This is a genomic window from Limosilactobacillus coleohominis 101-4-CHN, assembly GCF_000161935.1.
Taxonomy (GTDB): domain Bacteria; phylum Bacillota; class Bacilli; order Lactobacillales; family Lactobacillaceae; genus Limosilactobacillus; species Limosilactobacillus coleohominis_A.
In genome coordinates this window covers 29523-81178 of sequence record NZ_GG698806.1, presented here as the reverse complement: position 1 = coordinate 81178, position 51656 = coordinate 29523, and the positions used below count along the sequence as shown (strand labels likewise).

Below are 51656 nucleotides of genomic sequence, written 5' to 3'. Positions count from 1 at the left end.
TCATGAGGCCGGTTTTGTTGTTATCAAGTAAAGCGAATATTATTTAGCGCGGGAGTAAGAAGCGATGTCAGCAAGTAATTCATCCATAAAGTCTTGCTTGCTCATGCTATTTTGTTCCTTTTCACCGTATTTTCGAACAGAAACGGAACCGTTAGCCATTTCATCGTCCCCAACAACCAGCGTGTACGGAACCTTTTGCGTTTGGGCTTCCCGAATCTTGTAACCCATCTTTTCGTTCCGGTGGTCGACGTTAACCCGAATCTTAGCGGCACGTAATTCGGCACCAAGTTGGTCAGCGTAATCACCATGCTTGTCGTCTGAAACTGGGATAATGTGGACTTGTTCAGGAGCTAACCAAGTAGGGAAGGCACCCTTGTAAATTTCGGTCAGGTAGGCAACGAACCGTTCCATAGTTCCAACTACCCCACGGTGAATCATAACTGGCATGTGTTCTTGACCATCTTTACCAACATAAGTCAGGCCAAACCGTTCTGGGAGCATGAAGTCCAGTTGGATTGTGGACATCGTTTCGTCGTTGCCAAGGGCCGTCTTAGTTTGAATATCCAGCTTTGGACCGTAGAATGCAGCTTCACCTTCGGCTTCGTAGTAGTCGAGGCTTAAGTCATCCATGGCTTGCTTCAACATGGATTGGGACTTTTCCCACATCTCATCGTTAGCATAATACTTCTTGACGTTCTTTGGATCACGTAATGAAAGTCGGAAGCTGTAATCAGTAATGTCAAAGTCTTTGTAGACACTCATGATTAACTTCAAAATCTTGGCGAATTCTGAACGAATTTGATCAAGAGCGACGAAAGTGTGACCGTCATTCAACGTCATTTCACGCACTCGTTGTAACCCGGAAAGGGCACCAGACTTTTCGTAACGGTGCATCATCCCTAATTCGGCAATCCGTAATGGCAGGTCACGGTATGAACGAAGGTGGTGCTTGTAAACCTGAATATGGCTTGGACAGTTCATTGGCCGTAATTCAAGCATTTCACCGTCACCCATGTCCATTGGTGGGAACATGTCGTCACGGTAGTGTTCCCAGTGACCAGAAGTCTTGTAGGCATCCAGGTTCATTAATACTGGAGTGTAAACATGTTCGTAACCGTCTGCAACTTCACGATCAATGATGTAACGTTCGATTGTCCGCCGAATTGCAGCACCCTTTGGCAGCCAGTATGGCAAACCAGCACCAACTTTTGGATCAACGAAGAAGAGATCCAATTGATTACCAATTACCCGGTGGTCACGTTCCTTAGCTTCTTGACGCTTCTTAAGATCTTCTGCCAGGTCATCCTTCTTATAGAAAGCAGTCCCGTAAATCCGTTGAAGCATTGGGTTGGATGACATGCCCTTCCAGTATGCACCAGCAACGGAAAGCAACTTGAAGTTTTTAACCACGTCACCATAAACCAGAATTGGTGCTTCAGCAACAGCATAGGCGTTGCCAAGATTGTACATTGCGACCTTACCATTTTTAGCATGGTCGTTGATGAGTTCGGTTGAGAACTTGTCATTCTTAACGTCAGCGAGGGCGTCGTTGACGTCACGTTCAACGAATTCAACCTTAGCGTCGTTCTTAGCCAGCTTCTTAATATCAGCTTCTAAGCCTTCCAGTTCGTCTGCGGAAACTTGTTGGTCATCCTTGTCAGAATCAACCCAGAATTGGTCATCTTCGGCAACGGCATCGCCTAAACGAATACCATCATACTTGTCCGCCAATACTGCCTTTAACATCAAAGCAGCCATTTGACGAAGGGCTGCAGCACTTTCTGCTGAGTCCTTATCGATTTTATTAACTTCACCGTTTGGTGACATTACTGCAACTTGTGCCATCTAAATCTCTCCTTTGTGTAAATAAAAAACGTCCCCAGGACCGAATTAACGATCCTAGGGACGTTGGTTAACATAATCAGCGTGGTTCCACCCATCTTCAGAATATCTAATAATATTCTCTCAAAGGTGTGGTAACGGACACGACCCGCTCCTCCTTATTTCGGAGGGTAGTTATAAAGGTGGTACCGCCATTACCATCACTAATGATTCTTCCACTAATGAATCACTCTCTGGATAGGGAGGTAATAGGGCTTGTCCTTTAATTACTGCTGATTATATGCGAGTCAAATTTTAGTGTCAAGGATAAAATGAAAATTTTCTAATATTTATTGGTTGGTTGTGCCATTGTTAGTACTGGTATTAGATTGACCACCGTTATTATTAGAACCACCATTATTAGTATTAGCGCCATTATTGCTTTGCTGACTATTTTGTTGCTGATTCGTGTTTGATTGCTGGTTGTCATTCGTGTTCTGCGAAGCACTATTTTGGTTCGTCTGATTATTGCCACCGGTTGTCGTGGTGGTATTTGATCGTGGCGTTTGGATCTCATAAGTAGCTTGATTATCATCATCATCAATCGATGAAGAACGATGACGACGGTGGTGACGCTTATGAGAAGAACTCGAAGAACTTGATGATGAAACCGTGGTATCGGTGTCGTTGTTTACCGGATTTTGCTGCCGGATGGCAAAGATGATAATCATGATTGCCAAAATCCCTAATAGAATGCCAAGAACAATCTTGTAAATCCGTCCGTTCTTTTTACCACGTGGTTTTTTCGGTCGCTTTGGTTGTCCAGCTTTTTTAAGGTTAGTTCGGCTAGTGCGATTGACATTGCTTTCAGCCTGGGTATCACTGATTGGACCAGTGGCGTTAGCTTGCTTACTTTTGCGGCTAAATAAACTGCGTTTAGGTTTTTTCCGACTTTTCGGGGTGTCGTATAATTCAACGCGACTTAAATGTTTTTCTTGGTCGTGATTGTTATTATTATCCAATTCTCTCACCTCAATTTGGTTCGGCAAATGCCGATACCAAGGATTCTTTCTGACATTATACCATTAACCGCGTAACGATACCCAACTCCAGCAGATTGTTAATAAAATGATAAAAACGATAACGAAAAATAATTCGTTATCGTTTCTTCCAAAATTTTAAAGTTTACCGACTAAGTCTAGGCCAGGTTTCAAAGTTTCATCACCAGGATGCCAATTGACTGGGCATACCTGATCACCGTGCTGACGTACAAACTGTGCTGCTTGCAGGGTCCGTAAAATTTCATCGGCACTCCGACCGATTCCCATGTTATTAATCGTAGCGGATTGAACTTTGCCATCAGGATCCACAATGAAGACACCTCGGTAAGCCTGACCGCTTTCTTCATTGAGAACATCAAACATCCGCGCTAATTTTCCAGCTGGATCTGCCAACATGTGATATTTGATTTGGGCAATTTTTGGTGAAGCATCTGCCCACGCTTTGTGGACAAACTCGGTATCTTCAGAAATTGAATAGATTTCAGCATTGGCGTTCTTAAAGTCATCATAATGGGCCTGCAAGGCTTCCAATTCGGTTGGACAAACAAAGGAGAAGTCGGCAGGGTAGAAGAAGAAAATGCTCCATTTACCTAAAACATCATTCTTTGCCACGGTGGTTAATTCACCATTGTAATAAGCATTAACTTTAAAATCATCAATTTCTTGGTTTACTAAATTCATTGATCCCCGCTCCTTTAAATTAGAATAATTCTTATTTACACCTTTATTATAATCATTCTAAGCCAATAATCAACTTTAATTCGGAATTGAAGTAGTTTGCAAACATCATTGACTAGAATAGAAATTTTCTAAAATAAAAAGTCATGGTAAAAACCATGACTTTAGTATAATTAATTTTCTTCTGCTGGCTTAGTTTTCCAAGTGTGCTTCTTGTGTTCTGCGGCAAAGCGCCGGTCACCAATGACCATTTCAACACAAGTCCAAATCAGCAGGGCAAGGATGATAACAATCGTAATCCATGCCAATGTATCTGAGGTCGCTTTGTTCCAAATTCCAAAACCTTCATAAGTTTGTGGAAGGTTGTAAAGGTTTAAGAACGTTAATGCTAAGACGGAAATCCATCCCAAAATCCGGGTAATCACATGATTCCGGAATTCACCCATTTCTGTTTCACTATTGGTCATTAATAATAGTGGCAGCATGGAGAATGGTAGAGCAAATGCCAGGAAGACTTGTGAGTTTTCCATCAGCAAGTTTAATGCGGTGTGTTGTTGGTTTTCTGATTCCCGAGCGGTCAAGGCGACACAGACCAAGACAGGAATAACGGAAATCAAACGGGTAATTAACCGCCGTGCCCATAATGGCATCTTCATGTGGACAAATCCTTCCATGATAACTTGACCAGTTAAGGTCCCAGTAATGGTGGAGTTTTGACCGGAAGCCAAGAGGGCGACCGCAAATAGAGTTGAAAGAATTCCAGACTTGGCAACACCAATTAAGATTGGGTTACTTAACATGGAAGTGTTGTTCAGAGCGTCGTACAGACCGAAGAATGAACTATCTTCAACGGCGCCACTCTTGAATACCGCAACCCCCATGATTAAAAGCAAGGCGTTGACTACAAAGGCCAGACTTAATTGAATGTTGGAATCCCACATTGAGAAGCGGACCGTTTGACGAATATCATCAACATTTGTGTGGTCCAGCTTCCGAGTTTGTGAAATTGCGGAGTGAAGGTACAGGTTATGTGGCATAACCGTAGCCCCGATGATCCCCAGGGAACCCGTTAATGGTGAAATTCCACCAACAATTGGTCCCTTGGCAATCGCCTTTTCAGAAGGGATCAATCCCATGAAGGCGCTACCCCAAACTGGTTTAGAAAGGGCAACTTCATAGGCGAAGACAAAGAGAATTACCAAAATTAAACAAGCAACAATCGCTTCGATTTTCCGGAAACCGATCTTGGTTAACAGTAAAAGGACTAATACGTCAAGAACCGTAATGAAAACCGCTGGGACTAATGGAATATGGAATAACAAGTTCAATGCAATTGCCGCCCCAATAACTTCTGCAATATCCGTTGCCATAATGGCAAACTCGGTCATGATCCAGAGGAGAACTCCTAAGGCCTTCCCTGTACGAGCCCGAATGGCCTGCGCGAGGTCCATTTGACTTACGATACCAAGTTTAGCCGCCATGTTTTGCAGTAACATCGCAATCAAACTTGAAATCAGGATGGTCGTCATTAATGTATATTGGAAGCTTTGACCACCGGTAATAGATGTTGACCAGTTACCAGGATCCATATAACCAACGGCAACTAGTGCGCCGGGTCCTGAGTAGGCGAATAAGGTCCGCCAAAAACCTTTGCCATGAGGAACTTCAACGGTACCATTGATTTCCTCAAGAGATTTACCGTTCGCATATTCAATCAATTTATGTTTACGGTGTTGATTTTTTGTGTTTGCCACGCCAAATCCTTCCTTTCTTTCGTATGCTAATAAAGTATGTCCACATTAAATATTAATCTATTTGAACACCTTTGTTAGGTTAGCATAAAAAATAAAGTAACGCAATGGAAAATGCCGATTTTTGGGCAATATCACCGGGCTTTTTCGGAATTTTGGGATCCACTTGCTAATTCAATTTTGAAATGATGATTTTTGATGAGAATTAATTAGGAGAAGTTATGATAATCGTTTGACAATTGAGACCGTTTTTTCGTATACTGACGGAGTAAATTAAACTATTCACAAGAGAGGTATTACTAATGAAGGCATTAGTTTTAGAAGGTAAGAAAGAACTTAAGGTTGAAGACTACGAAGTTCCTGAAATTAAGCCAGATGAAGTCTTGGTTCACACTGCCTATGCAGGTATTTGTGGAACTGATAAGGCACTTTATGCTGGATTACCAGGTTCAGCATCAGCTGTTCCACCAATCGTTTTAGGTCATGAAAACTCAGGGGTGGTTACCAAAGTTGGTGCAGCCGTTACGAACGTTAAACCAGGTGACCGGGTAACTGTTGACCCTAACATCTACTGTGGTCAATGTGAATACTGCCGGACGCAACGTCCAGAATTGTGTGAACACTTGGATGCAGTCGGTGTTACTCGTGATGGTGGTTTTGAAGAATACTTCACTGCTCCAGCTAAGGTTGTTTACCCAATTCCTGATGATGTTTCATTAAAGGCCGCAGCCGTTGTTGAACCAATTTCTTGCGCAATGCACGGGGTTGACCTATTGGAAACTCACCCATACCAAAAGGCATTAGTATTAGGTGATGGTTTTGAAGGTCAATTATTTGCCCAAATTTTGAAGGCTCGTGGTATTCACGAAGTTACTTTAGCTGGTCGTTCTGATGACAAATTAGCTAACAACCGTAAACATTTTGGTGTAAAGACCATTAACACTACTAAGGAAGAAATTCCTGCAGACAGCTTTGACATTGTTGTTGAAGCAGTTGGTTTACCAGCTACTCAAGAACAAGCATTAGACGCCGCAGCCAAGGGTGCACAAGTTCTGATGTTTGGTGTTGGGAACCCAGATGATAAGTTCTCAGTAAACACTTACGATGTCTTCAAGAAGCAATTAACTATTCAAGGGGCATTCATTAACCCATACACTTTTGAAGATTCAATTGCCTTATTGGCTTCTGGTACTGTTGACCCACTGCCACTCTTCTCGCACGAATTAGACTTAAACGGTGTGGAAGACTTTGTTAGTGGTAAGTTAGGTAAGGTTTCTAAGGCAATCGTTAAGGTTGGCGGCGAAGAAGCCTAACTCTCATTTAGATCCCATTAGTAGAAAATCAGACCGAGTGTAAAGCTCGGTCTGATTTTTTGTCTAAATTGACACGGTGTCACTGGACTGGTATGATTAATCTAAATTAGATGGTGACACCATGTCACTAAAATTGTTTCAGGAGAAATTTATGCCAACAGAAACTTTTCAGCATCTTTCTAGCCAGAAAAAACAGAACATCAAAACAGCTTTATTAAAGGAGCTTAGCACTTATCCCTTGGCAACTGCGCAAGTAGCCCGCATTGTTAAGACTGCTGGTGTTGCTCGGGGGACCTTTTATAAGTACTTTGCAGATTTGGTGGATGCTCATCAGTGGTTATTAATGACCGTCATCAAGGATTTAGATTTGCATCCGGAAAGGTTAGTTCAGCAGATCGGGCGGGCCTATGACCACGAAGCGATGATCGAAACGTTAATGAAACGGATCCAGCAAAGTGACTATGCAGCATTTTTAAAGAATTATTATGAATCAAATGAGGGCTTTTTAGTTGCTCAGGGGATCAAGTACCAACAGCTGGAGCGACTGGATGCAAAGCAGTGGGCAATCATGGTGCTATGTCACCAAACGATTCAGGAATGTTTGCTGAATCCAGGAGATCAACAGGCGATTATCCAACGACTCGGAGCAGCGTTAGTTGGGATCATAGGAGGATAGCGATGTTTTTAGCAATTCGTGAAATTAAGCATAATAAACTCCACTACGGTTTGATTATCGGGATGGTTACGTTAATTGGCTATCTTATGTTTATGTTAACGGGATTAATGCTCGGATTAGCTAATCAAAATACAGCGGCGATCCGTGCCTGGAACACTGAGACAGTTTACCTCAATCGGGATGCCAATGATAATCTCAGTCAATCAATGCTTACTAATCAGCAAACCAGAAAGTTAGGTGATCACGAAGCGTTGGTTGGGACGGTTCCAGTTGTCCTAAAAAAGGCCACTGTTCGTCACCAAGACAAACAATCAATTCAGTTTATGGGAATTTCTCAGGAGCAGTACCTGTATCGTCATAAATTACAATTGACGACTGGCCATAAACCGACTAAAACAAATGAGATTGTTCTAGATACTTCCCTTCGTGATAAAGGGTACCAAGTTGGTGATCAAGTTAAGCTGGCAGACCAATCTACTTCCTACAGGGTTGTTGGTTTTGTGAAGAATGCTAAATTGAATATTTCACCATTGGCCATTGGTTCGTTGTCAACTTGGCAAGAATTAAAGGGGATGGGGAATCAATTTGTGGCAAGTGGAATTTTTGCTGACCGATCATTAACAGCCCACCGCCATCCGCAATTGAAAAAATATACGGCAAACCAGTTTATTCAAAAGCTGCCAGGTTATGCAGCTCAAAACACCACGTTCCTATTTATGATTGGTTTTTTGATGGTAATTTCATTAATTGTGATTGCTGTCTTTCTTTATATTTTAACAATGCAGAAATTACCAGAGTATGCTGTTTTAAGGGCCCAAGGGATCCCGGTTTCGACGTTAATTCGGGCAACCTTTGCTGAAGCGACGTTGCTGATGATTGCTGGTGTCTTAATTGGTTTATTCCTGACCTTGGGGACCGCATTAGTTATCCCATCAGCAGTGCCACTACTTATTAATTGGCCATTAACCTTGCTGATTGGTTTGAGCTTAATTGTTTTAGGAACGATTGGTGCACTATTGCCAGTTCGCATTATCACCAAGATCGATCCATTAGATGCGATTTAGGAGGATAGATGATGGCAACAATTGAATTAAAAAATGTTAATCGGACTTTTGGTACGGGAATTGGGCAAGTCCAAGCGTTATCTGCCATTAATTTTCAAGCTCAAGCTGGTGAACTAACCCTGATCTTAGGCCCGTCTGGTTCGGGAAAGAGTACCTTCCTGACAATTGCTGGTGGATTGAGACAACCTAGTTCAGGGCAAGTGTTAATTGACGGCCAAGATATTCAGGATATGAACAATCGCGAACTTGAACGCCTGCGTTTAAATAAAATTGGCTTTATTCTGCAGTCCTATAATCTGCTTCCGTACCTAACGGTTGCGGAACAATTTCAATTGGTTGACCGTGTGAAGCCGAATGGTAATCTCGATCAGAAAGAATTAGATCAGCTGATGCACGAGCTTGATATTTTTCAGTTAAAGAATCAGTATCCGGATCAGTTATCTGGTGGCCAGAATCAACGGGTAGCGATAGCGAGAGCACTGTATACTAATCCGTCGCTAGTGTTGGCGGATGAACCAACCGCAGCCTTAGATAGTGAACGTGGAGCGGCGGTTGGCCAAGAATTTCAACGCCTCGCCAGGCAGAAAAATAAAACGGTGATCGTGGTTACTCATGACTTGCGCTTACGTAAATATGCCGATCGCATTTTTGAAATTAATGATGGTAAAATAAAACAAACTAAGTAGGAACGACATGAAAGGTGAGGTGCGTACATGGCGTTTTTAGAATTAAACGACATTTTTAAATCATATTTCCTGGGAAATAATGAATTTCCCGTGCTCAAGGGCATCAGTCTTTCTTTTGAAAAGGGCGAGTTCGTATCCATTTTAGGAGAGTCCGGTGGTGGGAAATCAACTTTAATGAACATTGTTGGTGGTCTTGATCGTGAATTTAAAGGTCAAGTAAAAGTGAACGGGGAGCTGCTTGATCATCGCAACGAAAAACAGTTAGATGAGTATCGACGCTCGACAATTGGACATATTTATCAATCATATAATTTAATCCCCCATTTAACAGTTTTGGATAATGTATTAGTTTCATTAGATATGACCACTCTTTCATCGGCTGAGAAAAAGCAACGAGCAGAAGAGTTGCTAACTAAGGTTGGGTTAACTGATCAAATTCATAAATACCCCAAGCATCTTTCTGGAGGACAGAAGCAGCGGGTCGCGATTGCGCGGGCGTTAGCTAGTGACCCACAAATTATAATTGCTGATGAGCCAACCGGGGCATTAGATTCTAAGAATACTCAGGAAGTGCTAGCGCTAATGGATGAGATTGCTAAGGATGGCAAACTAGTGATTGCAGTAACGCACTCATCTGAAGTGGCTAATCACGGGACGCGGATTGTTCATATGGCGGATGGGAAAATTGATCAGGATGAGCGATTAAAGCCTGCTTACCAGATTCCTGATGATCCTACCCATATTCAAACGCAGAAACTGCCTGCTCACGCTAGTTATGAATTCTCGTTTAAGCATTTAATGTATAATTTCTGGCGCAACTCCCTCATTATGGTTGGGGTCGCCATTGGTTTATTTGCGGTTATGATTTTCAGTGGTCTTGGCAACGGGGTTAATCGGTATATCCAGCAACAAATCAACTCAGTTGCCAATCCGCGGGTCATTCAAGTGTTGAAAAACACAACTGGTCGGAAAATGAATCAACAGGAACTAATGGAGACCTTCCAAAACATGGCCGGTGATCCTCAGGCAGGGATGATTGACGAAGGTCAGATTAGACGGCTTGATAAGCTATCCGGTGTGCAAAAAGTTGAAAAAGGCTATACGTTACCAACGTACCGTTTGGAAGTAGCTAAAACGGGCAAAGTTCAAAGTGGAACGGCACTCAGTACTTGGAATGCTAATGATAAGGCTGATTCCATCAAACACGGTCATGAACCGCGTCGGGGAGAGATGGTTATTGGCAAGCAAGAAGCTGCTCAAATGATGGGTGCAAAACGTTATCGCAAAATTGTTGGTAAAAAATTGAATTTAACCTTTAATTGGATTAACCAGCAGGGACAACCGGTCGCGGTGCAAGTACCGGTGAAGGTTGTAGGACTGGTAGATAGTGCGACTGCCGGCGGCTCCGCAATTAATTATGAAACGGTATATCAAGCGCTGAAGGACAAAAATGCCGATAAGCGGCCAAACTTCCTGGCGGTCAAAGCAGCTAGTCTAGATCAAGTTCAGACGGTTGCTGATCGGATTGATGCCCTTCGTTCACAAAATCGCCGTGTCTTTGGCACCATTACTGTTGGTTCAATGTTGAAACGGATTAATAGCTACGTTAAGTTAGCTTCCAGTATTTTGGCAGGTGTTGCTGCAATTTCACTACTAGTCTCTGCATTGATGATTATTGTGACGATGTACATGTCAGTATCAGAGCGGACGAAGGAAATCGGTATTTTACGCGCTCTTGGGGAACGAAAGGTTGATATTCGACGCCTATTTACTTCCGAATCTATCTTAATTGGTCTTTTTGCGGCTGTCCTTGCCCTCGTGATTACTTTGTTAGCAACGTGGGGGATTAATAGTGCCTTTTATGGATTGATTAAGTTTAATATCGTTCAACTAACGTTTGGAAACGTGATTTTCGCATTTCTTGCAGCATTAATCATTTCTTTCCTTGCAGCACTATTGCCTGCTAGGAGAGCAGCCAAATTGAATCCAATTGAAGCACTTGCCGCTGAATAAGAAAAAGCCTTGAATTAAAAAATTCAGGGCTTTTTAAATTGCGGTTAATAGTAAATAATGGTAAAATTATTAGAATTAAATAAGATTTCTATCATAAATCACGCTTGGAAGCCAATGCTTCCGTGAAATATACAGGGGAGAGATGTGTATGAGTATTTGGAAGAGAATGACGATGAAGGAAGATCCGAGTACCTATGAGATTAAGGATGCTCACCTTGCCCGAACACTGCGGGTTCGCGATTTTCTAGGACTCGGGGTTGGAACAATTGTATCTGCTTCAATTTTTACACTGCCAGGTGAAGTGGCAGCCCAACATGCGGGTCCAGCGGTGATTATCTCATTTATTCTGGCTGCGGTAGTGGCTGGTTTGGTGGCCTTTGCATATGCTGAAATGTCAGCGGCAATGCCATTTGCTGGTTCCGCCTATTCATGGATTAACGTTATCTTTGGTGAATTTTTTGGTTGGATCGCCGGCTGGGCACTATTGGCTGAATACTTTATTGCATTGGCCTTTGTTGGTTCCGGACTATCTGCCAACTTTCGGGCATTGATTGCCCAATTTGGTGTGAAACTACCGAATAGCTTATCAAATACCTTTGGTAATAATGGCGGGATTGTCGACTTAGTTTCGGTGATTGTTATTATCGCAGTTGCTCTCTTGATTGCGCAGGGGGTATCAGGAGCAGCTCGGGTTGAAAATCTGCTGGTTATTCTCAAGGTGTTCGCCATTCTGCTGTTCGTAGTTGTTGGGGCGTTTGCGGTGCAAAAAGCTAACTTTGTGCCATTCGTTCCTAAACACCGGATGACGGCCAACGGCGCGTTTGGTGGTTGGCAGGGAATCTATGCGGGGGTTTCAATGATTTTCCTGTCATATATTGGATTTGATTCGATTGCTGCTAACTCAGCTGAAGCAGTTAATCCCCAAAAAACGATGCCACGAGGAATTCTTGGTTCGCTCTTGATTGCTGTGGTGCTCTTTGTAGCAGTTAGTGTCGTTCTGATTGGTGTAATGCCATATGCTAAGTACGCCAATTCAGCTGAACCAGTTGGTATGGCCCTCCGTGCGATTAATCATCCGATGGTTGCAGTCGTTGTTCAAACCATTGCTGTGGTAGGAATGTTTACTGCTTTAATCGGAATGACACTTGCTGGGTCACGGCTGATTTATTCCTTTGGTCGAGATGGGATGTTACCAAAATGGCTTGGTAAATTAGATGCTAAGAACCGTCCCAACCACGCTTTACTTGTTTTAACTTGTGGTGCGGTTTTGATTGGTGCTTTCTTACCATTTGCCTTCCTTTCACAATTGATTTCCGCCGGGACTTTGATTTCCTTCATGTTTGTTTGCTTGGGAATTTATGCTTTGCGGCAACGGGAAGGAAAAGATATTAAGGATCCTGATTTTAAGATGCCATTTTATCCTGTGATGCCATTTCTTGGATTCTTGGCAGCATTGATGGTTTTTCTCGGACTTAGTGGCGATGCCAAACTTTATGCAGGATTTTGGTTCCTGGCAGGATTGGTAATTTACTTTGTTTATGGAATTAACCATTCAACTTTGAGTAAGCAGAAGCAAAAATAACTAATTTAACCAAAAAGAAGAGGTTCGTTTTAAACAACGGCCTCTTCTTTTTTTGGATAAAATGAGTTAATATAAAAATAATCTGAATGATTATACAAAAGGGAGAATGAATATCATGAATCACCGTGACCGTCGCAAATTACTTCTAGAAATTATTAATACGCACCATGTAAGTACTCAGGAACAATTATTAAAACTTTTAGAAGCGAATGGAGTCACTGCAACTCAAGCGACCGTTTCACGGGATATTCATGCATTGAATATTGTTAAAGTTAGTGATCAGCATGGCAAAACTTACTATGCACAATTGCATGTAGATAATGAAGATAAGCATCAACGGTTGTATGATGCAATTCACGATAGCGTTGAATCATGTACGACAGTCCAATTTATGAACGTGATTAAGACAACCCCTAACTCTAGTTATGCGACTGTATTAGCAGGGATGTTAGACGATAGTGATTTAACAGAGATTGTTGGAACGTTAGCAGGGAATGATACGTTCATTACCATTAGTAAAACGAACGAAAGTGCGTTAGCAATTAGCCGACTGGTGCATGAACATATGGCAGAACACTAGCGAACTAGAAATCGTTGATGCCACCGACTGCGTCCGCAATCAGAGTCATAACGGTTGGATTATCTAGTTTGTAGATAATTTGTTTACCGTGACGTTCATAGCTTACACAATTGTGTCGTTTCAGTAACTGCAGTTGATGAGAAACGGCTGATTGTTCCCAATTCAAAGCAGTACTGATTTGTGAGACAGTCATTGAATGTTGAATTAACAAGTAGAGTAATTGAAGTCGCTTGGGGTGACCTAAAATTTTAAAAAGTGAACTAACTTGATTTAAGTCACCTAAATTAGAAAGTTGATAATTAATCATGTGTTGCCAACCCCTTTACTAAGTCCCAAAACGAATCGTCTATAAATAAATTATAATTCTCTTTTTATATAATTTCAAAAGAAATCGCTAAAAATGTAGAAAACGGTCGAGAAAATTTACTTTCTCGACCGTTTTGACTATTAACTAATTATAAGGAAATCCGTTGACCAACATAGATGGTATATGGTGCGCGGATACCATTTTTATTAGCAAGGCTTGTCCAGCTTGTTCCATGGGCAGCAGCGATTCCAGAGAGCGTGTCGCCACTCTTAACGGTGTAAGTACCTTGAGAGTTAGTTGATTGGTAACTACGGTTGTTATTAACTGATCCAGAAATCTGGATTACTTGACCAACGTAGATTGTGTTCGGGTTGGCGATGTTATTGCGTTGCGCCAATGCTTCATAGCTCGTGCCAAACTTAGCAGCAATTCCAGAAAGGGTATCGCCGCTCTTAACAGTGTAAGAACTGGTGTTGTTAGTGGTGGTTGTTGACTGCGTTGATGTAGAAACATTCGTGTTGCCAGAAATCCGCAGTACCTGGCCAACGTAAATCCGATTTGGATTAGTAATGTTATTCAGTCGTGCTAAGTTTTCGTAATTAGTACCAAATTGACTGGCAATCTTAGAAAGGTTGTCGCCGCTTTGGACAGTGTAAGTATCAGCGTGGTTAGTTTGCTGATTAGAAGTCGTGGTAGTGTTATTTGCTGCTGTGTTTGCCGACAAGCGAAGCACTTGACCAACGTAAATCCGGTTTGGATTAGAAAGGTTGTTGAGTTGGGCAAGAGTCTGCCAGTTGGTACCAAACTTAGCAGCAATTTCTGATAAGTTTTCCCCGCTTTGGACGGTGTAGCTAGATGCGACCGTGTTACCAGTATTGGATGATGGGGTATTGGTGGTAGTTGAAGACGATGGTTGCTTAATTAGTAGCCGTTGACCAACATAAATCCGGTTTGGGTTTGCAATATCATTTAATTGAGCGATATTTTGAACCGTCGTTGCAAATTGATTAGCAATTCCAGAAAGGGTATCGCCGCTTTGCACAGTGTAGTAACCAGAAGCGGATGAGTTATTGTTACCGCTGTTTCCTTTGTTAGTAATAACTGGTTGTGCACCTGAAAAGGCAATTGTGTCTAGACGGTTTAAGCCGTATGTTTGCACCATGTTAATGATTGCATTAGCGTAGTTTGGATCAGTGGCGTAGCCATCAGCGCGAAGTTTACGTGCAACACTGGCGTAGTCCCGATCACCTAATAAGTTACGATAACGGCTGTTGGAGTAAAGGAAGTTACCATGGTCTTCGACTGAGGCGGAATTATTTGGATAAGCACGGAAGTTAGCGTTAACGTAAACGCTGCGACCACCGTAAACTTCTCGTGTCCGCATAACTACGGATTGCCCATTGTATGACCCTTTAATCCCAAAGAGGTTGTGGGCTTCAGTAGATAAGCCAGAACGTCCCCAACCACTTTCGATAATTGCTTGAGCAACGGTAACGGATGGTAAGACTCCGTACTTCCGCCAGCCTTCAATGGCTCCTGGGGCAACGCTTTCGATAAATTGCTGAGAGTGAGCGTTGCTACTAAAGTGAATTGCACTAATGTCCGCTTGATTATTTGCAGCAGGCGTTTGGACTAAGCTGACCACTGCCTGTTGTGCAGAAATTGGTGCAACATTCTTTTGAACATTAAATGTTTGGGTAGTATTGGTAGCCGCGTCCACATTATTTTGTGAGTTGTTAGCAGTATTATCTTGGCTACTCTTAAAGTTAACGTTAGCGGCGACTGTTGCAGCTTGGTTAGCTGTCTGTTGATCATTTTTGGTTGTTGACTGGTCTTGATTATCACCAGTGCTTCCGTTAATGGCCACTTGGTTAGTTTGTTGTTGAGTATTAGCTGCGGTATTTTCGTTTGGATTTTGATTATTAGTGTCATTAGACTGGCTGTCAGCGTGAGCAGTTGTAGCACCAGCTGTCAGCAATGTTAATGCAGCAACACTTGCAAACATCCAATTACGACCGCTTTGGTATATCTTATTGTAGTGTGGTTGATCCGCACCGTTCCGATTGGTCATAATAAAATCTCCTTTGAATAATGATGTGATTAATAATTAAGAAATTTAAGAATCTTAATAAATTCGTAAGATTCTAAACAACTAAAATTTAGCATTATCTTAAGAAAGGGTCAAAGAATTTTATCAATTTTTGCTTAAAAATTGATGGTCATAAAATAACCACGAATTGAATATGTAAACTGTCTAAAAGCAACAGAATGTGATGATTATATTTATCAAATGAATAAAGAAATGGATTGGAAATAAATTCTTTAAAAATATATTTGATAAACGTTTAACATTTTGCATGAAGATTGCTATATTCTTATGTGAATTAATGAGCTTTTCCATTAATAATCAAGGAGTTATGAGGTTTTAACATGCAGAATAAGAATTCGATGATGACGAAATTGGCGTTTTTGTCAGTTTCGTTCATGTTAACGAGTGCCTATGCTGTTCAAAGTGCGCTTCCGCAGTTGAAGGCATCTTTGAATGTTACTCAGACCCAGTCTGAGTATTTAGCAACGACACCATCGTTTGCCGTAATGATTTTTGTTGTCTTATCACCATTGCTACAACAATGGTTTAAGATTTCAGACAAGAAAATGATTATGATTGGGGTTACGATCGTTGGGGTAATGGGACTGGTTCCATTCTTTAATATTCATAGTTACCCAATCATCTTAGGTTCTCGTTTATTGCTTGGGGCTGGTTATGGTTTGTATAACTCACAAGCCATTTCAATGATTTCGGTTTGGTACGAAGATGAAACGCGTGCGCAAATGCTTGGTTGGCGGGCAGCTGCCGAACAAATTGGTCAAGCCTTTACGCTATTTTTAGCAGGTCTCTTGTTAACCATGAGCGGCTGGCATGCTTCATTCTTAATTTATGCTTTAGCCTTTGTTGTTTTGATCTTCTTTGGTTTACGTGTTCCCGATGATGCCAAAGCTGAAAAGGTTGAAGAACAGGTTAAAGAAGAAGTCGAAGAAACCGTTGACGATTTCGATACGGATGACATAAAAAAGACGAGCCCGACTGTTTACCTGCTAGTATTGTTTGCTTTCTTGTTAGTTGTTGACTATGTGGGAATGGAAAATCGTTTCCCAGGACTGGCCGTGAACATTAAAGGGGCACAATACACTGGGGCATCGAACTTCTTGTCGTTAATGCTGATTGGTGCCACGTTAGGTGGGTTGTTTTACGGATCAATTCAAAAGCGCCTCGGCTTTGGAACGGTTTATTTAGGACTGGGTTTAATGGCCGTATCTAATTTCTTGTTCTACTTTGCAGGATCTAATTTTGTTGTCCTGGTGATTGGGCTTCTTCTGATTGGGTTCCCACTGCAATTAGTTTCGCCATTGATCTTTAATTTGTTGCCAAATCTGGCACCAGCAAAGCGTCAGCCACTGGTTACATCAATGGTTTTGATCGGGTTTAACTTTGGGGCATTTTTCTCCCCATCAATTGCAGAATGGACTAACCATTTGATGGGTCAACCAACAAGTGGTTATGGGCTGGCTGCCCCATTCCTGGTTTATGGAATTGGTCTCTTGGTCATTGCCGCAATCATCTTTTTTGCTACTCGTCGTCAAGCTACTAAATAGTTATAGATAAACTTTATGGAGGAATAAAAATGCCAATTCAAAATAAAGCAATGTTGATTACTTACTCTGACTCAATGGGTAAAAACATCAAGGAAACACATGAAGTCTTAAACAAGTACATCGGTGATGCCATTGGCGGTGTGCACTTATTACCATTTTTCCCATCCACTGGTGACCGTGGCTTTGCCCCTTATCGTTATGATGTGGTCGACAGTGCCTTTGGTGACTGGAGTGACGTTGAATCATTAGGTGAAGATTACTACCTGATGTTTGACTTTATGATCAACCATATTTCTAAGAAGTCTGAAATGTACCAAGACTTTAAGAAGAAACATGATGATTCCAAGTACAATGATTTCTTCATTCGTTGGGAAAAGTTCTGGGAAAAGGCTGGTAAGAACCGTCCAACCAAAGAAGATATCGACTTAATTTACAAGCGTAAGGATAAGGCACCTGAACAAGAAATCGAATTTGACGATGGTACGAAGGAGCACCTTTGGAACACGTTTGGTGAAGAACAGATCGATATCAACGTTAAGAGCAAGGTTGCTAATGAATTCTTCAAGGAAACACTGATCGATATGGTTAAGCACGGAGCGGACATGATTCGTTTGGACGCCTTTGCTTACGCTGTTAAGAAGGTTGGCACAAATGACTTCTTCGTGGAACCAGAAATTTGGGACCTCTTAAATGAAGTTCAAGATATTTTAGCGCCTTACAAGGCCATTATCTTGCCAGAAATCCATGAACACTACACGATTCCACAAAAGATTTCTGCTCACAATTTCTTCATTTACGACTTTACTTTACCAATGACCACGCTTTACACACTTTACTCTGGTAAGACAAACCGTCTTGCTAAGTGGTTGAAGATGTCACCAATGAAGCAATTTACTACTCTGGATACTCACGATGGAATTGGTGTAGTTAATGCTAAGGATATCTTAACTGATGATGAAATTGACTACGCATCCAACGAATTGTACAAGGTTGGTGCCAACGTTAAGCGGAAGTACTCTAGTGCAGAGTACAATAACTTGGATATTTACCAAATCAATTCTACTTACTACTCTGCTTTAGGTGACGATGATAAAGCTTACTTACTTTCCCGGGCATTCCAAATCTTTGCCCCTGGTATTCCAATGGTTTACTACGTTGGTTTGCTGGCTGGTTCCAACGACCTTGACTTGCTTGAAAAAACTAAAGAAGGTCGTAATATCAACCGTCACTACTACACAAAGGAAGAAGTTGCTCAAGAAGTTCAACGTCAAGTCGTTAAGAATCTCTTAGATTTGCTTTCTTGGCGGAACAAGTTTGCTGCCTTTGATCTGGAAGGTTCAATTGATGTTGAAACACCAACTGAAACGACCATTAAGATCACTCGTAAGGATAAGGATGGTAAGAATGTTGCGGTTCTGGATGCGGATGCTGCCAACAAGACATTCACCATCACTGCAAATGATGAAGTTGTAATGGAACAAAAGTAACCAACTTGTTAAAGCGGGACTAAGATTATTTAACTTAGTCCCTTTTCTCTTGCTCAAAATTTAGGTTATAATAAAATAACTAATACCGGGGAGAATAAAAAATGGTTGCAAAATTAAAAGATGTGGCAGACCTTGCTGGCGTCTCAGTAACGACTGTTTCGCGGGTCATTAACAACTATGGATCATTAAGCAAAAAAACTATCGCTAAAGTTCACGCTGCCATGCGTGAACTAAATTACCAACCCAACGCATTGGCGCGAGCAATGCAAGGCAAACCGTCCAAGTTTATTGGACTGATTTTTCCCAATATCACTAATCCATTCTTTGCAGAATTGATTAATGATTTAGAGTATCGACTGTTTGGTTTAGGGTATAAAACAATCATCGCTTCTTCAGCGGAGAATGAACAAATTGAGCATGACTATTTGGGAATGCTCATGGCTAACCAAGTGGATGGAATTATTTCCAGTTCCCATAACTTAGGCATTCGTGAATACCAGCAAATTACATCGACAGTCGTGTCCTTCGATCGTTATTTAGCAGGAAATATTCCAATTGTTGCTTGTGATAATTATCATGGTGGTGAATTATCGGCGCAGTATTTAATTGAACATGGGGCCAAGCGCATTGCCGTGATGATTGATGAAGACACCTCAGTTTCACCAACGCTAAATCGGGTTCAAGGCACGGTCGATTATTTGACGAAGCATCACGCTAATTACACACCGTTGGATTTAAAACGGACTAACTTCGCTGAGACATTTCCCGGGAAATATGATGGAGTCATCGCTACAAATGATCTGCAAGCACTTGAGATTCGTAATGTTGCTATTCAGGCAGGCAAGAAAATTAATGATGACTTTATTGTCACGGGCTATGATGGTTCGAAGATGATTCGGAAAATTGAGCCATCGTTACCGACGGTTGTGCAGCCAACAGAACAAATTGCGGATGAATTAATTGATACACTAATGAAAAAGATTAAAGACCCCCAAGTAGAAGTTGACCCTCAACAATTACCGGTTAGCTTTCATGAACCAGCGTAATAAAAAGGCGGGAAATCATTTGATTTCCCGCTATTTTTATACTTTTATTGGTGTGAATCCATGAAGCGACGTAACAGTCCTTCCTCTTCAGGAGTTGCATCGCTAGCTTGGGATTTAATGTCATGAACCCGTTCAACTGAAAGTTGGCTACCAAAGGCCATTTCATTATCAGTTAAATCATGATCTTTTTCGTAATTAATAATGTCCATTGAAAGGTTGTTTCCTTCATCCATTATTGGTTAATCCTCCTTAATCTCACACGGCGTGGTGCATTAATATTACCATTATACCCGTTATTGTGAAAAAAGGCGAAGAAGAAATCGGTTGTGGTACAATTAATGCTATACAAAACATCATTGCTTAGTAGATAAAGCAAGGAATGGAGAGAATCAATGACTTGGAATTGGTTGGGGTGGCTACTGTGGATCGGCGCGGTAGTGTTCCTATGTTACGTAATCCACTATATTCGGGTACATCAATTAATGTTAATTGCAAAGACTGGTCAACGCTATACCGGGAATTTAGTTATCCGGTACGTGGTGTTACTGGTAATTGCCGTTGCTTGGCTATGGGGAATGAGTTACCTGTCATTCTTTCGGCCAGTCAACTATCATGATGCGCAAGAGGTAGTGACAAGCACGAAGTACCAAACATTGCAATTGGGACAAGTGAAGGATGATTATTACTATGTCAAGGCTAACCGGAGTCAAGGTGGTAAACATCCAGTGGTTTCTTATACCTATTGGACAACGGGCAGTAAAAACCTGACGAACTCACGTTATGGTTCCATTGCAGATAGTGATCACTACTTGAGTACTGAAGCAGCAGCTTATCCATGGAACCGCAAGAAGTTGGCGAAGAAAGATGCGCGGACAAACCATGCGTTTGCAGCGGTGATGACCATTCGGTACCGAAATAATTTACTAAATGGTTTAGGATGCCGTGCCGGCCATGTCGCCGAACAATATACGTTAATTCGTGTTCCAGCTTCAAATTTGATTTATCAAAAGTAGGTTAGCAAGCGGGTACTTAAAAACTGTCATTAAACTATGGTATAATAACTTTGTATGCTGTAATCAGTGAGCTGGTTACAGAAATTTCGTAGTGAAGGAGCACTTATAATGATTCAAACAATTGATTTGAAAAAGGGAATGGTTTTCAAGCGTGGCGATAAGTTACTGCGGGTCTTAACTATTAACCACCACAAACCAGGTAAGGGTAATACTTTAATGCAGATGGACATTCAGGATGTTCGTTCTGGATCAATCGTGCACACCACGATGCGTCCTTCTGAAAAGGTTGAACAAGTTAATGTTGATAAGCGGAATACACAATACCTTTACGAAGAAGGCGACAATTCCGTATTCATGGATTTGGAAAACTATGAACAATATGAAGTTCCAAACTCCAACATTACTGAAGAAAAGAAGTACTTACAAGAAAATATGGAAGTACAAATGGACTTCGTTAATGGTGAAATCGTTGGGGTTGAATTACCAGCCACGGTTACGCTGGAAGTTACGGACACCCAACCAGAAATTAAGGGGGCAACCATCGACGGTGGTGGTAAGCCTGCTACGCTGAATACCGGTTTAGTTGTCACAGTTCCTGCATTCATTAAGAACGGTGACAAGATTATCGTTAACACCGCTGATGGTGCTTACAAGTCACGTGCTTAATACTAAATAATAAAAAAGGGTTGGTTTTTGACCAACCCTTTTTTATTATTTAGTAAGTTCCCATATCATTAGCTATCACTAAGCGTCCGGCATACTGCTCACCAGCGCCTTTTGTAAGGCCTACTTTATTATAAGCAAAGGTTACGGTCGTGGTGGCTCGAACGGCACTTCCCATCACATCGCCAGTATCAGTATTAATTCCTGATGGCATATCGACGGCGACGACGGGTGCTTTAGAATCATTAATGGCTTTAATAATCTCAACGTAATGCCCCTTCACGTCCCGGTCAATTCCGATGCCAAAAATGGCATCAACGATTAGGGTAGCATCTTTCAAGACACTTAAATCAGTTGTTTCAGCGATTTGATAGTATTGACAGATCTTTTCTTGGGTTTGGTGTTCTTCAGATGCATGGTGGGGATTACCAGCATTGAGAATGGTGACATGACTTCCGGCGATGGTTAATAGGCGGGCGACTGCGAGACCGTCACCGCCATTATTACCACTGCCAGCAACCACTACCACGTTCGCTTGGTTTAGTGGAAATGCGGTTAGAATTTCATCCCGCACTGCCAATGCCGCTCGTTCCATCAACACTAAGGAAGGAATACCAATTTCGTTAATAGTATGGGCATCTAATTGTTTCATTTGACTTGCAGTAACTAATTTTTCCATTCGATTAACCTTCTTTATATCAATACTAAGTTGATCATAACACGATCTTCCAATAATCGAGATTATTTATGCAAATTGATCTAGACCAGCTATAATAGAGGAGAAGGTGATAAGGATGAATTATGCAGAATATCTAACCTATTTTCGCCAAATGATTGATGGACATATTAGATGGCAAGATGTTGATCAAGTGCATCAACCAATTTATGATCAGACAATGCGGTCATTTGCGGATGGATTTCGGCGATCTTTGGATTACGATGCACAATATCGTCAAACGTTATGGGCAGCTGAGATTGCTCCACAAATTAACCATGAAACGGTTGGCGACGTGATGATGACTAATCAGGACAAGTTAGTCAAGGCCATGTTGTCGATGATTATTGATGGTGAAAATCAACATAAAGGAACATGGGCGCAGGCCTTAACGGAAGGGTATTTCTTCCAATTAGTGAGTGCACTCTGCCCAGCAACGGTAATTACAGAATGAGTAAGAAAAATCAATACACAGTGCAGAAATTTTATGGTTTACCAGTAGAAAATGACGGGTCTGGAGGTTACCAGTTAAAGACTGGTGCTGACGGACAGGCTAAAATCCATACGTGGCGGACTGGTAAACATACCAAGGGCAAGTATCATCACCCGGGACAATTATTGCTGACGGAAAATAATCTAATGGTAATGATTGTGGCTGCTGAGCCAATGGAGTTTAAAGATCGTCATAGTGAAGTTCCCTGCCAACGGTTTTTATCTGTCGAGGCATCAGCAGATTTGTTGACAACGGGACAACAGATTTTTAAACAACAAGTTACTAGTTAGGTAACTAAGTTGAATATCAAAATAGGACTCTTCATCGGTTTGGCCGAGGAGGAGTCCTATTTGCATTCTTATAAATCTTGTTCCAATTTTTCTTGGAGAATAATTGCCTGATTATGTTCCGTATCTTTAGCACCAAAGAGGAGAATTACGTTCTGCCCTTTGAGTTGTTTACGAACGGTCACCAGCAATTGATTATACGCTGGATTATCCTTTAATTCAGCTAAATAGCGGGTTTTGAATTCAGCAAACTTTGTAACGTCATGATTAAACCATTTCCGTAGGTCGGTACTTGGGCCAACTTCTTTAATCCATTCATCAAGGTGAGCGTTTACTTTAGAAATTCCTCGTGGCCATAGACGATCAACCAAAATTCGGTAACCGGCTAAGTCAACTGGCTTGGTATAAATCCGTTCGATTTTAATTTCCATGTTTAATCACCTCGGGATCAATGATAGGATACATACAAGAAGGAGTAAAGAGCTATGAATGACTATCAACGATTTTTTACTGGCCGGCCAACAACTGTGATTGCGCAAGATTTATTGGGACGTGAAGTAATTTATAATGGTCCTCAAGGGCAATTAGGCGGTCTGATTGTCGAAACGGAGGCTTACTTAGGCGAAAGTGACTCAGCTTCTCATGCATATGGTGGCCGCCGAACTGACTACACTGAGTCGCTTTATGGTAATCCGGGTGATATCTATATTTATCAAATCCGTTCCCATTATTGTTTTGATGTGGTAGTTCAAGGTGCTGAAGAACCGCAAGGAATCCTGATTCGAGCGTTGGAGCCAACGATCAATGTTGAACAAATGAATCGAAATCGTGGAATGGGAGGGACAAATGTCACTAATGGCCCGGGTAAATTAGTTCAAGCTCTGGGAATTCACGATCGTAAATTAGATGGTCAATCAATGGCAAATGCATCATTAACAATTCGGATTGCTAACAAACGTGAACCCTTAGCAATTATGAGTAGTCCGCGGGTGGGAATTAATCCTCAAGGCGCGAATGCCCAGGAAGATTTACGTTTTTATGTAGCACACAATCCATATGTTTCTAAAATGCGGAAACGAGATTCAGATATGAAAAATCATGGTTGGAGGAAATGATTCGTGGCATTAAGTTATCAGGCAATGAAAGAAGCAGTCAAGGTAGTTTTAGCGGCGGATAACGTTCCCAATATCGTTGGGGAAGCGGGAATTGGTAAGTCAGCTCTCGTCAATGAAGTTGCAACAGAATTAAATGCCAAGTTATTCACGACGGTGGTTAGCTTGAGTGAAAAAGGTGATTTAGCCATTCCGGTGCCACCACTGCGTGACGAAGCATTCATCCAAACCACTAATTATGGGACGCTTGCTAACGTTCAGTATGGTTATTCAGAAACACTTATTCAAATTATTCAACAGGCTGAACAAAATCCAGATCAGCCCATTATTTGGTTCTTGGATGAATTTAACCGCGGAACTGCAGCGGTGCAAGCTGAACTAATGAACTTGGTTTTGCAACGACAGATTAATAGTCTTAAGTTACCCCAGCAAGTACGAATTGTGATTGCGGAAAATCCAGATGCCACGATGACTAATTTTTCCCATGATGATTATGCAGTTACACCTGCGGATGATGCGATCAAGGACCGAACAGTCCGGCTAGAAATGGCGGCTTCATTGATTGATTGGCAGCAGTGGGCTAACGGGCTGAATCAACATGGAGAGCCGCGGATCCAGCCGATTGTTCAACGGTATTTGCAAGACCATCCCACGTATTTTAATGGTCCACAAAATGGAGATCTTTACCCCACCCCGCGTTCATGGGAACGAGTATCTAGGAACCTTACTCAATTATTAAAATTAGATCAGCAGAACCGTGCCACATTGATGGCTGATGTGTTCAGCGGCGATCTTGGAATTGAAGTTGGAACAGCGTTTGCTGATTATGTTTTGCACCAAGGGAGTCGGCTGACGGTTGAAAGCCTAGCTTCTACAGATAAAACTGAAGCATTCAAAAAAATTAGTGATGCCGATAAGGTGCAGCTGTTGATTAAAATGATTAAAAAGGATCACGATCAGTTGCTGGATAGCCAATATTTAAAAAGACTGACTCAATACTTAGCATTGGTCAGTGCGGATGGCCAATATGTCATTGTCCAACAATTTGCCCAAATAACGCACAATAATCCAGAACTCTTGACGCAAATCTATCAACAAGCGGTAGCTGGTCAGAGTGAATTTAAAGATTTTTATCAATTGTTGCAAAAAATCGCGGTGAAGTAGGATGAAACAGATGGATGTAAACCAGCGGCTTTCGCAAGCGATGATTGAATTACTCCATCAGGACCCGTTAATGGGAGAAATCTTGATAAATATTTCCCGGGAAATGATTGAGGATGGTGATCATGCAATCTCATTAGTTTGGCATCATGATCGCCTTATTTTACAGGGAGCAGTAGCGCAAATTAAACGTTTGAGGATGGATGAGCTAATCCAGCTGCTGAAACACCAAGCGCTTCATATTGCTTGGCAACATCCAGTACGCTACGCAGCGAGTGATGACCAGGAGCGAGTTAGTTTGGCATGTGATATTGCCGTTAACCAATATCTTGCCAATGCACCAATGGGCACTGCGACCTTAGAGAAAATGAGCCAGATCCTACACCTTCCCTTAAAGTCACACCAAGATTCGAGCTATTATTTACAAATCCTGCGGCACTTAAACCCTAATCAACAACGACGTTTGCGGGATGCAATCAAGCATGGTCGTGTTAAAAATTCACGTGGTATGCATCTGGGATGGTTTCAACCTGGTAACCAATTAATTCGTGCAGGGAGAATACAACGCTTAGTTCAACAAAGTCAAGCGCGCTTAACGACCCAACAACGGGGATTATTACCGCAGTCCTTAAGGGCTAATTTGACGGATATCAGTAAGAGGTACGAGTTACCCGTTATAAAAGCATTTTGGCGTTTGATTGAACAAATTCCGCATGGTAACCAGGTGACAAGGGCCCGTTTTAATCGGCGACAACCACAACGCTTAGAATTAACGGGACACATCACCCGGTTAGTAACCAGATTAATGGTTTTTATTGATCAATCTGGTTCAATGAGTAACGAAACAGTGAGTCGCAGCATTGAACTGGTAAACCGGTTGGCCAAGCGTGCTGGTTTAGAATTAATGGTTGGCGTGTTTGATGCAAAAGTGCAACTAAAACCAGAATTAGTTAGTCAAAGTCACCCCATGGAGCCGCTTCGTTATGGTGGTGGCGGAACCAGCTATCAGGCAGTCTTCGACTATTTAGATCAACAACGGGTTAATAGACAAACCCCCATTATTATAATTACTGATGGCTGGGGTGAATCGACCATTAATAATCATGGTTATCAAAGGGTTCTGTGGTTATTGACGAGTACCACGTCACTGTCGGTAACAAATATTCCAACGTTGGTAAGTCGATTGGAGGAACAATAAATGACATTATTGGCACCACGTTATCTGCAAATGGTAATGGAAAATGATATTGAGTATCAACAGGCTAAAAAATTATTATGGTTAGATTGGGATGAAGAACCGAACCAGTTATATCAAAATCCGGTCACTACATCGGTGGTTCAGATGGCACGAGCGCTTCAACAAAGCGATCTTATTCAAGGTCGCATTAAGTTAGACAATTACCAAGCAGTTAGCCAACTAGTTGGCATGCATGATCGTTGGTTTGCGGCGGCTGCTAAACGGGAATTGCTACGACCATTTGAGGGATGATTCGGTATAATTGAATGAAGAAAGTCAAAGGAGCGAAGACAATGGATGCAATTAATCAGACAGAAATCAAAAATGATTTGTATGAGGCGGTGAATGGTGAATGGTTAAAAACCGCTAAGATCCCTGAAGATAAACCAGCTACGGGGGGATTTAATGATTTGGTTGACGCTATTGATCGGCAATTGATGGATGATTTTGATCAATTTACGCAAACGGCACCTCAGGATAGTCGATTGCAAGAAGCGGTGAAACTGTATCAGCTGGCCAAGGATTTTGCGCGGCGTGATCAGGAAGGGATGACGCCACTCCAGAAACGACTAGAACAGTTTACTAAGCTTTCTAGTTATACGGATTACCAAAAACATTGGGCGCAATTTATTTTAGAAGGTTCCGCATCGCCAGTCTCCTTTGACATTGATGCGGATATGAAAAACGCAACGGTCTATGCACTGTTCGCAGCTGCGCCAGGTTTAATTCTTCCAGAAAAGAATTATTATGATAAGGATAACCCACAGGGGCCGGCTTTATTGAAACAATGGTCGATTATGACGAAGAAGCTTCTGCAAAAAGTAGGTTATGATGAGGAACAAGCAGATAATTTGATTGATGAAACAATTCAATTTGATTCATTACTGGTTCCGAATGTTAAAATTGCAGAAGAGAGTGCCGATTATAGTAAAATGTATAATCCGCAGAGCTTGGCAGAATTTGCGGCGCACACTAATCAACTTGATTTGGCAAAAGTCATTAGTGAGTTAATCGGTACACAACCAGAGAAGGTGATTGTGACTGAGCCAAAGTATATGGCGGCGTTAGATCAAATTTTAAAAGATCACTTTGCAATTTTTAAGAGCTGGTTAATTGTTAACGAAGTTCTGGGACAAGCAGGCCTGCTCACGGATGAGTTGCGTACCATTAGTGGTGAATATAGTCGGGCGCTATCCGGTAGTAAAAAACCAGTTAATCACCGAAAATTTGCTTTTTATCTGACTCGGGGAATCTTTAGCCAAGTAGTTGGCGATTACTATGGTCGTAAATACTTTGGCGAGACCGCTAAAGCAGATGTTGCCCACATGGTTAAGCAAATGGTGGACGTTTATAAGCATCGTCTAGCGCATAATGAATGGCTTGGTGAAACGACTAAGCAAAAAGCCATTACCAAATTAAATCATTTAGGAATTCAGGTAGGCTATCCAGACCAAATTCCGGACTTATACAATCATTTGACGGTTGATCCACACGAAAGCCTTCTTGAGAATGTGACTCAATTAGGGGTAGTTGCCAACCGGGAACTCTTCAGTCGGTGGAACCAACCGGTAGATCGACTCCGGTGGGAAATGAGTGCCGCAACCGTGAATGCTTACTACCATCCATTTAAAAATATTATTGTATTTCCAGCGGCAATTCTGCAAGCACCGTTCTATAGCCTAAAGCAGACCAGTAGTGAAAATTATGGTGGGATCGGTGCGGTAATTGCTCATGAAATTTCCCATGCTTTTGATAATAATGGGGCCCTTTTTGATGAATATGGGAATCTCAATAATTGGTGGACCACGGAAGACACGGAACACTTTCAAAAGCTGGCGCAGAAGATGATTAATGAATTTAATGGTTTACCGTTTGCCGGTCAAAAGGTGAATGGTAAATTAACGGTTTCCGAAAACATCGCGGATGGTGGTGGATTAAGTTGTGCACTCGCTGCCGCCCAAGAAGAAACAGATTATTCAGGGCAAGAATTCTTTATTAACTGGGCACGGATTTGGCGGATGAAGGCCACTACGCAGTATATGCAATTACTATTATCAATTGATGTGCACGCGCCAAACAAGTTACGGGCCAATGTTCAAGCGCAAAATCAAGATGAATTCTTCAAAGTCTTTGATATTCATGAAGATGACCCAATGTGGAAACCAGCAGAAGAACGGGTTAATATTTGGTAAATTATTTCCCAGGAAATAATAGGTTAGTCACTGATGAGGATGAGCTACATGGAACAATTAAAAGTTATTCAAGGAGACATTACGAAGTTTCAATGTGATGCGATTGTGAATGCTGCTAATACAACGCTAATGGGTGGCGGCGGTGTTGACGGTGCAATTCACCGAGCAGCAGGTCCCGCTTTGTATACCGCTTGCGAGAAATTTCATGGGTGTCCGACAGGTGAGGCTCGGATTACCAGGGGTTTTAATTTACCTGCTAGATATATTATTCATACGCCCGGGCCGATTTGGCGAGGTGGCCATTCTGGAGAACCACAGCTTCTCGCTAATTCGTATCATAACAGTTTGCAACTGGCTGATCGGTACGGCTGCCAGACGGTGGCCTTTCCTTCGATTAGTACTGGGGTGTATGCTTATCCGCTGGAACAAGCAGCTGCGATCGCGGTTCAGACAATTGAAAAGTTTATGCTTGAAGCGCGAAATGTCCGGGAAGTAACGATGGTTTGTTTTGATGCGAAGACTTTTCAGGCATATCAAGACCGGGTTGAGTACCGATTTCCATAGCTCAATATATTGCATTCAGTATTAATTACTGGATGTTTTTTTATATCTGCAAACTTTACCAGACGAACGATGCAAAAGAAGTTTGCTAGCCTCCCAGGGCTTCTTCAGTTATACTTTTTTCAAAAGCCAAAGGGAGAAACAAAATGAAATTTAGCACGCAGATCAAAATGCGACGTAAGAAGCGCGGCTTGACCCAATCCGTAGTCGCAAAAAAATTATATGTGACCCGCCAAACGATTTCTAACTGGGAACAGGGGAAAAGTTATCCAGACTTAAATACACTGGTTAGAATTAGTGATTTCTATCAAATTTCCATTGATTCCTTGCTTAGAGAAGATCAAGATCTTCAAGAATTCTTAGAGCAAGGCAAAGCTTATAATGCTTTTAGCATCTTTCGGGGATTATTTTTCATAATGTATGGGATCTTCTTTTTGATGTTTAATTATATTAATGATTCCTCTTCGATAATCGATGTTTGTACTATTCTCTTTGCAATCGTCTTTGGAGTTGCAATTTTGTATGGTGAACATGTAAAACCGTTCTTTTTAGGAATTAGTAAAGAACGTTATCATCGCGAGGGAATAATTAAGTGTTACCGGAAAAGTTCTTTCATCGGGAAGGCAGCATTCTTACTGGCAATCATTATTATGATTGGGATGGTGATCTCGAATAATACGGATGTTGCTACCTACTTAGAAACGGCGTTGTTAGTTTTAATTGGAATGATGAATATCTTACACCGGTATATGTGGAAGCCAAATGCAGGTGCAGGTGAATGACAAAAGCAGGGTTAAATGCAGTCTCAGAAGACAACATTTAACCCTGCTTTCAAATTAGAAAAAATTAGCGTACAGATTCGACAGATTGGTTAGTGACAAAACCTTTTTGAATCCGAATGGAAATAATCATGGCGATTAAGTCAATGATGATGAATGCAATTAAGGTCACGTAGTAGTTATGTAAAATTTGATGAGTCCAAGAAAGAAGGACTGGGCCCACCATTCCGGCAGCGGCCCAAGCAGTGAGTACATAACCATGAATAGCGCCTAACTCTTTGGTGCTAAACACATCACTAAGGTAAGCGGGAATAACGGAGAAGCCGGCACCATAGCATGACATTAGCAAACATAAAGCAACAGCGAAGATGAACGGTTGTTTAAAGAAAATCAAAATAACCAACATAATAATATCCAGAATAAAGATCAGGCTGTACGTGAGGGGCCGGCCGATATAATCGGAAAGGGTTGCCCAAGCCAGACGGCCAAACCCATTGAATAAGCCGATAATACCGACCATCACTGCCGCCGCAGCAGCGGTCATGGAAGTCATACTTTGGGCCATTGGTGAAGCCGCGGAAACCAAACCAATTCCAGTTGTGATGTTGATGAAAAACATGAACCAAAGGCAAGCAAACCAACGAGTACGGACGGCCTCATTGGCGGTCATAGATTGGTTAGTAAGACTTACCCGAGAAGCATTATTGGCAATTACTGCAGGTAGCTCATGCGGGTGAGGTTTACGAATGAATTGTGCGGTAATAATCATTACAACAAAATAGAACAGCCCTAAAACGTAGAAAGCGTTCGCAAGGCCGATCGTCATGATCAGGCGTAGAGCAAGCGGGCCAGTCAATAATGCAGCAAACCCAAATCCCATGATGGCTAGACCGGTCGCTAAGCCACGCTTGTCAGGAAACCATCGCACGATCGTGGAAACTGGTGTGACATAACCAGAACCAAGGCCGAGGCCACCAATGACACCGTAAGCTAAGTAAAGCAACCATAATTGGTGGACCTGGATGGCAACCCCGGTGAGAGCGATTCCCGAACCATAAAAGATACTTGAGATGGTACCAACAGTAGCAGGACCAAACTTTTCAACGAGGCGTCCCATAAAGGCAGCCGACATTCCTAAGAAAAAGATAGCGAGACTAAAAGCAAAGGAAACGCTCGCTTCTTGCCAACCAGTTTGTTGGGCAATTGGTTTGGTAAAAACACTCCAGGCATATACGCCACCGATCATTAAGTGAAAAACAACTCCGGCAATGGCGATTCCGTAACGTTTAAATGAATGCAAGATTAATTCTCCTTTTAAACACGAACGATAAGCAACTGACTCGAATTATAATTCGTGACTTAAAATTAACACACCGATATGTAATGCGCAATGAAAATTTTGAAATATAAAAAAGGAACGTGACGATTTTTTACAAAAGTCACGTTCGCCCTGCAGTAAAAATTATTTCACATTGATGATTTTGACTTGATAGGTGGAATCTGGGGCCACCACATTTACCACCAGATTAGCCATTTTGCCCATCATTGCTTGACCAAGTGGTGAGTCAAATGCCAGTTTGTGGTTGGCAAGGTCGGCTTCGTGAGTTCCGACAATTTGATAAGTGATCTGAGAGTGATCATCCAAGAATTCAATGGTGACGGTACTGCCTAAATCAATGGGCCCGCCATCCCGATGCTGGATGACCTTAGCGTAGGTTAATTGTTTGTTTAGGTAGCGCAGGCGGCTTTCTAGATGCCGTAAATCGCGTTTGGCGGTGCTATATTCAGTGTTTTCGGAGAGGTCACCAAGCGCGCGAGCAGCTTTGAGACGCGCAATCTTAGTTGGGCGCTCTTTCTTGAGTTCCTCAATCTGCAGCTCAATTTCGTGATAGCCCTCAGGGGTCATTTTTTGAAAATAGATTTCTGTCATCGTTCTAGATCCTTATAGTTGATTTACCGGCCACTGTGGTTTTTTACCTTGTAGGACGCGAACAACCTCACTCGCGGCATCATGGCAACCACGGTCCATCGCATCAATTGTACCACCACCGATGTGGGGAGTCAGAAATACGTTATCCAGTTTAGTGAGTTCATCGTCTACTGGAAGCGGTTCTTGCTGGAAAGCATCTAGAACGGCACTATGAATCTCGTGATTCTTTAATGCAGCAATTAGATCACCATGATTAACTAATTGGCCGCGCCCGAAGTTAATCAATGTTGCCGACGGCTTCATTTGTTTGAAAGCCTGCTTATTCATCATTGCGGTTGTTTCTTTAGTTACGGGAGCGCTTAATGAAACGTAATCGGCAGTCGCTAAGAGTTCGTCTAATGACACTTCAGTTCCAACCTCGAGCTTTTTATGATGGGCACCGTTATTAATCACGACTTTCATTCCTAGAGCGGCTGCTTTTTGTGCTAAGGCATGACCAATCCGACCGTACCCAATGATTCCTAAAGTTTGACCACTAATATCGTGACCGGCAGTGGCGTGACCTTGATCCCATTTTCCGGCGAGCAATAATTGCTGCCGTTGGTAGGTATCGCGCGCAGCCATTAAAATTGCTCCTAAAATGGCTTCTGCAACTGAATTGTAGTTGGCGTGCGGGGTAATCGTGACCCAGACGCCATTAGCTGCTGCACCAGCAGGATCAATATTGTTGTAACCAACCCCAACCCGGGACAAGACCTTTAATTTTGGTGTTTGCGCATAAGTGTCGTTGCTGATTTGATCGAGCATTACCACCGCTCCCTGGACTTGATCACCATACTGGATTAAGGCTTCATTATCCACATTTTTAACAGCAATCATTTCGATATTGGCATCTTCAAAAACTTTTCGTCCTGCGTCACGAAAGTCAGCAGGAATTAATACTGCTTTTTTCATCGTTCACTTCTCCTCGTTCGTTTGTTATTACTATTATGATATGATAAACCTAAGATTTCAATTTTAGGAAAGGTGAGCAAAGATGAGTTTGGATGTACCAGAAAACATGGAAGAAGTCGCAATGAAGATTGCGCAGGCGAAGGTCCGCGGCCACGAGCTAACCAAGGAAGAAGTCATTACGACTGCGGTCCGGGATATTTTACAAGGTTACCTGGACGAAGCATTGGAAGGCCATTATGATGATGTCAAAATGCTGGATGATGGGACGCTTGAGGTAACTGATGTGATGGGGGGGAAGGTCGGCAAAGTCCAACCAATTGGCGATAATTGGGTTAGTGACTTTGAACAGAATGCGGATGAACTCGATGAACGGTTTGCGGATGAAGCGCAAAAAATTGTTGGTCACCGTTAAAAAGATGATTAATGATGTTGACAATCGTCAACAGAGTCTGTAAACTTTTACTTATTGAAAGTAAGCACGACGACAAGGAGGAAATACGGTAATGAAAAAATGGCTCAAAAGAATCAGTGTGATCGGTGCTAGTTTACTTGCAATGGTGGCACTGGCAGCCTGTGGCCGCTCTTCTTCAAGTAATAGTCCCCAATTAGTCAAAAAGGGAACGTTAACAGTTGGGTTGGAAGGAACCTATGCACCATATTCGTACCGTGAAAATGGTAAGCTAACGGGATTTGAAGTGGATATGGCGCGGGCGTTAGCTAAGAAGATGGGTTACAAGGTTAAGTTTGTGCCAACCAAGTGGGATTCGTTAATTGCAGGGGTTGGTTCCCATAAGTTTGATATGGCAATCAACAACATTGCGATGACTCCTGAACGTCAGAAGGCATACTTGTTCTCAACTCCATATATTTACTCCAAGACATCCTTAATCATGAAGAAGGATAATAACGACATTAAGAATGTTAATGATATTAAGGGTAAAAAGATTGCTGCTGCAACCGGGACTGCTAATGCGGATAACGTTAAGAAGTTCGGCGGTGACAATGTTTCATCACCAGACTTTGCGACTGCAATGTCATTAATTCGGCAGGGTCGGGTACAAGCTGCAATGAACTCGAAAGAAGCATTCCTTTATTATCAACGGACGAATAATGCGGATGACTTAAAGGAAATGACGGTCCCAACGAGCAAGATTCCAAGTCAAAAGATTGGAATTTTGATGGCGAAGAATAATAAAGGTTTGAAGAAGAAGACGGATAAGGCTTTGAATGAACTCCGCAAGGATGGTACATTGAAGCGGTTATCTGATAAATACTTCCAAGAAAACATTACTGAAAAATAAATTAGTAAGGCCAAGATCGCAATTATAACGAGCTTGGCCTTTTACAAAAGGGAAATTAAAATGTGGGATATTATCAAATCAACAACGCCGGAAATTTTATGGGCCGGCATTAAATACACGATTCCGATTGCGGTGATCTCGTTCATTATTGGATTGGTAATTGCGGTGATAACCGCCCTGATTAAAACTTCTAAGCCACGGGGAAATGCAGTGGTTAAAGGGCTTTGGCAGCTCCTTAAGGCCATTTTCTCGTTTTATGTATGGCTTTTCCGTTCCACACCACTGATTGTTCAATTATTTATTGTTTTCTACGGTCTCCCCAACGTTGGCCTGCAATTAAATGCGTGGACGGCTGGTATTTGCACTTTCTCCCTTAATACCGGGGCGTACGCCTCAGAAACGATTCGGGCGGCCATTAGTTCTATTCCCCGAAGTCAGTGGGAGGCAGCATATTCTATCGGTATGACCTATCAGCAGGTGTTATTCAAGATTATCTTTCCCCAAGCTTTCCGGATCGCAATTCCACCGCTGTCGAATTCTTTTATTGGCCTAGTTAAGGATACGTCGTTAGCAAGTACGATTACGATTGCGGACATGTTTTTAGTGAGTCAGCAAATTGCTTCGCATAACTATCAACCGTTATTGATGTACTCAATTGTCGCAGCAGTTTATGCTATTTTCTGCTCATTACTGACAATTTTGCAATATTACATGGAAAAACGGCTATCACGCTACATTACCGCGGAAGGGGAATAGTCAATGATTAAACTAAGTCATGTTGATAAACAATATCAAAATCATCACGCCTTGAATGACGTCAGCGTTGAATTCCCTGATCATCAAACAACAGTTATTCTCGGGCCATCTGGCGCGGGGAAATCAACGTTACTCCGGGCAATTAACCTGCTTGAACGACCACAGTCTGGAACGTTAGAAATTGGCGATTCAAAACTGGATTATGCACAAGATTTATCCAATAAAGAAATTTTACAAATGCGTCGCCAAACAGCCATGGTTTTCCAGAGTTGGAACTTATTTCCAAATCTGACGATTCTGGAGAATATTACGGAAGGTCCGATCTACGTGAAGGGGGTTAGTCGCGCGACTGCTGAGAAAAAGGCACACCAACTGCTCCAACAGGTCGGCTTAGATGACGTTGCTAACCGTTATCCAAACCAACTTTCCGGTGGCCAGCAACAGCGGGTTTCCATTTGTCGGGCATTAGCTCTCGATACCTCATTTATTTTATTTGATGAGCCAACAAGTGCCCTTGATCCTGAACTAGAGGCCCAGATTTTACGGGTGCTGCAAGATTTAGCTAAGCAGGGTCATTCAATGATTGTGGTGACCCACAATATGGACTTCGCACGCAAGGTTGCTGACCAGATTGTCTTTGTTGAAGACGGTCAGATTGAATTTGCGGGTGCTAGTGAACAGTTCTTTAATCAACCAACGAAACGCATTCAAGAATTTTTAGCCGCTATGAAATTTTAGAGATTATATTGCTTCTCTGTGAACAGAAAATGCCGCTCAGTCCGGATTCCACGAACTGGGCGGCATTTTTGTGCGTAGGCTAACTAAACGTGTTTTTTGATTTCGTATGCCTTAGTAGAATTATGCGGTTCTTGCTTCGCGTCACGGGCGTAAAAGATGGCGTATTCTTCATTGTCCTTATCCTTAGCAATTACCAGGTCGTCGACTTTACGTTCTTTTTTAAAAATTTGTCCTTTCCGGACGGCTTCGTTGTAATCGTGAATGTTGGCAATTGAATCACCCGGGTTAAAGAAAATTCTAGTTTCCATAATCTCACTTCCTTTATTAATTTGCACGTGATGGTAGCTGGATGGTGGCTTCATCAACAATGTGACCTTCAGCATCCTGAAGAAATTCATTCAACCAATAACCGTTTTTTAACGGCAAAATTTGATCAAGGGCATAAACGGTTAATTGGTAATTATGTGTCTGGTCTGGTGGTGTCGGACCAGTATATCCGGTTTGCGGTTGCCCATTCACGAACCGACTGGCATTACTATTTTTTCCTTGAATGAACCGGTCTTTGAGTTCCAAACTAGCATTTTCTGGAATTTCTTGCCAATCACCGGGAATATTGGTTGCGATCCAGTGGATCCAGGTAAATCCGCAAACTGGAATGGAATCATAATCGACCATTACGATTGCATATGCTTTGGTTGTAGCAGGTGCGTCACTGATTTTAATCGGAAATGACGTTACCGGTTGCCCTGCTGACTTATTGCCCGCTGGAGCAAACTTCCCGTATCGGTCGGGTAGGAGACCATTTTCAAGTGGTACATTAATTTTCATTTTTCCAACCTCCTTAATTAATTTAGATACAGTTTTTGTAAATCTGCGCGGTCATTTTTAGTGAGACCAACCGCGGAACTGAGATAGTTGTTGATATTACCATACTGTTCTTTAATCACCTGACGAGCCGCTTCAAGGTAGCTCGGATCAGCGGTCCATAACGCGGTGTAGTTATCAATGAGTGTCATTGGGCGTTGTGCCGCGCGTAACATTGCCTGGCGACCGTTTAGAAAATTCTTCAGGGCTGTATTAGTTAGCAAGTAATCCTTTTTAGCAATTTCTGCACTGACCCCCAGCGCCCGAAGAATTAGGTAGGCGCTCATTCCCGTTCGATCTTTACCAGCGGTGCAATGAAAAAGAATGCTCCGGTCTTCGTTGACGGTTAACAGTTGCGCAAAGATAGCATGAAAGGCATTGGCAGCGTGCTGACTGGTCATCATATCATGGTAGACCGCTTGCATGTGCTGACGGCCAGCGAGCGGGTTGCTCCGTAACTCATTGCTGAGTCCGTCGACGCTCTTTGATGAATCGGTCACATCTCGTTGGAAAATTGGGTTCGATAAGTATTCAATGTGGTCAGGAAGCTGATCTGGAGCAGCAGTAATTTCTTCTTTGGAGCGCAGGTCAATGTCTGTTTGAATTACTAGCGTAGTGAGCTGCTGTTGATCTTGGTCGGAAAGTTGACTAAGTTTATCAGAGCGAAAAATCTTTCCCCATTTGACGGTTTGACCATTAACGGTCGGGTAACCACCGAGATCCCGAAAATTATGGGTGTTTAATAATGGGATAATTCGTTCGTGGGCCAATTGATCACTTCCTTTCTGTTTCCCTTATTGTACCAGTTGCAAAAGGGCCTGTGCAAAATGTTGCCCAGCCGTCAACGAACCACGGCGGCTAGGGTGCAGTCCATCAACTGTTTCTGAACACCAGTCGACAGTTGGTATTACCGGAATCTTTATTTCCTGACCAATCGTTTTGATTTCCTGAGCAAAGCTTTGTAAGAAGGGCACCATTAATGCGACTGGACAATGATAACGTTGTTGAACTGTTTTGACGTATTTAGTATATGCCTGACGAAATTCGCTGGTGGAGAAGCGCCGGTCGTTAACCCCTAAAGCAATGATTACTAAATTAAATGGCTTCGTTGGTGCCGCGAGTTGAGCATTCAACTGAGTGAGCCAAGTCTGAGCTGGTGGAACGTTTCCGGTTCCTGGTCGTAGTACTCCAGCCGCCGAATAAGCCACCCGGTGAATTTCAATTTGGGGAAGGAGGTCTTGTGCAACTGCCAAGTAGTTACTTTCCGGACGGTAGTCGACGCTAGCATGTTTACCATCAACCCAACACCCCGCCGTAATGGAATCACCAAGGACAAGAACGCGGGTGGATTTAGCAAGTGGCTGAATGGTAGCCGAATCATCGACCGTCATCCCGGCAATCGTGAACACTTCATTTTTATTCCAAACATCATCAAGATCACAGTTTCCACCAGTCATAATACAGATTTGGTGGCAGACTGGCGAAAATGATAACGTCATACTTTTATCTGAAGCAGGCCAGCGGTGCCAAGGACCGTTATCAATCCGGCAGGTAAAGAACTGGCTAGGAGAAAGGGGGTTAGCATTAATTACCGTTTGGATGGACAAAGAAGCACTATTACGAATTGTGAAATTTAATGAAGCACCTAATAGTGGTGACATTAAAAAATGATCATGGATAAACCACCGACCGGTGAGGTGGGTTTGTTCCACGATTGCGTTTGCAGAAAACTTCATTGTTTGAACTCCTTACTTTTTAAACCTATTGTAGCGCATTAATGAATCGTGTTTCACGTGAAACAATAAAGGACGTTGACCAATTTTACAAAAAGGTTTACCATGAGTTTAGTAAAATTTTACTAATGAACTTTACTAAACTGAAAACGGAGGCTGCTCATGGAAAAGCAAGCGTTACTGGATGGATTCCAAAAAGTATTTCACCGCCCCGGAAAGGATATTTTCTTCTCACCGGGACGAATTAACCTGATTGGTGAACACACTGATTATAATGATGGTTTATCAATGCCGTGTGCGATTAGCTTAGGAACTTACGGGGTCTTTGCGCCACGCGATGACGATAAAGTGGAGCTATACTCTGAAAATATTAAGGGTGAAATTGTTTCATTCCCCGTGACGGACCGTTATCCAATTGTGAAGGATTCGGAACAGTGGGCTAATTATCCGAAGGGGATGCTCGCTTATTTACGACATGAAGGCTACCTCATTGATAAGGGATTTAGTCTTTATATCTATGGTAATCTACCGTATGGTTCGGGACTATCATCATCGGCGTCCATCGAAATGCTGATGGGGGAAGTCTTAAAGGATGAATTTAATTTACCTGTCAGCAATATTGAACTGGCTAAGCTAGGTCAGCGGACAGAAAATGACTTTTTAGGGCTGCGTTCCGGAATCATGGATCAGTTTGCTGTCCGGATGGGCAAGAAGGATCAGGCCGTTTTACTAAACAGCGCAACATTGAGTTATCAGTATAAGTCAATGGATGATCCGAACTATACCTTGGTAATTATGAGCACTAATAAAAAACATTCATTAGCTAATTCCGCCTACAATGAACGAGTTAAGCAAAGTCAGGAAGCACTGCATCTTTTACAACAGAAGCTAGGCATTACGTCACTTAGTGATCTCGATTTTAAGACCTTTGAAGCGTATGACTATTTAATTAATGATGCAGTGTTGATCCGGCGGGTACGGCATGTTGTCACGGAAAATGAACGGACACGTGAAGCTACAAAGGCAATGCAGGTGAATGATATGGAACGTCTCGGGCGGCTGATTAATGCTTCTCACGTTTCATTAGCATACGACTATGAAGTTTCCAGTTGTGAACTGGATACACTAGTAAACACAGCTTGGCAGCTTCCGGGAGTAGCTGGAGCTCGAATGATTGGTGGCGGTTTTGCAGGAAGTGCCATTGCGCTAGTCAAGAAGGACCAAGTTGAAAACTTGAAACAGCAGGTTGGCGAAGAATACCGTAATAAAGTTGGCTATGATGCTAGTTTCTTTGATGTTGAAATTGTTGATGGACCGCGACAATTAAACTAAGGAGCGCGAATCAGAATGTTATTTGAAAAGTTTGCTAAACAAGCCATTGCCAGTGGCCGGTTTGCACCGTTGGACCAGACCTATGTAATGAATAAGGTGCGAGCATTAGTTGGTGACGCGGACGTGGATGATGATCAACGTCCGGTTGTCGATCAATTAGTTGATCTAGCTGTTCAACGTAAGAAGATTGATGATGGACCAACCGCACGCGAGATCTTAAGTGATCAGTTATATGACCTGCTGACGCCAACGCCAGCAGCAGTGAACGCAATGTTTTGGAACAAGTACGTGGAGTCGCCACAGACCGCGACGAATTGGTTTTATCAACTGTGCACCACCAATAATTACGTTAAAGCATCCGCAATTAAGCGCAATATTGAATTTACCAAGCGGGTCCAAGATGGTAATCAACTAGAGATCACCATCAATTTATCTAAACCGGAAAAAGATCCGAAGGCAATTGCGGCGGCTGCCCATGCTAAGGGGAAAAAGTATCCGCAATGTGCATTGTGTATGGAAAATGAAGGCTACTTGGGCCGCCTTGATCATGCTGCCCGGAGTAATCACCGGATTATCCGGATGATGATTGGCGGCAAACAGTGGGGTTTCCAATATTCACCATATGCATACTTTAATGAGCACTGCATCTTTTTAGATGCCAAGCACGAACCGATGAAGATTAACCAGCAAACGCTGATTAATTTAGTGGAAATTGAAAAGCAGCTACCCCATTATTTCGTTGGTAGCAACGCAGATTTGCCAATCGTTGGTGGCTCGATGCTAGCACACGAACATTATCAAGGTGGTAAGCACGTCTTTCCAATGATGAAGGCTAAACTCCGGCAATCAATTTCTTTTACCGACTATCCAGACGTAACGGCGGGGATTGTGGACTGGCCGATGAGTGATTTACGCTTAATCAGTAACAATGAATTAGCGTTAATTAATTTAGGGACCCACATCATTAATAGTTGGGACCATTATAGTGATGATCAGTTGCAGATTAAGGCGGATGATGGCGCTACCCGACACCATACCGTGACCCCAATTATGCACCGTAATGGTGACCAGTTTGTGTTAGATTTGGTTTTACGGGATAATAACACTAGTGATCAATACCCACTCGGAATTTTCCATCCACATGAAGAGTTATGGCACATTAAGAAAGAAAATATTGGCCTGATCGAAGTAATGGGACGGGCCATTTTACCATCCCGGTTGAAGGATGAATTAGCAGAAGTCAAAAAATTCTGGCTTGGTCAGGATAATCAAATTGCTGATAGTCACCTGCCATGGGCGAAAGCTGTTCAGGCACGACGGGAGATTACCGCTGCCAATGTGGATGAGGTGCTTCAGGAAGAAGTGGCTCAAGTATTTTCTGACGTGCTAGCGGATGCCGGAGTATTTAAAAATGATGACGCGGGCAACGCAGGATGGCAACGATTTATTGATCAACTATAACGGATCAGGAGGCTTTTTGTGGCAGTAACATTAAAGGACATTGCAGATCAAGCGGGAGTTTCTTTAGCGACAGTTTCACGAGTTCTTAACCACGATCCCAAATTGTCAGTAAGTGAAACCACCCGGCGCAAGATTTTAACGATTGCGGAAAAGCTTTCGTATACTAAAAAGCATCACCAACCCGCTAACCAACAGTCGACTGAAGTGGGCATTGTTGAGTGGTACCCACAGGAAACAGAATTACGGGACTTATATTACCTTAGTACCCGGATTAATGTAGAACGAGCTGCTCAGGAAGCGGGGCTCAAAACCGTGACCGTTTTTGCAGACCACTTGGACCAAATTCCCACATCTTTGGCCGGGATTATTGCCATTGGTAAGTTTAGTCAACGGCAGCTTCAGCAACTAAGGACCATTACGCATAATGTGGTTGTTCTCGACCATGATGAACTAGCCCATGGTTATGATTCGGTGATTCCCGACTTTCATGGCGGAGTACGCCAGGCTGCTGAATTTCTAGCCGCACGGTATACTAATATCGCAATGATTGCCGGTCAGGAAAAGACCCGGGACGGTGAAATTGTTTTTGATGACCGCCAGCAAGTATTTGAAAGTGTGTTACGCGAGCATGATCAATACAATAATAAGTTGTTTGTAACGGGCGATTATTCTGAACAAAGCGGCTATGCTTTGATGAAACAACTATTAGCGGGTTCGCCACGCCCAGATGCGGTTTTTGTGGCGAATGATGCAATGGCGGTCGGAGCATTGCGGTACCTGCATGAAGTTAAAGTGGCAGTGCCAGAAGAATTAGCGGTAATGAGTTTTGGCGACACAACATTAACCCACTATACGTATCCACCATTGACAGCCATTCGAGTTTCGATTGATGAAATGGCGGAGATGGCTGTTCAACAAGTTAAAATGCGACGGGGGAGTGAAGATTTTACCCCCATGAGAGTTGTGGTTGGTACAAAGTTAGTCAAACGGGCATCAACAAAAAAATAGGCTGAGGATTGGCTCAGCCCTTTATTTAACAAGCCAATGTAAGCGATAACATTACAAGGAGGGATTTACATGCATGCACAATTAGAATGGTTAGACGATCCCCGGGTTTTTCGGGTCAACCAAATTGCGGCCCACAGCGACCACGATTGGTATCAAAATTATCGACAATTAGCCAATCAAAAAAGTAGTTTTTACCAATCATTAAATGGTCGGTGGCGGTTTACCTTTGCCAAGACGCCACAGGATCAACCGCAAGATTTTATGCAACCAGATTATGATGATCATGATTGGGATTGGATTCAGGTTCCCAGCATGATCGAGTTGGCCGGTTATGCCCAAAATCAGTACATTAACACTCTGTATCCTTGGGAAGGGCATCATTTTCGACGCCCACCATTTACAAATGGTCAGGAGATTGTACATGGGCAATTTTCAGCTGCGGATGATAATTCGGTAGGCTGTTATCGAACCCACTTTGATTTACAACCGGGATTGCAAGGCCATCACGTCCGGGTGCAGTTTGCTGGTGTTGAACGAGCCATGTACGTATGGCTAAACGGTCAATTCGTTGGTTATGCCGAGGATAGTTTTACCCCGAGTGAATTTGATTTAACGCCTTTTTTGCGAGAAGAAAACAATGTGCTAGCGGTGGCCGTTTTTAAACACAGTACGGCATCTTACCTAGAAGATCAGGATATGTTCCGCTTTTCAGGGATTTTTCGTAACGTGACCTTGCAGGCCGTTCCCGATACTCATGTCGAAGATTTGTTGATTAAGCCAACCGTCAATGATGATTACACATCTGGGCAACTATTGGTAAATCTCAAAATGGCGGGAACCATGGCGGGGACGGTATCAATTACTGCACAAGATCAGTCAGGACAGACAATTTTGCGCACGGACCAAAGTGTGGCAGAAACCTTAACGATTCAATCGGGAACCATTCCCGAGGTTCATTTGTGGGCTAACCAGGATCCGTATCTCTACCGTCTGGAAATTGTGGTGCATGATCCAGCTGGTCAACTATTAGAAGTTATTCCGTATCAATTTGGGTTCCGCCGCGTCGAAATTGATGCCGATCACGTGTTAAAACTGAATGGTCAACGCCTGATTATTAACGGTGTTAACCGTCATGAATGGAATTGTCGGACGGGCCGCTGCATAACATTAGCAGATATGAAACAAGATATCACAACGTTTCGGGAAAATAATATTAATGCGGTGCGGACCTGTCACTATTCTGACCAAATCCCGTGGTATTACCTTTGTGATCAAAATGGCATTTACATGATGGCAGAAAATAATCTGGAATCGCATGGAACTTGGCAAAAGATGGGGGCAGTGGAACCATCATATAATGTGCCGGGCTCAGTGCCAGAGTGGCGTGATGTTGTCTTAGATCGCGCACGCACTAACTACGAAACCTTTAAAAATCACCCAAGTATTCTCTTCTGGTCACTGGGAAATGAATCATACGCCGGAGACAATATTGCGGCGATGCAGCAATTTTACAAGCAACATGATGATACCCGACTGGTTCATTATGAAGGAGTTTGTCAAAATCCTGAATATCGGGACCGAATTTCTGATTTTGAAAGTCGGATGTACCTGCCACCGAAAGATGTGGAAGAATATTTGAAAAATAATCCTGATAAACCGTTTATGGAATGTGAATACATGCACTCCATGGGCAATTCCGTTGGTGGGATGCAGGCCTATGTTGATTTGATCAAGAAATATCCTGTTTATTGTGGTGGCTTTATTTGGGACTTTATCGACCAAGCCATCCAAGTTACGGATCCAGTAACGGGACAATTAGCAATGCGGTATGGCGGTGATTTTGATGATCGGCATACAGATGCAGACTTTTCTGGAGATGGTTTAATGTTTGCAAACCGGGTTCCTAAACCCGCAATGCAGGAGGTGAAATACTACTATGGCCAACTCAAATAAAATGCACGTAGTTTATGGTGATGGGGTGCTCGGTTTACATGGGAATGGTTTTGAATACCTCTTTAGCTATGAACGAGGAAGTATGGAATCTTTGAAAATTAACGATCGCGAATGGCTGTATCGACCAATTTACCCAACTTACTGGCGGGCAAGTACCAGCAACGATCTTGGCAATGGCTTTTCATATCATAGTGCGCAGTGGCTCGGTGCAGATATGTTTCCTAAATGCACGGCAATTGAACTTACGGTAGACGATCATCACTTCGCTGAACTGCCAATTGCACCATTAAATAATCGTTTTTCCGGGAACGAAACAGCAGAAAAGGTAACAATCAAATTTACCTATTCAACTGCTACAATACCAGTTGTCCAAACATCTGTGACTTACATTGTGGAGAGCAACGGTCGGATTCAAGCTAGTGCGCATTATTATGGGGAAAAGGAACTTCCTGAACTCCCGGTTTTCGGTGTGCGGATGGTCATGCCAACGAAGGCGACTGGCTTTACCTACACCGGGCTCTCGGGCGAAACCTACCCAGATCAGCTGGCTGGCGGACAAGAGGGAACGTATCACATCGATGGCTTACCATTAACTCCATACCTGGTTCCACAGGAGATGGGGATGCACATGCGGACGAGTGCATTAAAAGTTACACGTGAAACAACGCAAAATAATGCTAATCTGCATCCGCAACCATTTACGCTGAAGTTTGAACAAATTGGCCAGCCATTTAATTTCAGTTTGTTGCCGTATACGGCAGAAGAATTAGAAAACGCAACCCATATTGAAGAATTGCCAGCTGCCCGGCGAACGGTTCTGGTGATTGCCGGAGCAGTTCGTGGTGTTGGGGGAATTGATAGTTGGGGAGCTGCAGTTGAAAAAGATGCAACCCTGCCTGCTGATCATGACTATGAGTTTAGTTTTGCAATTACACCATTCAGTTAATAAGTAGTTGATTTAAAAACGGGAATGTCCAATTGATGGACATTCCCGTTTTTATGTTGATAAATAAAACAGTCAATTAGCGAAGGACAATTAAGAATGATTTATAAATTTAGCCGATTTAATTTTGTTAGTGATTTGTGGAAAGGCAGTATTAACCGATAATAAGTGATTGATTTTGTAATTAATATTTCACGAAAATTTGTTCATAAATCGAAAAAGTGATGAATTTTTATCAAATCATTGATAAATGGAATGCCAAAAATGGGCCGTTTGTTATTATTTGATAAAAATCGCAGAAAACGGCTACAGCCCTTGATGTAAAAGGGATAAGGTGGCTTATCGAAGAATTATTGATATGAAAAAAATCATATATCAAGAATTTCTTTTTAGGGCTTGAAGGCCCTAGCCAATAGGGAATTAAAAGAATTATGCAATTTTTATGTTTGAAACTTGAACTTTTAAACAATACAGTAATGACTGTAAAGCAAATTACTAATTGGAGGTCATAAAATGTTATCAAGTAATAATCAAAATGAATATCTTCGTAAACAAGAACCGAAGAAACAACGTTTCGCAATTAAGAAGTTAACTGTTGGAGTTGCTTCCGTTTTGATTGGGTTCACTTTTATGGGCTTGAATGCTTCCGCGAATACCAATACTAATACAACCACTACTCCCGCAGGACAAGAGACTGCTGCAACTAATGACGGTAATAGTACTGCTTCCAATACGGATCAAGAGCAACCTGTAGATCAACCAACGACTAATGGAGATCAACAGAATACAAATAGGGGTCAAGAAACAACTGATGCTGCTACTCTAAAGCAAGAAACTAATGATCAGCAAGTTACCCCACAACCAGCGACTAATCCGGTAACGCCATCACAAGTTGATGCAAATAAAACCGCAACTGTACAAAATTCACAGGACGTTTCTAGCTGGTCAGAATTTGTAAATGCATTGAACGATGCAAACGTCAACCAAATTAATTTAACTGGTGACATCACCGTTACAGGAAAGGTTGATGGTATTTCAACGCCAAAGCCTGTTGCTGATAAGGGATATCTTAACCTTAATCAGAAAGGAATTGCCCGGAAAGTTACTATCGAAGGTAATAGTCATTCGTTAGATTTTGGTAAATATTCACTCAAGTTTACCAATAATAACCAAAAATAACCAAACTAAAGAAAATCCAAATTGGGATATCACCTTTGATAACCTTAATATCAATGCAGCTACTTTTGATGGTCACCAATACAGTCCGATTTACTTTGGGGCTGCCTGGGCTGGTGATAACGCAGCCGTAACTAAGGAAAACCAAAAGAATATTAAGGTTACTTTCAATAATGTTAATGCAGATGTAACTGACCGACCAATTATTAGCGGCTTTATGACTAACTGGATGGGAGCAGCTGATATTAGTGGTGAAGCTTACACCTTAGTTCTTAAAGGTAACAATAATTTAACCAGTAATGGATATACCGGCGGTTCTACCCCTGGTGATGCTGGTGATGCTATTACAGCCGGAAATATCATTGTTGAAGATGGGACGACAACTGTTAATATGACCAGAACATCATCATACAACTTGCAATATGGTGGTGCGGCAATTCGGACTTCCCAACCAGATACAGCCGATTCTTATACCTTAGACGTTAAGCAAGGGGCTACCTTAAATGTTAACGGTGGTAAGGACGTTAAGGGAATTGTTACTGCTAATGCCACCACTGGTACTGTAAATATTGATGGTACCGTTAATATTAATATGGGTACTGGTCACTCCATCGCCGTGCTTGCTGGTAACTTAAACGTTGGCAAGACTGGTGATTTGGAAGTTCAAACCCAACAACTTCAAAATACTGATAAAACGATTGCCAACTTTAATAGTGGTCAATACGGTGTCCTTTCTATCGGTGTTGGTTATCCAGCTAACTTAACTAACCAAGATGCTAATACAATTAATGATAATGGTATTATTAAGGTTGTGCGGACTGCTACCGGTGAAACACTGAGTCCAATTATTTCAATGGGTTCTGGTTCTGCTGGGCTATTAAAAGGTGACTTTACCGTTAACGTTAACCAAGGAGCCACCTTAGATTTGCAGGATTCAGCTAGTCAGACCGGTTTAGGAATGATTGCTGTTTGTGGTTCAAGTGTTAAATCATTTGTTAACTTCACTAATCCTGGTTACGTAAACTTACAACGATTGAATGCTTTACCAAAAAATGGTGGAGATTTGGTTTATCTCGAAGGTCAACCTAACGGGGTTACAATTGCTCAATCACCAATTGCTCAGTGGGATGAAGCTAACATGACCAAGTCGCCAAGTTTTACTTGGATTGTTAATAATGTTAGTTCAATGAACAACTGGGGGACGAATGCAAGTTCAGGTTTTGCCGCCGCTGGTCAAACTGCTCCAGAAAACCAAAAGGGTCAACTTAAGTTCTTACACTCAAATGGTACTGTATCAATGGCACCTTCACAATCAGGCTTGAACTCATACCAATATAACGGTGGTCAAAAGGTAAATAAAGATTCTGATCAAGGAATTATTGTTCAAGGGACAGCTCCTGATGGTTCTGACTATTATGAACCATACTTAGTTCAATTCTTGAATAACTTTAACTACTGGACTCCTCAACGGCTAGCAATGGGTACTAAGTTACTTAATACTCCTGCCGTTACTGTTAAGGATAGTGACAAGTATCAACCTGAAACCCAAACGATTAACGGTAAAACCAATCAAACATTGGCAGATTTGAAGGCTGCTGATGGTATTAAAGATTACATCGAAAATGACGGTTCAACTAGCAAGGTCGTTCCTGATCTTAAGACAACTGTAACTTGGTATGATCCTTCTACTGATGCAACTGAATGGACTAGTTTAATGGGTACCCAATCAGCGCCAACCAACCCAACTGGTAACTTGAAGACTACTGATAAGTCAGCATGGGCTAAGGTAACTTATGAAGATGGCAGCGTTGATTTTGTAAACATCCCATTAAACATTACCAACAACCAAGACCAAGACAGCGATCTTTACCAACCTACTTACGATCCAATGAACGTCAAGCAAGACGAAACTAAGACTGAGGATCCTACTTACACTACTAAGCAGGATGGCACTATTACGATCAACCCAGATAGTAGGGCTCCAGAAGGTACTAAGTACGAAATTAGCAATCCAAGTCAAGTTCCGTTTGCGACTGTTGATTCATCTACAGGTAAGTTAACGATTGCGCCAACTAAGGATAACAGCAAGACTGGTTTAACTACTGTTCCAGTTACTGTAACTTACCCAGATAAGTCAACTGACACGGTTAACGTTCCAGTTTACATTGGGGATACTGTTCATACCGGTACAATCACTACTGAACTAGTAAATCCTTCAGATCCGAATGGTCCAAAGAAGGCAACTGGTGCTTATGCAGTTGTCACGGATCCTGCAGCTGTAAAGGCCCACGAAACCTCAGTCAATAGCATGGACCCAGCTAAGATGGCTAATAATGCAGTTTCAGCAATTAACCATTACACTATTAACCCAGATGGTACTGTTTCAAGCAAGGTTGATCCAATTGATAAGTCAACCGCTAAGATTGCCTGGAGTGGTGAAACTCCAAATACTGTTGTCACTACTCCAACCGCAAGTAAAAACTTAACAGGGACCGTTTCAGTAACTGTTGATGACACAACAGTTGATAGCAACGAAATGACTATTGTTGCTCCAGGGGCAACTGCTAAGGACGTTACTACTCCAGTTAGGGTTGTTGAGGGTCAAAGCTTGACTTCTGCACAAGGCAAGGCATTAATTGATACTACTAACTTAGATAAGGCTGGCATTAAGTACAACGCAACTTGGGCCACTACTCCTAAGGCTGGCGATACTAGTGCAACTATCAGACTGACATTTACTGATAAGGACGCACAAGGCAACTTCACCTACTTAGATGTTCCAACTAAGCCTGGTTCAATTGAAGTTGTTCCTGAAGGTGAATATGCTCCAAGTTACAAGCCAGTTTCTGTAGAACCAGGTAAAATCGTAACTGATCCAGTTATTTCTGACACAAAGACTCCAGAAGGGACGACCTTTACTAAGGGGACTGGTAACAATGTTCCAACTTGGGCCACTGTAGATCCATCAACTGGTACAATTACCTTGAAACCAGGCGCTGATGTTACTCCGGGTCATTATGAAGTTCCAGTAACGGTTAAAGTTCCGGGTAAGCCAGACCAAACTATTACAGCACCAGTTACTGTTACTGGGATGGATCATGAGCATAATACCTGGTATGGAAACCAATCATCAATTAGTTTTACTACACCAACTGTTCCAGTTCACCGGACTACCAATGGGTATGAAATTCCAGTGGCGGAAGCTCGATACACTACTATCGAATACCAATATGATTGGCAAGGTGGTAATAATTATGGTCACAAGGTAACCTACACTCTTCAGGGTGACAAGTACGTTGGTGACAATGGCAAGAGCTTCGATGCAAGTGCTACCCAAATTAGTTGGGTGCCAGCGGGTAATGGTGTTTTAACACCAAACACTAACTGGAAGGTAACTACTGATGACACTGGTTCGATCTTATACGATCAAGCACAAGCACCCGACTCACCAGAACAAACTACTGATGGAGAAAGCTTGCCAGGGAACTCACACTGGCGCATGAATTATAAGTTAGGTGACTTACGTCAATACATTGGCATCGGCAATAGCAGTAGCTGGTCAAATGTCTACTTCAACTTCTATGGTGCAACTACTGGTAAGACTTTAACCTTCAAGCAGGGTGAAGATATTTCGAACTTAACGCAAGATAAATACCGTCAATTAATCGATGTAACTGACCTTGGTCAAGCTGGCTGGAATGGTCAAAATGTAAATCCAAATGCGCCTCAAGTCTTAGCCTACGTTGAAGGCACTGATGCTAAGAAGCAATTCACAATGACTTGGGCACCAAATGGTCAACCATTAACGGCGACAGTTGCTAATGGTGTAAAGGGTGTTGTACGGATTATCTTTAATGACGGTACTTACCTGGATGTTCCAGCAGCAATTAACGTAATTGCTGACCCAGACGCTGGTAAGACTGATCAAGATAAGACTGAATTCAGTCAAAAGATTGTCTACACTTACAATGGCAAGGAAATTGCTACAATCAACATCAATAACATCAAGAAGGGCTCCGATGTCTCTGCTGACACATTGAAGAGTACGATTGATGGTAATGTTCCAAGCAACTACCAGATTGCAGATGGTTACACTTACCAAGCTGGTTTGACTAACGTAAGTGCAACTCCAGATACCATTGAGGTTCCATTAACTCTGAAGAGCGGTGAAACCTTCAACGCAACTGGTAACCTGGTTTACCAAACTGAAGATGGTAAGCCAGTTAATACCAAGGCTGGTAAGTCAGGTGTTGAAATCAAGAGTAATAAAGGTGACACCTTAACTGCTGCCTTGCTGCATGACTTAGCTGATCAAAGCCTTCCTGAAGGCTACGAAATTGTAACTTACCCAGGTTCATATAATGTCGAATCTGATGGGTTCACGATTCCAGTTATTGTTAAGAAGAGTTCAACCAAGGTCAACTATGATCCAACTAACAAGGACATGAACAGGGATGTTGTGCGGACGATTACCATTTACAAGACTGATGGTACAACTCAAACAGTTACCCAAGACGTTCACTTCGTTCGTGGTGGTGAAGGTCAAGTTGCTGAAACAATTGATCCTGATGGTCAGATGCATTGGACCCCATGGACGGTTGCTACTAAGGACGGCAACACTTGGAAGTCCAACGGTGCTAAGGCAACCACTGGTGCTTGGGAGGAATACGATGTCGACCAAGTAGATGGCTACACTTCAACTGTTGATGGCAAGAATGCTATTAAGGTTGCAGCTAACAACAATATCACAGCTGACACTGCTAATGCGAATGTCACAGTTGCTTACACTAAGGCCACAAACCCTGATGACCACAACATCGACCCAACCAACCCAGGTGAAAGCAGTGACATGTTCGCTCACCCAACTCGGACGATCAACGTCACGGATCCAACTACTGGTGCAATTAACACCACTAAGCAAACTGTTTGGTTCGGTCGGACGAAGACGGTTTCAACGAATCCTAATGCTTATGGTAAAGGTAAAAATACTAAGTACGGTGACTGGAAATTAGGTAAGGTTGTCGATGGTCACTTTGTAATTGACGCCAACGCTAATAGTGCTTGGCCTGAATTTGATGCACCAACCTTTGATGGTTATACACCTAGCCAAGCTAAGGTTGATGCTCAAAAGGTTGAAGCTACTACTGGCGACACTGAAGTAAATATTACCTACACCCAGGCCGATAATGGTAACCATGACAAGGGTGGTAACACCACGCCAACACCAACTCCAGGTGACAATGGTGATCATAACAACGGTAACGGCGAAGGTAATGGCATTGCTAACAACAATGGCGACGTTAAGAACACCAACAATGGTGCTAGCAACAACGCTAATAATAACAAGCATGCATTGCCACAAACTGGTAATGACCAATCCGCCGCAGTTGCTGGATTAGGACTTGCTGGATTGACAACCATGTTAGGCCTTGCTGGTCTGAAGAAACGTAAAAACGATTAACAAATTGCTTGATAACTACTCCCAATAGTTAATTTTCTGACTGGCAAAGGAAAACAAGGCTGGAGAAACTTCTAGTCAAGTTAAAAAGCCGGACGGTGAATCCATAATTGATTC

48 protein-coding genes are annotated in these 51656 nt (G+C 42.3%); 32 read left to right on the top strand and 16 right to left on the bottom strand.

Features of this window, described 5'->3' with window-relative positions:
• Positions 1-39: 39 nt before the first annotated feature.
• From thrS to HMPREF0501_RS07695, 4 genes are all read right to left on the bottom strand, one after another.
• Positions 40-1845 (bottom strand): threonine--tRNA ligase, encoded by a 1806-nt coding sequence (gene thrS / locus HMPREF0501_RS07710; RefSeq protein ID WP_006917442.1) that lies wholly within the window; start codon positions 1843-1845, stop codon positions 40-42.
• A 326-nt stretch (positions 1846-2171) separates the two neighbouring features.
• Positions 2172-2843, bottom strand: coding sequence for a hypothetical protein (locus HMPREF0501_RS07705; RefSeq protein ID WP_050755778.1), 672 nt, complete (start codon positions 2841-2843; stop codon positions 2172-2174).
• A gap of 156 nt (positions 2844-2999) precedes the next feature.
• On the bottom strand, positions 3000-3563 hold the full coding sequence (gene ahpC / locus HMPREF0501_RS07700; RefSeq protein ID WP_006917440.1) for an alkyl hydroperoxide reductase subunit C: 564 nt from the start codon (positions 3561-3563) through the stop codon (positions 3000-3002).
• 170 nt (positions 3564-3733) lie between these two features.
• The gene (locus tag HMPREF0501_RS07695; RefSeq protein WP_006917439.1) at positions 3734-5314 is read right to left on the bottom strand and encodes an Nramp family divalent metal transporter; all 1581 of its coding nucleotides are present in this window, start codon (positions 5312-5314) and stop codon (positions 3734-3736) included.
• 299 nt (positions 5315-5613) lie between these two features.
• Between HMPREF0501_RS07695 and HMPREF0501_RS07690 the strand changes: the two genes are divergently transcribed.
• From HMPREF0501_RS07690 to HMPREF0501_RS07660, 7 genes are all read left to right on the top strand, one after another.
• Positions 5614-6624 (top strand): zinc-dependent alcohol dehydrogenase family protein, encoded by a 1011-nt coding sequence (locus HMPREF0501_RS07690; protein ID WP_006917438.1) that lies wholly within the window; start codon positions 5614-5616, stop codon positions 6622-6624.
• A 151-nt stretch (positions 6625-6775) separates the two neighbouring features.
• Positions 6776-7300: a TetR/AcrR family transcriptional regulator gene (locus tag HMPREF0501_RS07685; protein ID WP_006917437.1), complete on the top strand. Its 525-nt coding sequence runs from the start codon at positions 6776-6778 to the stop codon at positions 7298-7300.
• A gap of 2 nt (positions 7301-7302) precedes the next feature.
• A complete protein-coding gene (locus tag HMPREF0501_RS07680) occupies positions 7303-8364 on the top strand; it encodes an ABC transporter permease (protein ID WP_006917436.1) in 1062 nt (353 codons plus the stop codon).
• An 11-nt stretch (positions 8365-8375) separates the two neighbouring features.
• Positions 8376-9050: an ABC transporter ATP-binding protein gene (locus HMPREF0501_RS07675; protein WP_040456203.1), complete on the top strand. Its 675-nt coding sequence runs from the start codon at positions 8376-8378 to the stop codon at positions 9048-9050.
• A gap of 27 nt (positions 9051-9077) precedes the next feature.
• Complete coding sequence (locus tag HMPREF0501_RS07670) at positions 9078-11063, top strand: ABC transporter ATP-binding protein/permease (protein WP_006917434.1); 1986 nt, start codon at positions 9078-9080, stop codon at positions 11061-11063.
• A gap of 148 nt (positions 11064-11211) precedes the next feature.
• Positions 11212-12645, top strand: coding sequence for an APC family permease (locus HMPREF0501_RS07665; RefSeq protein ID WP_040456201.1), 1434 nt, complete (start codon positions 11212-11214; stop codon positions 12643-12645).
• 115 nt (positions 12646-12760) lie between these two features.
• Positions 12761-13225: an arginine repressor gene (locus HMPREF0501_RS07660; RefSeq protein WP_006917431.1), complete on the top strand. Its 465-nt coding sequence runs from the start codon at positions 12761-12763 to the stop codon at positions 13223-13225.
• Between the two features lie 4 nt (positions 13226-13229).
• Here HMPREF0501_RS07660 and HMPREF0501_RS07655 read toward each other — a convergent pair whose 3' ends face one another.
• A complete protein-coding gene (locus tag HMPREF0501_RS07655) occupies positions 13230-13532 on the bottom strand; it encodes an ArsR/SmtB family transcription factor (protein WP_006917430.1) in 303 nt (100 codons plus the stop codon).
• A 148-nt stretch (positions 13533-13680) separates the two neighbouring features.
• Positions 13681-15603: a LysM peptidoglycan-binding domain-containing protein gene (locus tag HMPREF0501_RS07650; RefSeq protein ID WP_040456198.1), complete on the bottom strand. Its 1923-nt coding sequence runs from the start codon at positions 15601-15603 to the stop codon at positions 13681-13683.
• 359 nt (positions 15604-15962) lie between these two features.
• Here HMPREF0501_RS07650 and HMPREF0501_RS07645 point away from each other — a divergent pair, with 359 nt between their 5' ends.
• The 3 genes from HMPREF0501_RS07645 to HMPREF0501_RS07635 all read left to right on the top strand — a co-directional run bounded on the left by HMPREF0501_RS07645 (position 15963) and on the right by HMPREF0501_RS07635 (position 19719).
• A complete protein-coding gene (locus HMPREF0501_RS07645; protein WP_006917428.1) occupies positions 15963-17186 on the top strand; it encodes an MFS transporter in 1224 nt (407 codons plus the stop codon).
• Between the two features lie 29 nt (positions 17187-17215).
• The gene (gtfA, locus tag HMPREF0501_RS07640) at positions 17216-18673 is read left to right on the top strand and encodes a sucrose phosphorylase (protein ID WP_006917427.1); all 1458 of its coding nucleotides are present in this window, start codon (positions 17216-17218) and stop codon (positions 18671-18673) included.
• A 101-nt stretch (positions 18674-18774) separates the two neighbouring features.
• Entirely contained in the window at positions 18775-19719 is a 945-nt protein-coding gene (locus HMPREF0501_RS07635; protein ID WP_006917426.1) for a LacI family DNA-binding transcriptional regulator, read from the top strand.
• A gap of 44 nt (positions 19720-19763) precedes the next feature.
• Here the strand turns inward: HMPREF0501_RS07635 and HMPREF0501_RS07630 are convergent, their stop codons facing one another.
• On the bottom strand, positions 19764-19952 hold the full coding sequence (locus tag HMPREF0501_RS07630; RefSeq protein ID WP_006917425.1) for an LBP_cg2779 family protein: 189 nt from the start codon (positions 19950-19952) through the stop codon (positions 19764-19766).
• A 159-nt stretch (positions 19953-20111) separates the two neighbouring features.
• Here HMPREF0501_RS07630 and HMPREF0501_RS07625 point away from each other — a divergent pair, with 159 nt between their 5' ends.
• A complete protein-coding gene (locus HMPREF0501_RS07625; RefSeq protein ID WP_006917424.1) occupies positions 20112-20732 on the top strand; it encodes an LVIS_2131 family protein in 621 nt (206 codons plus the stop codon).
• Positions 20733-20840: 108 nt separating this feature from the next.
• Positions 20841-21398 (top strand): elongation factor P, encoded by a 558-nt coding sequence (gene efp / locus HMPREF0501_RS07620; protein ID WP_006917423.1) that lies wholly within the window; start codon positions 20841-20843, stop codon positions 21396-21398.
• 49 nt (positions 21399-21447) lie between these two features.
• Here efp and HMPREF0501_RS07615 read toward each other — a convergent pair whose 3' ends face one another.
• Positions 21448-22074 carry an NAD(P)H-hydrate epimerase gene (locus HMPREF0501_RS07615; RefSeq protein ID WP_006917422.1) on the bottom strand — a complete coding sequence of 209 codons (627 nt, stop codon included), beginning with the start codon at positions 22072-22074 and terminating at the stop codon, positions 21448-21450.
• Positions 22075-22189: 115 nt separating this feature from the next.
• Here HMPREF0501_RS07615 and HMPREF0501_RS07610 point away from each other — a divergent pair, with 115 nt between their 5' ends.
• Positions 22190-22564, top strand: coding sequence for a hypothetical protein (locus tag HMPREF0501_RS07610; RefSeq protein WP_050755777.1), 375 nt, complete (start codon positions 22190-22192; stop codon positions 22562-22564).
• A complete protein-coding gene (locus HMPREF0501_RS07605; RefSeq protein WP_006917420.1) occupies positions 22561-22893 on the top strand; it encodes a hypothetical protein in 333 nt (110 codons plus the stop codon). Before HMPREF0501_RS07610 ends, HMPREF0501_RS07605 begins: the two co-directional genes overlap by 4 nt.
• A 68-nt stretch (positions 22894-22961) precedes the next feature.
• Here HMPREF0501_RS07605 and HMPREF0501_RS07600 read toward each other — a convergent pair whose 3' ends face one another.
• A complete protein-coding gene (locus HMPREF0501_RS07600) occupies positions 22962-23321 on the bottom strand; it encodes a DUF488 domain-containing protein (RefSeq protein ID WP_006917419.1) in 360 nt (119 codons plus the stop codon).
• Positions 23322-23375: 54 nt separating this feature from the next.
• Between HMPREF0501_RS07600 and HMPREF0501_RS07595 the strand changes: the two genes are divergently transcribed.
• The 7 genes from HMPREF0501_RS07595 (at position 23376) to HMPREF0501_RS07565 (ending at position 29935) form a co-directional block, all read left to right on the top strand.
• A complete protein-coding gene (locus HMPREF0501_RS07595; protein WP_006917418.1) occupies positions 23376-24005 on the top strand; it encodes a DNA-3-methyladenine glycosylase in 630 nt (209 codons plus the stop codon).
• 3 nt (positions 24006-24008) lie between these two features.
• Positions 24009-25166: an ATP-binding protein gene (locus HMPREF0501_RS07590; protein WP_006917417.1), complete on the top strand. Its 1158-nt coding sequence runs from the start codon at positions 24009-24011 to the stop codon at positions 25164-25166.
• Between the two features lies 1 nt (position 25167).
• A complete protein-coding gene (locus HMPREF0501_RS07585) occupies positions 25168-26361 on the top strand; it encodes a DUF2201 family putative metallopeptidase (RefSeq protein ID WP_006917416.1) in 1194 nt (397 codons plus the stop codon).
• Positions 26362-26652: a hypothetical protein gene (locus HMPREF0501_RS07580; protein WP_006917415.1), complete on the top strand. Its 291-nt coding sequence runs from the start codon at positions 26362-26364 to the stop codon at positions 26650-26652.
• 41 nt (positions 26653-26693) lie between these two features.
• Entirely contained in the window at positions 26694-28592 is a 1899-nt protein-coding gene (locus HMPREF0501_RS07575; protein ID WP_006917414.1) for a M13 family metallopeptidase, read from the top strand.
• Positions 28593-28640: 48 nt separating this feature from the next.
• Positions 28641-29156, top strand: a complete 516-nt coding sequence (locus HMPREF0501_RS07570; protein WP_006917413.1) for an O-acetyl-ADP-ribose deacetylase — start codon at positions 28641-28643, stop codon at positions 29154-29156.
• Between the two features lie 143 nt (positions 29157-29299).
• The gene (locus HMPREF0501_RS07565; protein ID WP_006917412.1) at positions 29300-29935 is read left to right on the top strand and encodes a helix-turn-helix domain-containing protein; all 636 of its coding nucleotides are present in this window, start codon (positions 29300-29302) and stop codon (positions 29933-29935) included.
• 64 nt (positions 29936-29999) lie between these two features.
• Here the strand turns inward: HMPREF0501_RS07565 and HMPREF0501_RS07560 are convergent, their stop codons facing one another.
• The 3 genes from HMPREF0501_RS07560 to HMPREF0501_RS07550 form a co-directional block, all read right to left on the bottom strand.
• Positions 30000-31178 (bottom strand): OFA family MFS transporter, encoded by a 1179-nt coding sequence (locus tag HMPREF0501_RS07560; RefSeq protein WP_050755780.1) that lies wholly within the window; start codon positions 31176-31178, stop codon positions 30000-30002.
• Positions 31179-31394: 216 nt separating this feature from the next.
• The gene (gene greA / locus HMPREF0501_RS07555) at positions 31395-31862 is read right to left on the bottom strand and encodes a transcription elongation factor GreA (protein ID WP_006917410.1); all 468 of its coding nucleotides are present in this window, start codon (positions 31860-31862) and stop codon (positions 31395-31397) included.
• A 12-nt stretch (positions 31863-31874) separates the two neighbouring features.
• Complete coding sequence (locus HMPREF0501_RS07550) at positions 31875-32816, bottom strand: phosphoglycerate dehydrogenase (RefSeq protein WP_006917409.1); 942 nt, start codon at positions 32814-32816, stop codon at positions 31875-31877.
• A gap of 82 nt (positions 32817-32898) precedes the next feature.
• On the opposite strand from HMPREF0501_RS07550, the gene HMPREF0501_RS07545 reads away from it, so the two are divergent.
• The 4 genes from HMPREF0501_RS07545 to HMPREF0501_RS07530 all read left to right on the top strand — a co-directional run bounded on the left by HMPREF0501_RS07545 (position 32899) and on the right by HMPREF0501_RS07530 (position 35611).
• The gene (locus tag HMPREF0501_RS07545) at positions 32899-33228 is read left to right on the top strand and encodes a hypothetical protein (RefSeq protein ID WP_006917408.1); all 330 of its coding nucleotides are present in this window, start codon (positions 32899-32901) and stop codon (positions 33226-33228) included.
• 91 nt (positions 33229-33319) lie between these two features.
• Entirely contained in the window at positions 33320-34117 is a 798-nt protein-coding gene (locus tag HMPREF0501_RS07540) for a transporter substrate-binding domain-containing protein (protein WP_006917407.1), read from the top strand.
• Positions 34118-34177: 60 nt separating this feature from the next.
• A complete protein-coding gene (locus HMPREF0501_RS07535) occupies positions 34178-34873 on the top strand; it encodes an amino acid ABC transporter permease (protein ID WP_006917406.1) in 696 nt (231 codons plus the stop codon).
• A 3-nt stretch (positions 34874-34876) separates the two neighbouring features.
• Positions 34877-35611: an amino acid ABC transporter ATP-binding protein gene (locus HMPREF0501_RS07530; protein WP_006917405.1), complete on the top strand. Its 735-nt coding sequence runs from the start codon at positions 34877-34879 to the stop codon at positions 35609-35611.
• Between the two features lie 83 nt (positions 35612-35694).
• On the opposite strand, the gene HMPREF0501_RS07525 is transcribed toward HMPREF0501_RS07530, so the two are convergent.
• From HMPREF0501_RS07525 to HMPREF0501_RS07510, 4 genes are read right to left on the bottom strand one after another with little or no spacing between them, the layout of a single operon-like run.
• Positions 35695-35919 (bottom strand): hypothetical protein, encoded by a 225-nt coding sequence (locus HMPREF0501_RS07525; RefSeq protein ID WP_006917404.1) that lies wholly within the window; start codon positions 35917-35919, stop codon positions 35695-35697.
• 16 nt (positions 35920-35935) lie between these two features.
• Positions 35936-36439: a YbhB/YbcL family Raf kinase inhibitor-like protein gene (locus HMPREF0501_RS07520; RefSeq protein WP_006917403.1), complete on the bottom strand. Its 504-nt coding sequence runs from the start codon at positions 36437-36439 to the stop codon at positions 35936-35938.
• A gap of 17 nt (positions 36440-36456) precedes the next feature.
• Positions 36457-37245, bottom strand: coding sequence for a tyrosine-protein phosphatase (locus HMPREF0501_RS07515; RefSeq protein ID WP_006917402.1), 789 nt, complete (start codon positions 37243-37245; stop codon positions 36457-36459).
• Positions 37246-37269: 24 nt separating this feature from the next.
• Complete coding sequence (locus HMPREF0501_RS07510; protein WP_006917401.1) at positions 37270-38211, bottom strand: SGNH/GDSL hydrolase family protein; 942 nt, start codon at positions 38209-38211, stop codon at positions 37270-37272.
• A gap of 159 nt (positions 38212-38370) precedes the next feature.
• On the opposite strand from HMPREF0501_RS07510, the gene HMPREF0501_RS07500 reads away from it, so the two are divergent.
• The 7 genes from HMPREF0501_RS07500 (at position 38371) to HMPREF0501_RS07470 (ending at position 51542) form a co-directional block, all read left to right on the top strand.
• Positions 38371-39540: a galactokinase gene (locus HMPREF0501_RS07500; RefSeq protein ID WP_040456183.1), complete on the top strand. Its 1170-nt coding sequence runs from the start codon at positions 38371-38373 to the stop codon at positions 39538-39540.
• 15 nt (positions 39541-39555) lie between these two features.
• Positions 39556-41001 (top strand): UDP-glucose--hexose-1-phosphate uridylyltransferase, encoded by a 1446-nt coding sequence (locus HMPREF0501_RS07495; RefSeq protein WP_006917399.1) that lies wholly within the window; start codon positions 39556-39558, stop codon positions 40999-41001.
• Between the two features lie 18 nt (positions 41002-41019).
• Positions 41020-42009, top strand: coding sequence for a LacI family DNA-binding transcriptional regulator (locus tag HMPREF0501_RS07490; protein ID WP_006917398.1), 990 nt, complete (start codon positions 41020-41022; stop codon positions 42007-42009).
• Between the two features lie 69 nt (positions 42010-42078).
• Entirely contained in the window at positions 42079-43962 is a 1884-nt protein-coding gene (locus tag HMPREF0501_RS07485) for a glycoside hydrolase family 2 TIM barrel-domain containing protein (protein ID WP_006917397.1), read from the top strand.
• Positions 43946-44908, top strand: coding sequence for a beta-galactosidase small subunit (locus HMPREF0501_RS07480; RefSeq protein WP_006917396.1), 963 nt, complete (start codon positions 43946-43948; stop codon positions 44906-44908). The genes HMPREF0501_RS07485 and HMPREF0501_RS07480 overlap by 17 nt, the downstream gene beginning before the upstream one ends.
• A gap of 510 nt (positions 44909-45418) precedes the next feature.
• Positions 45419-46084 (top strand): pectate lyase-like adhesive domain-containing protein, encoded by a 666-nt coding sequence (locus HMPREF0501_RS08645; RefSeq protein ID WP_050755776.1) that lies wholly within the window; start codon positions 45419-45421, stop codon positions 46082-46084.
• Positions 46041-51542: a Rib/alpha-like domain-containing protein gene (locus tag HMPREF0501_RS07470; RefSeq protein ID WP_050755775.1), complete on the top strand. Its 5502-nt coding sequence runs from the start codon at positions 46041-46043 to the stop codon at positions 51540-51542. Before HMPREF0501_RS08645 ends, HMPREF0501_RS07470 begins: the two co-directional genes overlap by 44 nt.
• Positions 51543-51656 lie beyond the last annotated feature (114 nt).

What these genes read in the sequence shown, in the direction of transcription:
- thrS (WP_006917442.1), bottom strand. Translation starts at nt 1,845, where the DNA reads ATGGCACAAGTTGCAGTAATGTCACCAAACGGTGAAGTTAATAAAATC.
- ahpC (WP_006917440.1), bottom strand. Translation starts at nt 3,563, where the DNA reads ATGAATTTAGTAAACCAAGAAATTGATGATTTTAAAGTTAATGCTTAT.
- HMPREF0501_RS07690 (WP_006917438.1), top strand. Translation starts at nt 5,614, where the DNA reads ATGAAGGCATTAGTTTTAGAAGGTAAGAAAGAACTTAAGGTTGAAGAC.
- HMPREF0501_RS07685 (WP_006917437.1), top strand. Translation starts at nt 6,776, where the DNA reads ATGCCAACAGAAACTTTTCAGCATCTTTCTAGCCAGAAAAAACAGAAC.
- HMPREF0501_RS07680 (WP_006917436.1), top strand. Translation starts at nt 7,303, where the DNA reads ATGTTTTTAGCAATTCGTGAAATTAAGCATAATAAACTCCACTACGGT.
- HMPREF0501_RS07675 (WP_040456203.1), top strand. Translation starts at nt 8,376, where the DNA reads ATGGCAACAATTGAATTAAAAAATGTTAATCGGACTTTTGGTACGGGA.
- HMPREF0501_RS07670 (WP_006917434.1), top strand. Translation starts at nt 9,078, where the DNA reads ATGGCGTTTTTAGAATTAAACGACATTTTTAAATCATATTTCCTGGGA.
- HMPREF0501_RS07665 (WP_040456201.1), top strand. Translation starts at nt 11,212, where the DNA reads ATGAGTATTTGGAAGAGAATGACGATGAAGGAAGATCCGAGTACCTAT.
- HMPREF0501_RS07660 (WP_006917431.1), top strand. Translation starts at nt 12,761, where the DNA reads ATGAATCACCGTGACCGTCGCAAATTACTTCTAGAAATTATTAATACG.
- HMPREF0501_RS07655 (WP_006917430.1), bottom strand. Translation starts at nt 13,532, where the DNA reads ATGATTAATTATCAACTTTCTAATTTAGGTGACTTAAATCAAGTTAGT.
- HMPREF0501_RS07650 (WP_040456198.1), bottom strand. Translation starts at nt 15,603, where the DNA reads ATGACCAATCGGAACGGTGCGGATCAACCACACTACAATAAGATATAC.
- HMPREF0501_RS07645 (WP_006917428.1), top strand. Translation starts at nt 15,963, where the DNA reads ATGCAGAATAAGAATTCGATGATGACGAAATTGGCGTTTTTGTCAGTT.
- gtfA (WP_006917427.1), top strand. Translation starts at nt 17,216, where the DNA reads ATGCCAATTCAAAATAAAGCAATGTTGATTACTTACTCTGACTCAATG.
- HMPREF0501_RS07635 (WP_006917426.1), top strand. Translation starts at nt 18,775, where the DNA reads ATGGTTGCAAAATTAAAAGATGTGGCAGACCTTGCTGGCGTCTCAGTA.
- HMPREF0501_RS07630 (WP_006917425.1), bottom strand. Translation starts at nt 19,952, where the DNA reads ATGGATGAAGGAAACAACCTTTCAATGGACATTATTAATTACGAAAAA.
- HMPREF0501_RS07625 (WP_006917424.1), top strand. Translation starts at nt 20,112, where the DNA reads ATGACTTGGAATTGGTTGGGGTGGCTACTGTGGATCGGCGCGGTAGTG.
- efp (WP_006917423.1), top strand. Translation starts at nt 20,841, where the DNA reads ATGATTCAAACAATTGATTTGAAAAAGGGAATGGTTTTCAAGCGTGGC.
- HMPREF0501_RS07615 (WP_006917422.1), bottom strand. Translation starts at nt 22,074, where the DNA reads ATGGAAAAATTAGTTACTGCAAGTCAAATGAAACAATTAGATGCCCAT.
- HMPREF0501_RS07610 (WP_050755777.1), top strand. Translation starts at nt 22,190, where the DNA reads ATGAATTATGCAGAATATCTAACCTATTTTCGCCAAATGATTGATGGA.
- HMPREF0501_RS07605 (WP_006917420.1), top strand. Translation starts at nt 22,561, where the DNA reads ATGAGTAAGAAAAATCAATACACAGTGCAGAAATTTTATGGTTTACCA.
- HMPREF0501_RS07600 (WP_006917419.1), bottom strand. Translation starts at nt 23,321, where the DNA reads ATGGAAATTAAAATCGAACGGATTTATACCAAGCCAGTTGACTTAGCC.
- HMPREF0501_RS07595 (WP_006917418.1), top strand. Translation starts at nt 23,376, where the DNA reads ATGAATGACTATCAACGATTTTTTACTGGCCGGCCAACAACTGTGATT.
- HMPREF0501_RS07585 (WP_006917416.1), top strand. Translation starts at nt 25,168, where the DNA reads ATGAAACAGATGGATGTAAACCAGCGGCTTTCGCAAGCGATGATTGAA.
- HMPREF0501_RS07580 (WP_006917415.1), top strand. Translation starts at nt 26,362, where the DNA reads ATGACATTATTGGCACCACGTTATCTGCAAATGGTAATGGAAAATGAT.
- HMPREF0501_RS07575 (WP_006917414.1), top strand. Translation starts at nt 26,694, where the DNA reads ATGGATGCAATTAATCAGACAGAAATCAAAAATGATTTGTATGAGGCG.
- HMPREF0501_RS07570 (WP_006917413.1), top strand. Translation starts at nt 28,641, where the DNA reads ATGGAACAATTAAAAGTTATTCAAGGAGACATTACGAAGTTTCAATGT.
- HMPREF0501_RS07565 (WP_006917412.1), top strand. Translation starts at nt 29,300, where the DNA reads ATGAAATTTAGCACGCAGATCAAAATGCGACGTAAGAAGCGCGGCTTG.
- HMPREF0501_RS07560 (WP_050755780.1), bottom strand. Translation starts at nt 31,178, where the DNA reads ATGATCGGTGGCGTATATGCCTGGAGTGTTTTTACCAAACCAATTGCC.
- greA (WP_006917410.1), bottom strand. Translation starts at nt 31,862, where the DNA reads ATGACAGAAATCTATTTTCAAAAAATGACCCCTGAGGGCTATCACGAA.
- HMPREF0501_RS07550 (WP_006917409.1), bottom strand. Translation starts at nt 32,816, where the DNA reads ATGAAAAAAGCAGTATTAATTCCTGCTGACTTTCGTGACGCAGGACGA.
- HMPREF0501_RS07545 (WP_006917408.1), top strand. Translation starts at nt 32,899, where the DNA reads ATGAGTTTGGATGTACCAGAAAACATGGAAGAAGTCGCAATGAAGATT.
- HMPREF0501_RS07540 (WP_006917407.1), top strand. Translation starts at nt 33,320, where the DNA reads ATGAAAAAATGGCTCAAAAGAATCAGTGTGATCGGTGCTAGTTTACTT.
- HMPREF0501_RS07535 (WP_006917406.1), top strand. Translation starts at nt 34,178, where the DNA reads ATGTGGGATATTATCAAATCAACAACGCCGGAAATTTTATGGGCCGGC.
- HMPREF0501_RS07530 (WP_006917405.1), top strand. Translation starts at nt 34,877, where the DNA reads ATGATTAAACTAAGTCATGTTGATAAACAATATCAAAATCATCACGCC.
- HMPREF0501_RS07525 (WP_006917404.1), bottom strand. Translation starts at nt 35,919, where the DNA reads ATGGAAACTAGAATTTTCTTTAACCCGGGTGATTCAATTGCCAACATT.
- HMPREF0501_RS07520 (WP_006917403.1), bottom strand. Translation starts at nt 36,439, where the DNA reads ATGAAAATTAATGTACCACTTGAAAATGGTCTCCTACCCGACCGATAC.
- HMPREF0501_RS07510 (WP_006917401.1), bottom strand. Translation starts at nt 38,211, where the DNA reads ATGAAGTTTTCTGCAAACGCAATCGTGGAACAAACCCACCTCACCGGT.
- HMPREF0501_RS07500 (WP_040456183.1), top strand. Translation starts at nt 38,371, where the DNA reads ATGGAAAAGCAAGCGTTACTGGATGGATTCCAAAAAGTATTTCACCGC.
- HMPREF0501_RS07495 (WP_006917399.1), top strand. Translation starts at nt 39,556, where the DNA reads ATGTTATTTGAAAAGTTTGCTAAACAAGCCATTGCCAGTGGCCGGTTT.
- HMPREF0501_RS07485 (WP_006917397.1), top strand. Translation starts at nt 42,079, where the DNA reads ATGCATGCACAATTAGAATGGTTAGACGATCCCCGGGTTTTTCGGGTC.
- HMPREF0501_RS07480 (WP_006917396.1), top strand. Translation starts at nt 43,946, where the DNA reads ATGGCCAACTCAAATAAAATGCACGTAGTTTATGGTGATGGGGTGCTC.
- HMPREF0501_RS08645 (WP_050755776.1), top strand. Translation starts at nt 45,419, where the DNA reads ATGTTATCAAGTAATAATCAAAATGAATATCTTCGTAAACAAGAACCG.